This is a genomic window from Acinetobacter sp. CY81 (assembly GCF_059515925.1).
This window is the reverse complement of record NZ_JCAKNC010000003.1, coordinates 57672-115342: the sequence shown is the minus strand read 5'-3', so window position 1 is coordinate 115342 and position 57671 is coordinate 57672. Positions and strand designations below refer to the sequence as shown.

Here is a 57671-nt window from a genome sequence, read left to right as displayed (position 1 = left end):
GCTTTTATGGAATCAATGGCTAGCCCTTGCGACCATTATCACAGCATCCATTGGTTGTACCGTCACAACACAAAAAGCCAAAGCGAAAAACCAATAATCTAAGCATTGAAAAAACCACCTCGAAAGGTGGTTTTTATTTAATATAAATTAAGAAACAGGTACTTCACATACGCTATCACCGTCATCGGTACAATAATTCCAGAGATTAATCACCACTACCTGATTTGGAAGGATTCGATCATACAAATTTGCATAACCTTGATAATTTCTTCCCGCCCCTCGAGTTACATTACCTGTTAACTGAATTGAATCGATTACGCCTTCATTGGCTGAGTAGAATCCTGAAAATTTGCTAGGGAGTTGAATTTTTACGGGTTTACCATAAGTCGCAGATACGGTGAGTTCCTGCGGTGGCTCATTATCACCTAAAGAAATCCATAGATTAATTTCACACGGTAAATTGGTTAGCTCTGGATCGACTTCCCAACTCGCAGCCAGTGGTTGAACGGTCTGTGTCCCCGGCTGATTTACTGCATCATACGTGGTGCATACAGCATTGAAACTTAAACCCTCAGCATCTTCAAAAAGCACTTCACGTTCGCTCAATTGAATGGTGACTTGTCCTGTCAAACCTGACACTAAACCGCCTTTGTAGCGTACCCATTGATTACTTTCATAAATCATTGGTCCTACTGCACTCCATTCAAGTTGTCCATCATCATCGTTGATTCCCGTTGTGATTTTCCCACCTTCCTGAGTTAAAGAGAAAGGATAAGACTGATTCAGAGTAGCAGTACATGGCGTTGCACTACCATTCGGCAATACACATTGAACAAAGTTGTCGGTTGTTGGTTTACCTAGATCAATCGTCACAGAACCTGTGGTCAATGAGGTTTTCTCACCAATTAAAGTACTGGTTAAATCCGTTGCCTGCCATAAGATGGTTCCTTCTGAAGGCATGTTATAAGCCATTGTGCCCTGTTCAGGAATATATGATGTTTTGGTTAAACTAGAACCATCTGCCAATTTAATTTTAGCAACAACATTACACGGCACTTTCTTATTATCTGAGGTACATTGGATAAAAACTGAACCTGCTGCTTCAAATTTAAAATCCCAGTTCCAAGTTGAAAAATGTGAAACTGTTGCATGGACAGCAAGCCCTGTCGGAGATTCAGCATAAGCAACCACTTTACCCTTACCTTCTTCGACCCAAAGACCTTTCGTTTCATCGAAATGCCACATTGGAATTTCAGTACCCTCTTTCATTTCCTGATTATTGATACTTTTTAAAGGTAAATCCATCTGAATATCGGCAGTTTTATTCGGTGCTAATTGTAGTTTCTGCCCTGTTTTCACATCGCTAAATGTTGCTGTGATCATTCCTGCACTGATGAGTTGCGTACGATTACCTTGCGCATCTACAGCAAAACCATTGGCTGGCATGGCATTCAGATCAGTCGATTGAATATCCCAAGGGCTAAACTCCACATGCACTTGACCTTGTGCCAAGTTCCCTTTGGGATCAACAAAGGCATTGGCAGGTATTGTGATTTTCGCTCCCAATGATGGTGCTTTAATGACTTGTTCTAGAGCAATATCTTCAACAGGAACAATGGCTTTAATCGCAAGTAAATTTGCAGCAAGCTGTGCAAGCTCTTCTTTTTTCACCAAAATCGATTGTTGAATAAAGCCATCGGCTTCATAGGTCACCACAACTTCAGTTTGAGATGCAGGGACTTGAACATTGAGTCGAGCCAGACCATTGAGATCAGTAACAGCTTGTTGCCCTAAGACCTTAACATTCACGCCTTTTAACAATGAACCATCAGCACTTTTCACTTGAGCTTGAACAGCAATAGATTGATTATTAATAGGTGGGTTTGCAGGGTTTTCTTTATCATTATTGGAAGAGCCACCGCATCCTACGACGCTTAACCCCACACAGACGGTTAAGAACAGTGTCTTGTAACTATTCATTTTCATCATGGTTATCACCGTTATTTTTTATTATAAAACGTTAAATACATCACACTTATTGTAATTGTTAAGTTCTGATTAAATATTAATGAATTGCAACAAAATATAAACGCGGATCTATAAGATCTTTAAACTACTGATCATTCATCATTTTTATAAAATAAGACCGCACTTCCATATTTCTTATAAATAAAAGTCCTATAAATTAGATCTTTATAAAAGCAATGAGTTTTAAAATCCATCTCATAAGTAATTCCTCTATAAAGACTGAAATAGCGATGTTTCAGATCAAACAGTGATACCATTTGCTCAAAGAATACGCCTAATGCTCATAGCACATAATCACTCATGCCAAATACTCAACTGACTGCCGTTCTCTACATGGTTTTATCCATGGTTGCCTATCAAATTAGTGCTTCATTTGCAAAGCAGTTATTTGAAGTATTAGATCCATTGACTGTGGTGACGCTCAGACTCGTTTTTGCATCGATTCTGGTCATTTTGATGTTCAAATCATGGCGAATTCTTAAACAATTACCCGATCTAAAATGGAAAGATTTACTGCTATACAGTGCCTCCGTCTGTTTTATGAATGTACTGTTCTATGCCTCTTTAGGACGACTTCCTCAAGGTATCGCAGTTGGATTAGAATTTATTGGCCCATTGGCTTTAGCTTTCTTTTCGATTCAGCATCGCGGTGATTATCTGTGGGTGATGTTAGCGATCTTAGGTGTCGGACTGATGGTGCCTTGGCAAGATGCCAATGCCGAAAATTTCTCTTATCTAGGCGCCGCTATGGCATTGGGTGCAGGGTTATTTTGGGCGTCTTATATTTATTTTGCGCAAAAAGTTGCTCGCCAAAATATTGGCATGCATGCACTGAGTATTGCGATTGTGCTCTCAGCATTGGCTCTACTACCGATGAGTGCAGTACATAATCCAAGTGCATTAATCCAATTTGAATATTGGCCTCAAGCCTTGATGATTGCACTATTAGCCACAGCTATTCCCTATGCTTTAGATTTAAAAGCCCTTAAAACTTTAAGTAAATTGAGTTACGGTACGCTGTCTAGTTTATCTCCAGCTCTCGGCGCGCTTACTGGCTGGTTATTACTTAACGAACATATCAGTGTGCTACAAACGATTGCCTTGTTTTGCATTATGCTTGCATCTATTGGTGTGACATACAGTGCCAGCAAAAGAACCCAACCCTTAGATGGATAGGCTAAAAATAGGGATTGTAAAATCGAAGTATAAATCCAATAAAATGCTTAATGCCCCCATTATTCAACCCATAAAAAAGATGGCTTAAGCCATCTTTTTTTGCAACGGATATCGAGCAATTTAGACCAAACTGTCTTTATCTAAGCTCTTGTATTTTTTATACTCTTTTAGATACTTCTTCGCTAAAGTCTCTTTTTCTTTATCTTCCAAGATTTTTCCAGCTTGCTGAAAGAAACCTTGCTCTTCTTCTTTCAAATGATGATGGACAGTTTCAGAAAGCTTTTTCGCTACAGCTAACCAGCCCGAATTACTAAATTCAGTTTCAGTGAGTTGCTCCAATAACTCATCCATTTCATGATGCTCAGCCAAAGCATGACGAGTAATATTTAAACCCGAATCCGTCATCATGAGTGGAATATAAAAATAGCGGTCTTCAGCAACAGCATGTGCAAAGAGTTCATTTTTAAGTTGATCAAATAATTCACGGCGTTCTGGAGTATCTCCTGAAGTTTTAATGAGCTTTTCAGCGAGTTCACGTTGAACATCATGACTTTCTCTTAATGCTTCAAATATATTCATTGTTGTTTTCCTTGAGCGATTGATATTTATTTTAGAATGGATTTATAAGCAGCTTTTACAGAAGCATGCAGAACTCTTCTCTAAAATATCAATAAATTTCGTTATGTTATGCCATGAATTGTATGAATAACTTTAATATCGAGAATGAATTACATTAAGAACATTTGATAAGCTAAACGGCAAATGAGCACACTCACCAAAATCAAAAATAAAATACGAATAAAACCACTGCCGTATTTCAATGCCATTTTGACCCCCACCAGAGAGCCACAGACATTGGCAACAGCCATCATTAATCCAAGACCAAGTAAAACATGCCCAGCCGGAACAAAGAAACTTAAGGCTGCAAAATTAGTCATAAAATTGCCAATTTTGGACAACGCAGAGGCATGTAAAAAATCAAAATTAAGATATTTAATAAAAAAGAAAATAAAGAAGCTGCCCGTACCTGGACCAAAGATACCATCATAAAAACCAATGGTTAATCCCCCAATTCCTGCAAGAATGAGCATTTTAGTGGTCAGTTGTTGTTGGACATGATGTTGTCCGAATTGTTTTTTGATTAAGGTATAAATCGCAATCACGATCAGCATAAACAGCACAAAAGGTTTTAATACTTCTTGTGGAATCATCGATACACAAGCTGCGCCACCAAATGAACTCATGCATGCAGTAATCGCAACCACAGCAAGTAACTTCCATTCCAATTTCACTTGTCGTAAATACGAAAATGCCGCGGAGGCTGTTCCACAAATGGAGGCGAGTTTATTGGTACCAAAGATCGTCGCTGTCGAAGTGTGCGGGAGCGCACCCATCAGGGCGGGAATCTGAATCAACCCTCCGCCCCCAACTGCAGCATCAATTGCTCCTGCAAAAAATGCGATAAAGATTAATGTGATGATGACTTCCATTTCCATCGTGATAGACTCACATTACAAGTTAAGAACACGCTTAGGGACTAAGCGTTTTTTGTCAGTAATTTCTGCCAGACCTAAACATTTCTCACCATCAAAGACGATGACTTGTGCTTCAGGAGGATGATCAATATTGCTTTCCATACCACGACTAAAATATTCTGCCCGTCCTTCAGGCGCTTGAATTTTCGGGAAGTGATTGACGGGTGCATAAGCTGGAAGTAATAACGCTTCACGCTCTTGCTCTGTCAAACTTTCTAAATATTCAATCGTGTATTCAGGAATAATTTCAAACTCACCTGTTTGGATTCGATGTAAATACGTCAGATGCCCATGTGTATTTAAAGCTTCAGCAATATCTTCGCCCAATACGCGAATATAGGTTCCCTTCGAGCAAGTAATATCGAGAGTAACACTGTCTGCGGTAAAGGAAATCAACTCAATCGCATAGATATGAATGGGACGCGATTCACGTTCAATCTCAATCCCTTTACGCGCTAGCTCATACAGTGGACGACCTTCTTTTTTGAGCGCTGAATACATCGGTGGAATTTGCTGAATATCACCTTTAAATTTTTCAAGCACTTGTAGAATCGTGTTTTCATCAAGATTTGGAATTTCTTTTTCCAACAAGACTTCACCTTCAACATCACCCGTAGTCGTACTATGTCCCAGTTGAACCGTAGTTTGGTAGCGCTTAGTTGAATCCAACAGGAAATGAGAAAACTTGGTTGCTTCACCTAAACAAATTGGCAATAAACCTGAAGCTAAAGGATCAAGCGCCCCTGTGTGACCACCCTTTTCAGCACGATACAACCATCGCACACGTTGCAAAGCTGCATTTGAGCTAATTCCCAGAGGTTTATTGAGTAGAAATACACCACTGATATGGCGTCGCTTAATTCTTACAGGCTTAGTACTTGAAGCTGGTGCAGACATTGGAAAAATTCATAACAGACTTAGCAGACTATCTTAACAAATCCATTTATCTATTTTTACAAATTTCAGTTTTGATTTTTTAAAGATTGTGGCAAATTAGCCAATCAATAGAAAAATAATTTAAATATTTCAAAGGACTTGGAATGCAACAAAACCACAAAAGAATTCTAATTATTGTGATTGTCATCACATTTATAGCTGGACTCATTTACTGGCTCAAACCGAAAGACTCTGCACAAGCTGAAGATTCTCAATCTCCTGCATCAACAGCGTTAAGTGCTGAACAATCTGCTGCTACGTTAAATGCTCAAGGGCAAATGGCAAATGCATTTTCAAGTGCTAGCCAGCAAGATATTGAAATTAACTGCCAAGTTTCAATGGATGCATCCAATCGACTGATTGTAAATGAAGCGACCAAAAACTGTTTTGAATTTTTCATTACCCAATATGGCGAAAAAGAGATTCAACAAATTAAAGCTGATTTCGTTCGCTATGCCCAAAGTACCTATAAAGAGCCTTTATTGGGTCAATTAACCGACTTGTGGTCTCGCTACATCCAATATCGTGAAAGATTAGGTGAACTCCAAGCACCAAGTGGCGACAAAGAATCCTCTGGATACTTCAAGGCAATTTTCAACAATATGAAAAGCCTGCGTCAACAACTGTTCTCGCAATATGAAATTGAAGGTTTATTTGGCACTGAAGACACGTATAACGATTATACCTTGGCACGTATGGCAGTCATGGAAGATAAAAAACTGACTGAAGCTGAAAAAGCCAAGAAATTACAAGACTTGTTTGACGATTTACCAGAAGATTGGAAAGAAAATTTAAAACAATTGTCTCAACTCGAAGACCTTCGGAAACTCACTGCTGAAATTAAAGCACGTGGTGGAAGTGCTGAAGAAATTCGCCAAATGCGTATGAACCTGGTAGGACCTGAGGCAACACAACGTTTAGAAACTTTAGATGGGCAACGTAGCGATTGGAAAAACCGTGTCGATGGCTATTTGGCTAACCGCCAAACCATTCAAAACAGCAATATGAGTGAAGCTGCAAAACAGTCTGCTATCCAAGAGTTACGTAATCAACAATTTAAAAACCCACAAGAACAATTACGCCTTGAGACTTTTGAAACAGTACATGACAAAGGAGGAAAACTACCCTATAGCGACTAATCAGTCGTATGAAATAGATATTCGACATGGACATGTCTTGAATATGAATCAGGATGATAATTCAAAGGGAATACTCATCTTTAAACAACAAAAAAATGAGAGTGCTTTTTATGAAATGGACGACTAAAACAATCGTATGTGCAATGCTATCTTGTGCAAGTATCGCAACATCACAAATTACACAAGCCAGTAATACCTCACAAATCAAAGAACGCTTTGTGTTCTCATCTTATGCAAAAACGCAATACCCGCTGGTTTTTGCACATGGTATGGGCGGATGGATTCGCGCAGGCACGGATGAGTTAGGTATAGATTATTGGTATCAAATTTTACCCGACATTGCTCGCAATGGTGGCAATGTATGGGCAACACGTGTTTCACCATTTAATGCTTCTGAAGTGCGTGGAGAACAACTTTTACAACAAGTCGATGAGATCATCGCATTAACAGGGAAAAGTAAAGTCAATCTTTTAGGACATAGCCACGGGGGGCATAGTGTGGCTTATGTGAGTAATGTCGCACCACAAAAAGTAGCATCATCAACAGCCATAGCCAGTCCATTAAAAGGATCAAAAGTTGCTGACTTAATCATTTCTGTTCAAGGCAGTGCTTTAGAACAACCTGTGGTAGAGGTGGTAAATTTCGCTTCTAAAATGCTGGTTTGGGCTCAAGGCATTGATCCGAATAGCTTCCCACACGATTCTTTAGCAGCAGGCAAAAGCTTGAGTCTCGCTGGCTCTGCTGCATTTCAAGCCAAATATCCTTTAGGTATGCCAAAAACTGCCTGTGGTGAAGGTGCTGCGATTGAGAAAGGCATTCGATTCTATTCATTTGGTGGTACAGGTACGGTAACCAATGTTTTAGACCCAGATATGTTACTGGGCGTGACCGCTAAATTGACGGATGAAAATGGTGATAATGACGGACTGGTAACGCGCTGTAGTGCCAAATACGGTAAGACACTTCGTGATGACTATAATTGGAATCATTTAGATGCCATTAACCAATTCTTTGGACTGACTGCAACCTTTACAGCAGATCCTGTTTCTGTCTATCGTCAACATGCCAATCGCCTGAAAGCGCAAGGGCTATAGTCCACGCACAATTTTGCTAATCATATTTAAATAAGTCATTCATGAACAAGATCAGTCTTGTGATCTTGTTCATCCACCTCATTCCATTCTCTCTAAAATATTAAATAAAGCTTCTAAATAATCATTCATAAACACTCTCATATTATTAAGTTAAACTTAACAATATATTAAATAAATCAATCTCTTATGCCGTTTATCGCCTAATTCTTTTATTCAAAAAACATGACGCTATACTCACTTTGTGTTTAAAAAAATAAATAAATCACAAGTAGTGAGAAAAGACATGAAATATGGATTTTTATGCGCAGGTTTAATTGCAGCAACATTAACACCTATCGCCCAAGCAAATACATCAACTCAAGCTCAACAAGTTAAAGCGAATTATGTAAGCTCTAGCTATGCCAAGACGAAATATCCGATTGTCTTTGCACATGGCTTAACAGGCTTTATTCGTATTGGAACTGAAAGCTTTGGTTTAGATTATTGGCATCAAATTCTACCTGACTTAGCCCGTCATGGTGCAAACACTTGGGCTACACGTGTGTCACCCTTTAACTCTAATGATGTTCGCGGTGAACAACTTCTACAACAAGTTGAGGATATTCTTGCCATTACAGGTGCACCAAAAGTCAATCTAATTGGTCACAGCCAAGGTGCTCATTCTATTCGCTATGTCGGCGGAATCATTCCAAGCAATGTTGCCTCAATGACGACGGTTGCAGGTGTGAATAAAGGCTCACCAATGGCTGACTTTATTTTAAAAACTGAAGGTACAGGCTTAGATTTAGCCTTAGCTTCGGTCGTTAATTTTGTCTCAGGTGCGATTGTTTGGGCACAAGGGTTGAATCCAAATTCATTCCCTCACGACTCATTAGCTTCTGCGCGAAGCCTCTCTACACCAGGTGCAATTGCCTTTAACCAACGCTTCCCAGTCGGTATTCCATCATCAGCGTGTGGCGAAGGTGCATATAAACAAAATGGTATGCAACTTTACTCTTTCACTGGGAATACACCTTTTAACAGCGCCTTAGATGCTTCTGATTACATCATGAAAGTCTCTTCTCTTGTTGTAGGAAAAGAAGGTGCGAATGATGGATTGGTTCCAGTATGTAGCGCTCGATTCGGTAAAACGATTCGTGATAATTACCGTTGGAATCATCTCGATGAGGTGAATCAATTGTTCGGTATCCGTGGTCTATTTTCTCAAGATCCAGTTCAAGTCTACCGTGAACATGCCAATCGTTTAAAACAACAAGGTTTATGATTCAAAAAATTGTATGAATTAAAGTTAATGCATCAATGCCACCGCTCTAGGTGGCATTTTCCGATCAATAGCCATCGCATTAAATTTCGCTATCGTTTTTAGCACTTTAACCACATACACCTAAACCTTTGTTTTATTAAAAAATAAAATGAGATACCATCTAAAATTGACCTAAAAGATCTTTTAACCCCTTAATTTCGAGTATTTTTTAACCATTGTTCTTATTGTTTAATTTACCTAATTTATGAAGTTACTTTGACCAATCGGATGGTTTAAGTTTTTTATAAAGGATAAAACAATCAAAAAAACACTACTCTTTCTCGGTCTGATGACTACATTCACTTCGATTCAACCATCAGCACATGCCACTCAAGCACAGCAAATTCAGTCCAATTATATTCAATCAACTTATGCCAAAACCAAATACCCAATTGTCTTTGCACATGGAATGTTTGGTTTTACACGCATTGGATTAGATGCCATAGGTATTGATTACTGGTATCAAATTTTGCCTGATCTTACTCGAAATGGTGCCAACACTTGGGCAGCACGCATGTCACCACTTAATTCGAGTGAAGTTCGTGGTGAACAATATATTCAACAACTTGAGGAGGTCATGGCAATCTCAGGTGCTCAAAAACTTAATTTAATTGGGCATAGTCATGGGGCCAATGCGGTTCGTTATGCGGCTGGTGTAATGCCTGAACACGTTGCATCTGTTATAACAGTTGCAGGTGCTAACAGAGGAACCATTGCTGCAACCGATGTCTTAAAAGTTGCTGCAAAAACGGGAACCTCTGAGTTATTAAACATTTTAATTAGTGCATTCGGCGGTGTGATTGTTTGGGCTCAAGGACTTGACCCTAAAACCTACCCTCACAATGCCTTTGCTGCAGGAGAATCAACATCTATTGAAGGCACCGCAATATTTAACCAAAAATTTCCGATTGGGATACCTAGTACCGCATGTGGTGATGGAGCACACTCAGAAAATGGCATACAACTATACTCCATGACTGGTAATACCTCATTTACCAATGTTTTAGACCCATTAGATTACGTAATGTCAGCCTTAGATAAAATCTCAGTATATAAGAGTGGTAAAAATGATGGCATCGTATCAGTTTGTTCATCTAAATTTGGCAAAACCATTCGAGATAATTACCACTGGAATCATGTAGATGAAATTAATCAGACACTTGGTATAAGAGGAATATTTTCTCAAGATCCTGTTTCAGTATATAGACAACATGCGAACCGTTTAAAGTTAGCAGGACTCTAAGTCCTAATATAAAAGTAAAACTTTAAGATAAATACACCTTAAGAATTTATTTTAAGGTGTATTTTTTAATTATCCATCATTCTAACTTAACCCCATAAAAGTAATTTTATCTTTATTCCTCTAAAAATAGTAGAAACTTAAATTAGGTGACCTTATGGTTAAAATATCTCATATTTAAGATAATCGGTATATTAATTAACCTTAATGGCCTGTTTTCGTCTAATAGTTGTAGTTTTTATACACGAATTACGTATACTAAAATTCGGTGAAGGAATACATCACAAAAACAAAATAAAAAAGAGGAACGATAATGAAAATAAAAGCACTGGTGTGTGGCTTAATTACGACCTTAACGATGACCATAACGCATTCATCTTTAGATCAAAATTATCCACAAATACGCCATTTAGCTCAAAATATTACGGCTAAACCCAACTCCAACTATGCAAAAACACAATATCCCATTGTATTCGCACATGGTTTATTTGGTTTTGGCAGTGTGGTCGGAATCGATTATTTCTACCAGATTCTGCCTGATTTAGCGCGCAATGGTGCCAATGTATGGCAAACACGTGTATCTACCATGCATTCAAGTGAAATGCGCGGTGAGCAAGCACTCATGCAAGTCGAGGAAATTCTCGCAATCACAGGTAAAGATAAAGTCAACTTAATTGGACATAGTCATGGTGGACAAACTGTTCGCTATGTCGCAGGCGTCATGCCAAATCACATTGCTTCCGTTACAACGATTGCTTCAGGAAATAAAGGTGCAAAAATTGCAGATGTTTTAGAAGGTGTTCTCATTGGTGGAATTTTAGAAGCACCGGCACGCGCCATCTTTGACAGTCTAGTATCCCCAGTCATTACCTATGCTTCTGGGCTCGATTCAAAAGTATTTCCTTATGATGCTAAAAGTGCCTTACAAGCTTTAGGAACCAAAAAGTCTCTTGAGTTTAATCAAAGATTCCCAAATGGTGTACCAACAACCAGTTGTGGTGAAGGTGCATCACAAGTCAAAGGTACGTATTATTATTCATTTATGGGCAATTCACCTTTTAATACGTTTCTCGATCCAATGGACTATGGGATGCTTGCATCAGGGCTGATTGCAGGTGATGGTGATGGTATAGCAGGAAGATGCTCTTCTCGATTTGGTAAAGTGATTCGAGACACTCATAAATGGAACCATATGGATGAAGTAAATCACCTTCTTGGACTCCGAGGTATATTTTCAGCAAATCCAGTTCAAGTCTACCGTGAACATGCAAACCGATTAAAAAATCAAGGTTTATAATTTTTAATCAAAAAAATGCGCCAAATGGCGCATTTTTTAACTCGTGATAAAACTTAACTTTAGCCTAAACTTAAGAAGCTTTAACTTTACGAGCTGGTAATTTTTCGCGGATACGCGCAGCTTTACCAGACAATTCACGTAGGTAGTAAAGTTTCGCACGGCGAACAGCACCACGACGTTTAACTTCTACTTTAGCAACGATTGGAGAATGTGTTTGGAAAACACGTTCAACACCAACACCGCTAGAAATTTTACGTACTGTAAACGCAGAGTTTAAACCACGATTTTTAATCGCAATTACAACACCTTCAAAAGCCTGAAGACGTTCACGCTCGCCTTCTTTTACTTTTACAGAAACGATAACAGTGTCACCTGGTGCAAACGCAGGTAGATCTGTTCTTAATTGTGCATTTTCAACTGCTTGAACTAAAGGATGCTTACCGCTCATGGGGTATCTCCGATATTGCGGCTCAGAAGAGGTCTGATGTCCGCGGGGTATAGAGGCTAAAGCGCATGTTACCCATTTAACTTTCTCTTTACGCTTGACCACTTCAATGCATAAAAAGCCGATTTAAAGAACATTTAAAAATTAAATATTCGAATCCTTAAGCCATTTTTTTTGCTGCTTAGTCAGTTCAACTTGTTCCACCAACTCTGGGCGGCGCTCAAGTGTACGCTGATAGCGTTGCAAAAACCGCCATTTTTCAATATTTGCATGATGACCTGATTTTAATACTTCAGGCACATTCAAACCTTCAAAATGATCTGGCTTTGTGTATTGTGGGCAATCTAAAAGACCATCCACAAATGAGTCTTGTACGTGTGATTGCTCATCAGACATTGCATTCGGAAGCCTCCGAATAATACTGTCTAATAAAACCATCGCAGGGAGTTCACCGCCAGATAAAACATAATCCCCAATTGACCATTCCTGATCAACATATTGTTGGATTAAGCGTTCATCGACACCTTCATAACGTCCACACAGTACAATCAATCCATCATATTCGACAAATTCTTTGACTGCAGATTCATTTAAGGTCTTTCCTTGTGGAGACATATACACCACAGGAACGTTCACTGCACCCGCTTGCGTTGCAAGCTCTTTGGCATGTTTGATTGCTTGAGACAAAGGCTCCGCCATCATGACCATACCTGGACCACCACCAAATGGACGTTCATCCACTCTTTTGTAGTTGCCCTCAGCATAATCGCGAGGATTAATACAATGAACTTGTATCAAATCACGTTTTGCTGCACGCCCGCTAATACCATAGGCTGTAATCGCTTCAAACATTTCAGGAAAAAGCGTAATCACTGCAAAAAACATCGCAGATTCCTCTATTTTCCAAATGCATTAATCCTTAAAGGATTAGTAATCTACGCCCCAATTAACGTAAATACGACCAGCTTCAAGATCAACACGCTGTACCACATCTTTATGCCATGGAATCATACGCTCTTCAGCATCAACGCTATCTGGTGTTGCGTGAACCACCATGACATCGTTAGCACCTGTTTCGAACATTTCATGGATTTTACCGAGATTTACTTCTTGTTCAGCGTCATCAAGACCTAATACGATTAAGCCTTTCAAATCTGACCAGTAAAACTCATCCATGCCTGCTTTCGGAAGTTGCGTTTTCGAAATCCAAACATCAGTGCCAACCAAGCCATCAGCTGCAGTGCGATCACTCACACCTTTCAGCGAAACAACCAAGCCTTTACCATGCGGTTTCCAACGTTTTACATCTACACTTTGCCAACCTTCTTTAGTCTCAATGTACCAAGGAAGATAATCAAAGATGTTGCTCATAGGTTCTGTATTGGAATAGATCCAGAGCCACCCATTTAATCCATATGCTGAACGTAACTGTCCAATCTGAATACGATCTTCGGGAACATTCTGTGTTGGTGTCATGGGCTACCTACTACTTAATAAAATTATGCAGCAGCTACAGCTTTTTTAGCTTGAGCAGCTAAAGAAGCAACACGGTCAGAAGGTTGAGCACCTTGTGCAACCCAATGAGCAAAACGTTCAGCATCTAAGCGAACTTTTTCTGCTTTACCTTGAGCTGTAGGGTTGAAGAAACCAATACGTTCGATGAAACGACCGTCACGTGCATTACGGCTATCAGTCACAATGATTTGATAGAACGGACGTTTTTTAGCACCACCGCGTGCAAGACGAATAACAACCATGATAGAACCTTATAGTTTTTACGGATTATCGGTGTATCGACCATCGATACATTTCAAACCCCTTTCATAGAGGGCAGTATTTTACTTTAAATTCTAAAAAAGGGGAAGATTAAATATGCGTTATCCACAGTTTAGAATTTAAATTATTTCCCTGTCCAATTTGAGTTCGCACTGAGACTACAAGCTGTCACACCCTTAGACCAAAACTTTTGTTGGCGATGGTTTAGACAGATCACACCATCATGCTCCATTTGCTGTCCTGCAATCGGAGTAGCAACAAGCGTCCATGATGTAGGAGTAACATTTGTTAAATCAAGTGTGTACAACTGCTGTCCTTGATTAGGCATATTTCCAGAATGTTGTAATTGTGCCAAATCCACTGGAACTTCTTCATCATCCACGATTGGAACAAAAGAAAAATTTGCAATTTTAAACCGCTGTAAACGTTGTGCAACATCCAACATTTCAGCTTGGGCTTCGGTACGCTTCGTCTTAAGTACTGATTCTTGATAAGACGGATATGCGATCGCAGCAACAATTGCAATCAATGCAACTACAATCATTAATTCAATTAATGTGAATCCGCGTAAATATTTCACCATGTTATTTGACCTTCTCCACAGGTGATCTCATCTACGTCAATATTTTTCAAAGTTTTGTTTTTACAACGAACGCCAGCATGAGACATTAAAAAACTATAATTATAACTATCCTGACTCTCTGCTATCAGTACCCAAGACTGACCTGTTCCAGCTGCTAAACGAAGATTGTATTGAATCGCAGTACCTGTCGCACCACGCGGCGCAACAGATAGTTCAGCAGGAATTTGATAATTCAGATAATTAAAATTACGTGATTTATGTTTATTTAACTCAACTGAAATTTGCAACAATTGATCCTGAGCCTGACTTGCATTTGCACGGCGCACATATTCTTGATACGAAGGGATAGCAACTGCAGCCAAAATTGAAATAATGACCACGACAATCATCATTTCAATAAGTGTAAAGCCTGAATGAAATGGAAATTGATTTTTCATACTTCCATTACTCACTTTGTCGACCCAGTTTTTCATACCAACGCTGAGGAATTAAACACATCTCAGTCGCCTCACCATTACCAAAACTACCCGTCACAGTGAGTGCAATACGACCACTGGTACTGATACAGTAGTTTTTAGCACTCGTATCACCTTCTGCTGGGGGTGGAGGACACGACTCATCCTTACATTCGGTATCTTTTTTATCATCGTCATCTCCACCGTCCCCACCGCCTTTCTTACCACCAACAGTCACAGTATGGATACCCACTCCTAATACACTTCGCGCATGATCAAGTTTTTCAGCGCACTGGCCAAAAGGTAGACAAAAGGCTGTAATCATACTTTCTCCTTTCACCCCTGCACCACAGTCTCCCGAAATACCAGGCTTACTTGAATCAAAAGTAGATACATAAAGCTTGTAGTTCATCGCTAAAGGTTTACCAAAAACTTTTTCACTTTGTTTTTTGTAATCGCTACAATTTGATCGTGTACCATCAACACCAACCGTGCAATTCTGGAAGCGATAATACCAACCATCTTTTTCCTTATAGCTTGCAACTAAATCTTTATTTTCAAAACGATTAGCATCAGTAATCTCACCTAAATTAACTTTCGTTAAGTTCGCTGTATTACGGGTGGTCGACGTGAATAAATTTCGGCGTGCTACATCTTTGTCATAGATATTATAAATCGCGTCATAATCATTGTTAGGCTGAGTTGTCGTATAGTCTTGAAGTGGAGCACTTCGGTTACCACTTCCAATAGAAACTAATGCAAATGTTTCACCATCTTGGTTATAGAGAGAGAAACTTGGCATCTCATAAAAACGCGGGCTAGTTGAACGATCTGAAGTCACATTGCTTGAATCAAAGAGACGAATTGGATTCTTTACAATCGCGCCCAACTGAGTTTGTTTATTATCAAAATCTACTCGGAATAATTGACCCGCTAAATCACCAAAATAAATATGATCAACAAGATCATCCCCATCACGATCTACTGTGCGGACTTCACTCACCACACTATATTTTAAATTTGTATGTTTGGTTGCGATCACACCGGATTTTGTATCTACAGGTGAACTCTTCGTGACATTGTCACTTGTCCACCAAAGCAAATCACCATTGTCTGCATCAAACATATAGACGCCAGCGCCTTTCTTATTGATCTGATTGTAATTTGATTTTTCATAGCCTGCGTAAAGACCTTTTACACCATTGGTACGTGCATCTCCATCGTCACCCCCTGCATCATATCCACCACCAACAAACATGACACGTTTGCGCTCTCCACCCCAATTAATCCATGTAATTGATGGCTTCGACCAACTTTGCCCCATATGTTGCAGTTCACTAAAAGTTTTCGATGAGTTCTCGCTATACACTTTTTGAGATGCAGGATCGATATGAAATTTGAGTTCAGGTTGATCAATATTACTCAAATCCAAGGCATAATAACTGCGCCCCCCCATACGTAAACCGCCATAGGCAATCTGCATACCGTATTGGTTGTCACTTCGCCCCTTACCTACTACCAGATTAGCATCATCATCAACAACATATTGGGTATAAAGAGACCATGCACCATCAATTCCGTAGAATAGTTTTTGCATTCCACCTGTTGTAGCATTGGATAAACGGAAAGCATCTTTTTGGTTTTCAACCATTTCATTAGGTACAAAAGCAAACTTTTCGGTGCCAGTGTTAGCATCGACAACATGAAGCAATCCTTGAGTGCTTCCAAATAAAATGTAATCTTCTCTACCCTTAGATTCCATCACTTTGGATGTTGAATTGTATTCCAGTCTACCTTTATTAGTAACCAACACTGGCTCAGAATGCATTACTGCACCCATCTGTCTGAGTGCAGGTTGTGCAATCAAATTTTCTACAGTCGTTGGAGGATTAACTACATCAATGTTGTAGCCTAAAAGAGAAACCAAATACCCACGATTTGGGTCTAATTTGTAAGTTGAATCAGCTAAATCGGCAATATGAACTTGGCGTAACTCACCTGAAGCTCCAAAATTCGTTGTGTCCGATGCTGAGACTTTGCGATTGGTAAAGAGTAATCTCTCCTCTATGTTATCAGCTTTAGCACCTAAGATCATTTGCGACCAAGCACCGCCTTTCGCGGAAAACTTACGACTTCCTAAAGTGTTTTCATCTGCATTTTCAACATCAGTATTAATTGACTTTGCCCAAAAATCATAAACTGCTGAAGTGATATTTCCTGTATTTTCATCTAAAGTTGGTTCTCGTAGACTACCATCTGTATTAAAAACACGGCTACCATTTCTACCAACCAAATTCCCGCCATCTGATACCTGATACTTTTTTAGGTTTCCTAACCATAGTTGGTAATTGGTATTTGGTGTTGGCTGAAATGTTTGATAATAAGCGTCATTCTGTAGCTCCGCAGGATTTAAGGCGTCGCGCGGAACAGTTGGAGAGCCCGTCGTCACTGATGGAATGTCTTTTGATAAAGTACTGATAAAATCATTAACACTATCAACTACATCTTGCGAACTATTCCCTGAATACCAACCTCCTTCTCCAATTACACCCCAATAGGCTGCTTCCTGAACATCCGTTAAGTTTGTTTTTTTAGTTCCATCAGTATTTAAAAATGGCGCTAAATTTTCCGCTTGTGATTTTGTTGGATCATAAGATGCAACATTATTAAAGCTATTTCCAAATCCAACTACAGCAGTTTTAAATTTTAAACCTTGTGGATTACCACTAGGAGTGATTAATCGACTATTAAGTGCCCCCAAACATCCCCAAGTGCTACCATTACAAGTAAAATCCTGCCCATTCGCACCTAAAGCACTTTGCATAAGAGGCAAAGAACCACTATCTTCCGTAGGTTCACCATCTGTTAATACATAAACACCTTGACCACTACATTGTTTAATATCACTGTCTTGGCTCAGAGATGCTGGTGATACATATAAATCCTTAGTGGTATTTTTTGTATCGTCCCATGAATACTGAAATCCACTATTTGAATTAGTCGCTTCTATTATACCTGTGTAGCTATAGCACCTCTCTTCATACTCATCAATGTTACTTACACTGAAATCACAATTTGTCATTTGAATATGATTACCATTAGGTATTGAATCACTGCTCGCAACCCACTCCCCTGAACTACAATCAGAGTATGCACTATTCCAACTTATACATTTTTGTATGGCCGTATGAGTGGTTGTTATCCAATTGGGATTTTTTTTTGAGCCGCCATTCACCGAATTATCATATTTATAGGAACGGTAATAGGGCATATTCGTTACATTAATTTTACGTGTTGCAGTGGTCGTCCCCATTAAATAGGCAATTGTTTCTGCATAAGAACGTGCTGTTGGCGTGTTAGTGTAAAACACCATATTTTTAATCGTGTTGATTAACAGTTGACGTTGAGTGGTATTACCAACCTCAGCATCCAAACGACGTGCAGGAATTCTAACTGCGCCAGTGTTTCTAAAATTGCTATTACTCTGTGTATTATTAACTAAGTAGCCAAGCGTCGATAACCCAATAATTTTATCATCATCAATACGAGCAATTCCTTTTGCTGTATTTCCTTGCAACAAATCAGTCATTGCTGTTTTAAGTCTATCAGTACGCGTACCTGTAACTCCCGTGTCGTTATTATTCATACTGTTTGAGATATCTAATAAGAACATCAACGTCACATCACCGGACTTTGCATCTTGATAAATATCAATATCGCTGGCTTGACTGACACTGGTTGCTACTAGTGTTGTAGTGCATGCTGTAATACTCGCAACCAAAACTTTGTAACGACATGAAGCTAAAAAATTAAGCGTTTGTTTTTTCATTTCATTTCCCCACATCTATACAAAGTCTTGAACAATCACATACTCAGTCGCATGTGAAGTAAAAGGTACATTCAAATCTGTTAAACATTCTGTCACCGACCTACGGCTTTCAGCATCAACAGCTACAGTTGTTCCTTCTGGAATCACCACATCACTCATATGATTCCTAAAACAATCATTGATATCGTCAGGATCTACACTTGAAAGTGTTGGCATTACGGATACAGCAAATACTTTCACAGGCTTACTACGGTCAAACTTTACAATTTGTTCATCCGTACCAAATTGGGCACCAAAAAAAGGATCATTTTCAGAAATACTTGAAAATTTAACCGCAACCTGCGTCATGACAACACGGCGACCACTGGTGAAAAAGTTTGTATCTTGATCTTCTGCATCACAATAACCTGTTGTTCCAAATTCATTATTTGTTGGTGCAGAGGCACCTTCTTTCCAATAAATAATACTTGCACGGCTAATATCAAAGAATTGACTTTCAGCACCGCGATAACAAAAGACGAGTTCTTTCTCTTTATCATTGACGCCACTGATATATCCGAACATTCCACTCGCACTGAGAGATTGGATAATGTTGTCTTCTCTTTCAACATTAAAAAATGCAGCATCAGAGTTTTGTGTCAATAACTGATGTGCTTGACTATTGGTCGCAATATTCAAACTTACAACACTTTGCCTTACAGCTAATGTTCCTAAAACTGTAATCGTCAACAATAAGAATAGAACGACAATTAAAGTTGCACCATTTTGATTGCGCATCATTGCCCACGCTCCCCAAATGTATTTCTTAATGCAATTGTTTGAGTGACCACTTGACGTACGTACTTAGGAGCATTTTCATCAGGTTCTGTAATTTGTAATGCTTGATCAAGTACTTGGAAAACTTGTTCATCTGAGAATGTATTATCACGTCCTACTGACTGTAGAGAGCGCATCAAAATGCCTAATTGGACTGATAAAATTCGCGGTCTAGGTAAATCTAATTGAAGATAAGTATTTGCATCAACATAACGATGATTAGAGCCATTCTGAATACTATACAAGACCCTAAAATGATCTACGCGTTTGAGAACAATTTGGGGATCTTCACCAAAATTGGTTATTGAAGTTGGATCACCCTCTAGCGCGTAATATCCTGCATCACAGTAAAGAGCCAGAGGCTGATTAGGTTCTGTATTACCTATATTTTCATCAAGAGCCAAAAAGTAACGTTGCACAACCATTTGACGACCTTGGTCTCGGGTGAATTCAAGCGCATTACCTTCGCAGTCAAAACCGCCATACCATCGATCATCAGCAGTCGTTGCTGTTTTTTTATCATCCCAAATGTACTGTGGTAAAAACTGGATCGTTAGTTGATCACTCCCATCACTATGAGCATTAGACGTATTTTGTACTTCACTGCGTGAAAGAAGATTTTCATCCACAATCATTGGCAAATTTGAATTATTAAATCCGACCTTATCTGATGATGTAAAAACCATACCCCCATAAGCAGTTATGTCATTAATTCCAGATTGAACTGTATTCAAGTTACTTAGTCGCACATCTTTTAAAATAAAGTTGAGCCCGAAGTTTGCATCATCTTGCAAACCCGATTGCCCTGTTTGTAATGCTTGGCTTTTTAAACCTGTTAAAAAAAGCATGGTCGCAGAAGCTGCAATAATTAATCCAAGCGCCATTGCAATGAGCAACTCGACCAATGTGAAGCCTACCTGTTTTTTCATTTAGTAAACCTCCATGATCAAACAAGTAGAATTCGGCGCATAAGATGTGCCAGATGTACAATCCCCTTCTTCAGGCGATGCCTCCGATGCAGCTGCCGTGGCAGCTGTATCGCCCCAAGCGACATAAATACAATGACGTCCATCTGCATTTCCTTGGCAATCAAGAACATTCACCGTCATTCCTGTAGTTCTGGCTTTCCGTGCAATTTGTGCTACATCGAAATCAGCCAATTGATGACTCTGGCAATCAGATTCAAAACAATCTACTGATGAATTGATTTGATTATTTGCTGTATTCAACTGGTCGATATATACATTTTCAGCACCACGATTAACCCGCATTCTCTCAGCTAAATCACGTGCTAAATTAATTGCTTGAATCCGGGCACTACTTTCAGCAGTCGCTTCCACAGCACGGTACTGAAGTGCAATAAACCCCATCACTCCGATAGACAAAATGAGCAAGGCAACCAAAACCTCCATGAGACCAACCCCAAGTTGACGATGCTGTGCTCTCATCTGCATGTCCCTTCGGTAACTTGTTGGATATTGCCCATTCTTGAAATATTAATGATTTGGGATTTACCTTTCGACTGACTGCACAACGTTATAATGGTATCGCCCGTTGCATTATTAATACCGCCATTTAATCCATAGTGAATAGCTGTTGAACTCTCTTCTAAATAAACTGAACCCTGCGGCATCCAATGCATTTTAATATCTGTATTAATAAGTTGCGCTTTTTCTTCTTTTTCTTTTAATTCAACTTCAATACTTCGACGCTCTAATACGGATTTAGAGCGTGCTTGATTTAAAACACCAATTAATTCATTGGTACTTTTTTTTAAATTCTGATGAGTAATCATATTACTAAAAGATGGAGCAGAAATAGTCGCTACAATTGCTAGAACAGCAATCGTGACCATGAGTTCAACCAATGTAAATCCAGATTTAAAGCGCACAAGTTTCCCCCGAACCTTTAGGCGGGGTTACAATACCATTCAAGTGATTTCATGTTCAATTAATATATAGATAGAGCACATTAATAATCAGATGAATGATATTTTAAATAAAAAAAATTAAGATTAAAATCACACTTATTTATAAATTAATTATTTAATTAACATTAAATACCAATTGAATTAATCAGGAATGCTATTGATTAAAATGAATATATTTGACTACTTTTTAAACTACACTTTATTTGTCAAATAAAAAACGGATATTTAATATCCGTTTTTTTGCCTTCTGACTACCATGTCTCAACACAATCATCTGGAGGGGTTATTTTATTTTCACTATCTTTCGAACTTGTGACTTTGGCATTATCATTATCTTTATACCAACACTTAATTCCATTTGACTGAATAGATATTGCACCATCACCCTTTTGCCCACTGGTCAATAATGGTCTTACAACCAATAACCATGATTGAGGATCTGCTCCAGCTACACTAAAAGCTACACCGTTACCATCCGTAAGGGCAATACTATAATTAGCTTTACCCTGAGTTGGAAATTCGCCCCCGCCATATTTAGAAAGATCTACGCCCTTATAACTATTATTTGCTAATTTAAAACTCTCTATATTCTGTGCTAGCTGCATTAAATGTGTCTGAACTTCAACGCGTTTTGTTCGTTTCACATAATTTGTATAACTTGGATATGCAATTGCCGAAATAATTGCAACAACAGCAACCACTATCATTAGTTCAATTAAAGTAAAACCTTCCGACCTACCAACTTTCCTTACCATCACTATCCGCTCCGCAATCTAAATAAGTTACTTTTGAAGCCAACTTGTTGCGACACTTAACTCCCTGACTATTCATTAAATAAGTATAATTTTTAGTATTCACAGGTACTGCTTTCATGACCCAACCCGCTCCTTCTGAAGCTAAGCTCGTCGTTACAATTTGATTATCATCATTTAATGACGCGGTTCCCACTATCGAAATATTATATTTTACAGGAGAACCAACCGTTTCTGTCGCAGGACTATAATTTCTATAACTAAAGTTACGTGACTTATAGGTTTCTAAATTTTGAGCAATCTGTAACATCCTTGCCTCTGCACTTTTTGCATTATTTCTAAGGACATACTCCTGATAACTAGGCAAAGCAATCGCAGCAAGTACAGCTATTATGACCACAACAATCATAAGTTCTATAAGAGTAAAGCCATTTTTATTCATTACGACCTCTTTCTTATTTAGCATACCAATTCATAGGTTTCGTCTGAGAAATACACGCCCATTCACCTGTGCCACTAATATTCCCCCCCAACTGTAGCGAACCACAATTTGCCTCATTGCTTCCTTCTTTATCGACCAACGCATTTCCCAATATCCCCTTACCTAGAGTTTGAGCCAACTGCTCTCCAGCTAAACGATCACTCTCTCTTGCCGGTCTCCAACCTGTATTACTTTGGGCAAATTGATTGATCGTTCCATCTGCATTCAAACAAACTCCAAATGGCAAACAGTAATATTGGTTAAAAGACTCCCCTATTACTCGTACTTTGCACGGATCCTGTTCTCCTAAGCTACTACTTTCAGGATCATATGTAGAAATCACTAATGTGTTTTTAATAGCAACTGGTGGCTCAAATGCTTTTATTCCACCAGACTTTCTAAAAGTTCCGCTTCTCTCAACACCCTCTGCATTGCTTGATAATGATCGATACCAACCATAATGCACCAATTCCGCATTAGCCGGGGCATATGGAGAAAATTTAGATCGCATGACTGCCACGCCTGATTTTGCATCGATTTGAGGGTCTTTTAGCATCTGTTTCATCGTGATGTTATTTAAGGATAAAGCCACACCACCATTCGTATTAATATCCGCTTTCATCACATCTTCATCAATAATGCCATATACATTATTGGTTGGACGATCAGTCAATGCGGCAGCTAATCCTTCAGGTCTTTCGCGACCAATCGGCGCAACATCTAAAGGAGAACTACGATCTCCTGATGCGACCCCAACCAACAGGAACTTCTTATTGAACTCGCGATGCATGGTTAAAGTAGGTGCTTCATAAAAACGTGGATGATCTCCATTCGTAATATCACGACCTTCTACGTCAGTCGCTAAATTCGCCAATCGCACTGCACGAACACCAAAACTCTGTGAATTAGCGGTATTATTAGTATTATTTAAATCAACTCTAAAAACCTGACCACCTAAATCACCAAAATAAAGGTGATCAATCAAGTTATCTCCATCTGTATCGACTGTTGATATATCACTCACAATACTATGCACCATGTTCTCATTATTTAAGTCTGCATTCGTATTACTAACCCAAAGTAAACGCTCACCTGTTTCGGCATCGATAATGTATACTGCATTTCCTTTGGCATGCGTCTTATTAGAACAATCCGCTATAAACTCTGCACTTTTATACACATCTGAAGCATAGTCCGTATTTAACTTAAAGCGAGGGTCCTCATAGCAAAGATCATAGCCACCTCCAACGATCATGACTCGTTTGAACTTGCCATCCACTTTCATATTCGCCAATACAGGTTTCGACCACGATTGTCCCATGGAACTATATTCAGCCTGAGATGGATTGATTCTAAACTTAAACTTAGGTGAGGTTGGGTTACTAATATCTAAACCATAATAACTATTCCCCCCCATACGTAATCCGCCGTAGATATAGACTTTTTCAGCCTTCACCTTAGTAATTGGCTTATTTTCGCTATCAATTGTTTCTTCAAAGTTATAAACAGGATCGACTACCCAACTCGCATCAGTACCATGTGCAGCACCATTCTCATGAGTTGACGTTTTTCTCAATGCTAATGATTGCCAAGAGTCCTCCAAAATATCTGATGGAATAAATGCAAACTGCTCAATACCTTGATCAGCGGTTACCAGCCTAAGTGCACCATCCATCGTTCCAAATAAGACTGATTGATTACGATCGGACTGTAATTCGCCATTGGCATCCAAAGTCCCTGAATAAGTGACTTGAACAGGCATAGAGTGGGAGATACCACCAAAACTATTCCACTCAGTTTCTAAAAGAGTCTGTGCTAATTGCTCTGCATTCGGTACAGCAGCATCATTAATTTCAACGTTATAACCTAAGAAATTGAGCAGTTTTCGTTTTAATTCATTTGAAAACTTCGAGATCACAGCATTATCAACAAATTGATTAGCGATATAAACCAGTGTTCTATCATCACTTTTTATAGATGCAGGAATTTTTAAGAGTGAAGCATCCTTTGACAAATCAGAACTTAAGACACCATCTTTCACTGTATAGTTGGTATAAAGATTTCTAATATTAGTAGGGTTGGCAATCACTGGCATGCTGATATTGGCATAAGCTCCACCTTTATACACATCACCAGCTTCACCATCTGATTTACCCCAAATATCTCTAACGGATAAATTAAACTCGCCTCTGATATTGAAAATATTCGTTCCATTTTCATCAGTTGTAGTCTTCAGGACACCATCTACCACATGATACCTTTTAAGATTCCCAGCCCAAAGTACATCCTTACTACCAGGGTTCGGTTTGAAGGTCCGTACATATCCAAAAGGCTGGACACCCGTAGGATTTAGATCATCTACAGGGACTGACCACGCACCTGTAGTGAGAGGTTCAATTGTCCCTTTATCTAGGTTATCAATCACCCTTAATACGCTAGTTGTTACTTCTTCTGTCGTTTTAGCCTGGAAAAAGCCTCCATTACCGAAGCCAGTGTTACTATTTCTAAAAATTGTTTCGGCATTCGTAACTTCTTCTTGATCTGTTTTGACTGACCAATAAGAACATGAATCCCCAACTAAACTCGATCCTAATCGACATGCATTACGTGTCCCAACGGATGATGAAGTGTTTATATCCCCTGCAAAATCTTTACCAAAACCTACAAATGCAGTTTGGATAGGACGTTGCTTAGGATGAGTACCACCGTATAATTTTCTAGCGAAGGCTCCCATACACTTCCAGCCTCCTCCGCTATTTGTTAACCCATCAGCTAGATCACAAGAAAAGGAGGTATCATTTAAAGATTTTGCCATGATCGCTGCAGACTGGATATTATCTGTATAGTTAGGCTGCCCATCTGATAAAATATAAATACCCTGTCCATCGCACGTAGCATTTTGTGATGGTAACGGACTCATATAATTAGTTGTAGTTTTTGTAGATGTTTCCGAGTTATTAAATCCACTTATATTTGAAAAATTTTCAGTTTTTTCAATACCAGCCTCATTATCATTTCTATAAATATTAATTGTCCAAATACCATTGACTCTAGAATCAATTTTAGTATACCCAGTTAAATTAGGGGTGCGATATTCCCCCCCATACCAACTACTTATACATTCTCCATCTACAATTTGATCACATTTTTGGACATAATGAGTACCGCCTGGTTCACTCCAAAACTCCAAACCACTTTTATAGACATAGGTCTTTGACGGATCTAATGTATTTGTACCTAACAAATACGCTGCAGCCTCAGCATATGCATGTGCCGTTGGTGTAGAATAACCGGCAGTAATATTAGCAATTTCTTGTTTGAGTAATTTTCTGTGCTCAGAATTTACAGTCCCCAGCCTTCGTGCAGGAACCTTAATAAGGCCCGAAATATGGTCATTATTGGAGTAATAGCCCAATCCTATGTAGACATCTTCAAGTTTGGAATCTGTACTACTCAACATTGCAAACATCCCATCTTTGAGACGACTTAAACGGTCATAACGCAATGCACCTGTCCCTGGGGCAGTACAATAATTTCTCGTATACGTTATCTCAGGAAATATTCTGTCCCCTTCAATATCTTGTTCAAATTTAGTTTTACCATCTGCTCCAGTTGCACTACATAAAGCATAGTTCCCTGTTCCATCAGTATTTCTAAATTCATCATAATCTTCAACAATCGAGTTATTAGCATAATCATCTGCAATCATCCCCATACTGCCCGATCGGTCAAGCATCATGATCAAGGTTTTTTGGCCTGCCGTACCTGGGCCAGCATAGATTTGTAAATCAGAAGCACTTAATGGAGATACGACCGTAAATAGAGCTCCACCCAAAACATATAATCTTATGACTTGACTTAAATGTGCAATTTTCATATTTCCCCCACGTCTTATAGACGAGCTCTATTTCTAATACGCATTTGTTTTAGACTGGCTTAGAAACTTCTTTATAATCAGTAGCTAAATTAAATTCTTGTGTCTGCGATTCTACAGCAATTCCATATTGGCTTAGACAATCTGCTAAGGTTTTCAAACCAGGATGATCCTGATTATCATTCAGTCTTGGCTTTGCTGCACTCATACACTCTTGCTGAACTGTCGTCAAACTCGCTGTTGAATAGCTTGGCAACATTGCAGTAGTAGTCACTCTAAACCTGTAGTTTCCTGTCAAATTTTGCCCCAGATGTGAAGCTCCACTGACGTTAGTTCCCTCAGGCAAAAATTGCCCTTTCTCGACAGTTCCACTCTCATTAGAAATTAAAGAAACCGCTACTTGAGTGACGACAGCATCTCGTGCACTACCATAATCTGTAGTAAGCGAACAAAAACTATTTGCATTCCCTTGAATCAAGCGCATCTGATCTGTTGTGATCTTCGTTCCAGTCGTTGTATAAGGTGAAATTTGTGCAACGTTATTAATTTGAGCAAAGTTTTTTTGAGATTTAGGTCTATAGCAAAATACATATTCTCGATCAGACAATCCATTTTTTAATGCAAGCCCAATGACATTATCTAAGCGACGGATCACATTCGGCTCCATATTCCTTATAATGTAAAATGGCGTGTCGGCCGATTGATTGAGCAACTGCATCACCTGACTATTTGTTGAAACCTTAAGCCCCGTCATTGCATAACGAACAGCAAGCGTCCCAATCACAGTGACCAAAATAAGTACAATCATGGTCGTAATCAATGTTACGCCTTGTTGATTTGAAGACTGATTCATAGTCTGTCCCCTAATGCATTTCTAAGTCCAATTGTTTTCACATAAACCTGACGCGCGAATTTATTTTGCTTATTTACTGCAGCCGGTTTTTTTAATTTTATATCTCGCCCTAAAATTGAGTACGTTTTATTTGGGTCGATTTCTGAGCCAGCAATTTCATTAGATGACTTAACTAAAACCGACATTTTTATCACTTCTACAGCAGGCACTTGCGGATTAGGCATCAGGCGAGCCGCTGCCACCGCATCTCTATACTCTTGAACTGTATAGTATCTAAAATCATTACCTACTCGAGCACCTAAAAGAAATCCGAAATAATCCACATCAGGAATAATGATCTCTCCACCGTTACCAATGGAAAACCCTGTTAAAAATCCAGGATTTGCCTGGACACTTTCAGCAGATTCAGCTGGCGTATTTGCATCACAGGCTAAACCGTAACGAGGTAAGTTTTGATCATATGCCGTAGAATTAGTATCAACTCTCAGAAAATAACGCTGAACTACTCGATCACCTCTAAATACGCTTTCACCTTCACAGTTATGCATATTTTGTGGTGCTACAAATTGGATCGTTAATTGGTCACTCCCTCGATCTGTATTGCCTACCGAGGTCCACCCTTGAGCATCAGAGGATTGAGTTAAAATATTAGTAGCATATGGCGTGGTATTATTCTTATTACCAGCAGCTAAATTCACATTAGTTGAACTAGGTAATCCTGTAGAAAAAATGATGCCACCGAACGGCGTTTGATCATGCAAGTTCCTGTTTTCAACATTTGCATAATTCGCCAACCGCACATGATCAGCCACATATTCAAGCCCAAATATGCCACTATCTTGAATATTTAATACGCCTTCCTGCAATTTAGAACCTTTTAGGCCATTAATAAATAGAGACAAACCAGCAGCAACAACGATCAACCCTAAGGCAATTGAGATCATTAATTCAACTAATGTAAAACCTTGCTGTACTTTAAAGTTCATATTCATTAGTAAGCCTCCATCATCAAACATCGTGAGGATTGAACATAACTTCCTGTATCAGTCATACAATTTGAATAATTTATCGCAGCAACAGTTCCCGAAAAGGTTGTTTTATCCCAAGCAGAAAATAAGCATAAACGCTTTAAATCGTCAGGTGTAGCAGTTGCTATTCCTGGACAAGTTGCGATAGCAAGTTTGATACCGAATTCTTGTGCTTGCTTAGAGATTTCATAAGATTCATACATCGCAAACTCTGCCCCCGAGCAAAGTACTTCATTACATTTTTTGGTCGCAGATGGTGGTGTACTCGCCGTACTTAAAGAATAGGTATTAATGCTTGTTAAATAATTTGCTTTAGATTGATTGTTGACCCGCATTCCCTCTGTAATAGATTGCATGAAGTGCATCGCTTGAGTTTTAATTACCGCATCTTGAGAGGCTTGAATTGCACGCACCTGTAATGCCACAAATCCCATAACAGCAATCGCAATAATCAACAAAGACACCAATACTTCGATCATGCCAACACCCTTTTGATTTTTTTTATTCATGTGCATGTCCCATCTGTAAGCATTGAAACATTACCTGTTCTAGATATAAGAATTCTTTTTGATTTTTTGAGAGCAGAGTTACATAGACTCATACTTGTTAAGCTTGTATTGAAATCTTTAACAGTTCCATTGGGTAGAAATGTAATCGTAAATTTAGTGTTTTTCTCGACAATTTTATTTTTTTCTTCAGGCAACCAATTAAAGTTCAATCCAGAGTCAGTGCTATCTGAATTAATATTTACATTTGCCTCTTGGCGTAAAGTAAGCGCTTGGCTCCTTGCTGTGTTTAAAAGAAGTATTAGCTCCTTAGCTTCAGCATTTAAATTTTGAGACTGAAGAGTATCCTGAAATCTAGGTGCAGCAATTGATGCAATTATTGCAACAATTGCGATTACAATCATCACTTCTATTAAGGTAAAACCTTGTTGTGATTTGATCATTTATCCCCCAATATTTCTTTTTATCTTATATTTACAATAATATGTTGATCCAACCACAAAACAAATACAGTTAGGACAAAGTGTACTAAATGCAAGATAAGTGGGAATTGGTTAACAATTTTATAGAAAATTAAAGTTATTTTTTAAACATTACATGTATTTTCATCTTGGATGAGTTCGAAATCCCCCTTCGGGTTAATTTCTATTTTTAATTTTAAATCTGGGCGAGACACATCTACTAAGTCTAAGCATTTTATCTTAGGGTTGTACTTCACTTGTCCCAACATATCAAATTGAATAGAGGATACTTTTTTCAAATTTAAACCATCCAAATTCATATAAAAATGGGTTAATGAATGAGTATTTTTATGTTCAGTATTGAAGTGAAAAGTGACATTTCTTTTAATGCGAATGGCCTGTTGTCGCGCCTCATTCATCATTGCCAATATTTTTTGCGTTTCATTGACTTCGTTTTTCTGTTGAAAAAATTGAGTAATATTCGGAATTGCCAAAGTGGATACAATTGCGAAAATACTTACAGTTACCATTAGCTCAATTAGAGTAAATCCACGATTAAAAGTTTTCATTCTTATCACTTTATCTTTACTTAATGATAAAAATTTAAACTTTTAGCCGATAAAAAACAAAATAGTGCAGATAAATGGTATGAAAAAGTAGACGGAGTCACATTATTAACAATATAACTCTATCCATTTGTTATTTATGTTGTTATTTATGAAAATCAACTATTAAGCTTGAATAATATTAATACGCAGCTCTTTAGGTAAACTAAACGTAATATTTTCTTCTCTACCTGCTAATTCTTGCGGAACACTCGCACCCCAATCTTGTAAGCGCTGCAAAACTTGCTTGATTAAAATTTCTGGTGCAGAAGCTCCAGCAGTAACACCCACGGTTGCTACATGATTAAACCAGTCCTTCTGCAACTCATCGGCATTATCCACTAAATACGCATGTTTCCCCATACGTTCAGCCAGTTCACGTAAACGATTTGAGTTTGATGAATTTGGTGACCCAACGACCAACACCACATCGCATTGATTTGCTAGATCACGCACTGCATCTTGGCGGTTTTGTGTCGCATAACAAATATCATCTTTACGAGGACCTTGAATTGCAGGGAATTTCTCACGTAATGCATCAATCACTTTTGCCGTATCATCTATAGACAACGTGGTTTGGGTGACAAAGGCTAATTTTTCTGGATTTTTAACAATAAGAGAAGCAACATCATCTTCATCTTCAACCAAATAAATCGCACCACCATTTTTCAGATCATACTGCCCCATAGTGCCTTCTACTTCAGGATGACCTTCGTGACCAATTAAAATCGCTTCGACACCTTCACGTGCATATTTAGTCACTTCAATATGAACTTTGGTGACCAATGGACAAGTCGCATCAAAAACTTTTAAACCGCGACGCTGTGCTTCTGTTTGAACAGCCTTTGAAACACCGTGTGCACTGAAGATCACGATATTATCATCTGGCACTTCATGCAACTCTTCTACAAAAATTGCTCCGCGCTGACGTAGATCATCAACCACAAATTTATTATGAACCACTTCGTGTCGAACATAGATCGGTGGACTGAAAGTCTCAAGTGCACGATTCACAATCGCAATGGCACGATCTACCCCTGCACAAAAACCACGTGGATTGGCCAATACAATTTCCATAGGATCCTCAATGTTCACTTAATTTTTTGGACGATTCACAATAAATTTGCAAACAAATGTGCGAATAGCTATTTTGTTTGAAACTCGTCTACTCTAAAATAGAGAAGATATTTTATCATATCAGGAAAAATATCATGTCGGGTCTCTTGTTTGTCGTTTCTGCTGCATCTGGAACAGGCAAAACATCACTAGTTAAAGCCCTACTTGAGCGCGTAAGCAACTTACACGTTTCTGTTTCACATACGACTCGCGGACAACGTCCTGGTGAACTTGAAGGTGTTCATTACCACTTCACGTCTAAAGAAGTTTTTTTAGATCAAGTGAATCAAGGTGGCTTTATTGAATATGCTGAAGTTTTTGGGAACTACTATGGTACGTCTCAAGAAACTGTACAGAAGCAATTATCTAAAGGGCATGACGTTTTACTTGAAATTGATTGGCAAGGTGCTGAGCAAGTTCGTAAACTATTTCCTGAATCAAAACAAATTTTCATCCTCCCTCCAACGCAGTTTGATTTACGTCAACGTTTATCTAACCGTGGCACTGATGCAGTGGATGTGATTGAACATCGCTTAAGCTGCGCTGTTGAAGACATGCAACAATATATTAATTTCGATTACATTATTTTGAATGATGACTTTAATAAAGCGTTACATGATCTAGAGTCTGTGATTAATGCGAATCGTCTCGCTTTATCTCAGCAAGCTGTACGTCATCAAGAACTGATTCAAAAATTAATTACACCGAAACGTTGATTAAACTTGAGTCTATAGACGAAGGCATTTATACTGTTTAGTCTGTTAAAATTTTATACACAAACGAGAATTCTTATGGCACGCGTAACCGTTGAAGATTGTTTAGACCATGTAGACAACCGCTTTGAGCTTGTACTAGTGGCAAGCAAGCGCGCGCGTCAACTTGCTCGTCAAGGCATCGAACCTACTGTTGAATGGGATAACGATAAACCGACTGTAGTAGCATTGCGTGAAATTGCTGAAGGTCATGTAAGTAAAGATATCCTTAAGCACCGTGATCAAGATTACCAAACTTCAAGTTTAGATCTTGCTCTCTCTGCTAATAGCTTGAACTTAGACGGATTTTCTTTCCAATAAGTCTTAATTTATATAAATAAGCCTAGTATTTTTACTGGGCTTTTTTATTGTTTTTTTTAAGATAATGATTCGACAAAAACCGAAAAATTTGTTAAAAAAATAGATAGTTTATTTAATAGCAAATTGACAATGTAAGCGATATGCTGATTGATGAGCATACGTCTTTATTTTTGTTAATTCTGTAATACAAAAGGTGCAATATGCCAGGCCCAATGGTCAGCGAAGCGAAGCAACAACTGAAAATCATAATCGACGCTTATTTATCAGAATCTGATGTCGAGAGGGTTTTGCTTGCCTGCGACTATGCCGATGTTGCACATGATGGAATTACGCGTAAAAGTGGTGAACCTTATATTTTACACCCCATTGCGGTCAGCTGTATTTTAGCGCACATGCGCTTGGATGCCGAAACCTTAATGGCGGCACTTTTACATGATGTGATCGAAGACACCGACTTCAACAAAGAAGACATTACTGAAAAATTTGGCAAAACCGTTGCTGAGTTGGTTGACGGTGTAACCAAACTGAGCCATTCAAGCGATAAAGAATATAACAAAGCAGCTTCATTTCGAAAAATCCTGCAGGCGACTCTACAAGACCCACGTGTCATTATTATTAAACTGGCAGACCGCTATCATAATATGACCACGCTTGAATCATTACGCCCCGATAAACGTGCGCGTATTGCTCAAGAAACCTTTGATATTTTTGTACCTATGGCACGCTTAGTGGGTATGAATGAGATGGCAGATAACCTTGAACATCTGTGCTATCAAAATTTAGACCTGGACATGTTTAATAATGTGCAAGAAGCTTTGCTCCAAACCAAACCTCAACGTTGCCAATACCAATCAACATGGGAACAACATCTCAGCAATCTTTTAACTGAGTTCAATGTCCCTGGTCGTATTAAAAAGAAAAACAACAATATTGAGTTACTACGTCACTTTGTTAAGAATGAGATTGATCTTCAAGAGTTAACGCATAGTCATGCTTTTGAAATTATTTTGCAAAGCATCGCAGACTGTGACCGCTTGGTTGAAATTTTAAAAGAAAATTTCCAAGTCCTCAGTTTCCAAGATCATATTCGCTACCCTTTGCCAGGTGGTAATCAGTCATTAATGCTCCGCTTGAAAGGTGAGAAAACCACTCTTTCACTTACGATTCAGACGGAGTTAATGCGTAAAGCAGCTCGTTTCGGCGTGGTACTTGGTGAAAATGCACCTCAAACTTGCCGATCTGCTATTCAAGCATCCATGAAAAATCTAAATACATTGGTCGGTGGTGATTGTGCAAAAACCACATTTAGCGATCTCTTAGATTATTTACATCAAGATAAAATTTGGGTGTATACCCCACATGGTCAGCTACATGAATTGCCACAAGGTGCAACTGCGGTTGATTTTGCATATTCAGCGAGCTTGTTTTTAGGAAACCATGCCGTTGGTGTAAAAATTAATGGTGAAACCAAACCATTGTCTACACCCCTCGTCAGCGGGCAAGTGATTGAAGTGATAACCGATGTTCTTGCATCACCAAATCCAGACTGGTTAAGCTTCATCAACACTCAAAAAGCTCGTCGCTCCATCCAAAACATACTGAAAGAACAAGATATTGAAGAACAGCGACTCGTTGGACAACAAGCTTTAAATCGTGCTTTAAAGCTATTTAATCTATCTGTAAAAGATTTAAGTCAGGATGATTGGCGTGAACTGCTAGAGTGGCGCCATATCCAAGACCAAAATGATTTGTTCGAACAAATTGCTGTAGGTGATTTATTACCTCAGTTGGTCGCCAATCACCTCTTTTCACAAGATCAAACTGAACAAAGCCAAAGTTCACGCCTGATTTTAGGAACAGATGGCGTCGATGTAAAATATGCACATTGTTGCAACCCAGTTTTAGGTGATCCAATTCAAGGACATTTATCGCGTCGTGGTTTGATTGTGCATCGCTCACGCTGTCACAATCTTCTACATGAGCAACATTTACATCCTGAAAACATCATGCCATTACAATGGAATGAAGAGGAAGAAGCAGAGATTAACTTTAATGCCTACCTTCGCATCGACATTGTTTTAAACGATGAACAAATTTCAGAACTGATCTACATCTGTCGTAAAGCAAAAATCGGCATCGAATCTGTACGTAAATACGAATCTAAGACCTATTTAGACATTGTGGTACACAACCGTCAACAAATTGCGCAAATCATTCGTGAATTACGTATGCAGTTTGGTTTTCCACGTATATCACGCCAGCTAATGCCATTAGCTGTACCTGAAGTATCAAAAGCTGGCTAATCATTTATTAATGCGATTTATCTGACGTGGTAAATCAAAATTACTGAATTAAATCACTTTTATGTTTGACGAAATGTTTTGATCCTTTATGATGAAATGAGATGAAATAAAGGAGAAATTGATGTCCCGCCAAGTGATTCATACTGAAAATGCACCTGCTGCGATTGGTACTTACTCTCAAGCGATTCTCGTCGGTGAAACGCTTTATCTATCGGGTCAAATCGGTCTAGATCCGTATAGCATGGAATTGGTTGAAGGCATTGAAGCTCAAATTCGTCGTGTTTTTGATAATTTAAAAGCAGTATGTGAAGCTGCTGGTGGCTCATTAGCTGATATTGCAAAACTTAATATTTTCTTGACTGATCTTTCAAACTTCCAACTCGTAAACCAAATCATGGGCGAATACTTTGCCCAACCCTACCCTGCACGTGCAGCGTTAGGTGTAGCTAGCCTACCTAAAGGCGCATTAGTTGAGATGGATGGTGTGGTCATTATCACTAACTCATAATTAGAAATCATATATTGAACGTAATTTCAGCATTGATTCTAAAAATTATTAAATTCAAATAGTTATTAAATGCTAAAAGATACTGCCGATAAGGCAGTATTTTTTTATTCAAAAACCCAATCATCATAAATGCAAATTTAAATGAATTTCATTGACAAACGATAATAATTATCAATAATACTAGATATCGCATTTAACATTGTGGTTCTACAAATATGTACGTTTGCTTATGTCGTGGTATTACAGATCAAGATATTAAAGATGCCATGGCGAATGGTGCTGAATCTTATCGTGAGGTTCGTGATCTATTAGATTTAGGCACGTGCTGTGGTCGTTGCGCCCCTGAAGCAAAGAGCATCATTAATGAAGAGCTATCTTTAATCGCTGCGCGAATCTCTATCGCTGCTTAGATACGTATTTATAGGTAAACCCTTTCATTTTCAAACATCTAATTTTTAAACAACACAACAAGACAAGACATAACAATAATAGGCTTAAAAAATTTCTCCCCCCGCTTTGACTCAGCGGGGTTATTTTTATCTCAACAATAATTCTAAATTTTTAAAATGTTATGTTCCTATATCCCAAGTGTATTTGATTGCGATTTTCATTTGCCGTTCTATAAATCACTCGTCAGTATCCCTATAGATCATGTAAGATGGCCGTTATGGATTGCCTTGTTGATAAGGCACAAGATGATTTTGGAGCAGAACAATGAAAGGCAACCGTGACGTTATCAACCAACTGAATCAAGTGTTGTATCACCACTTAACCGCAATTAACCAATACTTCCTACATTCGCGCATGTTTAATGACTGGGGAATTGAAAAACTAGGCTCTGCTGAATACAAAGAATCTATTCACCAAATGAAACATGCAGACAAAGTTATTGAGCGTATTTTATTTTTAGAAGGCTTACCAAATTTACAACACCTTGGCAAATTGTATATTGGTCAGCATACGGCTGAAGTTTTAAATTGTGATGTTCGTAAAGTAAAAGAAAATATTGAAGCCATTCAGTCTGCGGTAAATCTTGCTGAACAAACGATGGATTATGTGACCCGTGATCTGTTGCAAGAGATTCTAGAAAAAGAAGAAGAATACCTAGATTGGACAACCACTCAAATTGATCTGATTGAAAGTATAGGCATAGAAAACTACATTCAAAGCCAAATTTAATTTTTTGACTTGATATAGAAAATCCCCGCTATGAAATATATGACATAGCGGGGATTTTTTATTTACTGTGTAAATCTTAATTGCTTTATTTTAAAAGATCTTCATAAGCTCGTTTCTGATGATGCAGAGTTTCTAATACCCAAAGCTGATGCCTTGCTTGTTGTTCTTTGCCATTAAACGCCAACACTTGAGCATGCTTATACAAATCATATTTAGCTGACATATTTGCAACCATACTCTCTATATGCGCAAGCTGTTCTTCATTCATTTTTGTTTTTGGATCAAGCTGAATCCACCAAATACGCTCTTTAAATTGTGTCAGTAAAATAATCTCTTTATCCATCACCTGTTGTTGTGATGCTGTCAAAAGAGTTTTAACACTCGCAATACCACTTTGCTCTTTATACAAGAAATAGTCTCGAACAGAAACAGCACAACCTACAATACATACAATTGCGACCATGGAGATTTTTCTTGAGCTAACTTGAATCGTAGGTAAGTTTTTATATTGCGCTTGAATAATCCCAAGCAAAAAGCCTGCAGGCAATAGGAAATAGGCATAATGCAGTGGAAACTCGAGCATACCATGAATCAAAATTGCACAGACCATTAAGGTCGCAACAATCGAGACGGTATCTTTAACCCCTTTATTCAACCAAAATAACCAAGCTGTTAAATACACAACTATCAATCCACCAATGATCGCTCCATTCCAAATCAATAGATCAAAAATAATATTGTGTGCACTCTTGTACCATTCATGCGAGGGATAAGCATCGAACGCAGCCATTTGTGCCATGCCCGTTTGATTCCAACCATAGCCAAACCAAGGTTGTTGCAGCAAAGCGATCCACTGTTGTTGCCACATATCCAATCGCAAGTAACCTGATGATGCTCGCTCTGCAACAGAGGTAGTTTCCACTATTTTTAAGTCAAACAGGTCTGCAATCAATTGATGAATAAATGGAAGATTAGCAATCATCAGTGCAAATACAGCAACCCAACTCAGCAATTTCAAAAAGCCAAATCGTTTATTTCGGTTAAATTGTTTAACGCCTAAGTAAATTAAGATAAATAAACATACCACCCAAGACGTGCGTGATTGGGTTAAGGCAATGCTAAACATCAAGATGAGTGCATAGTGCACCAAGTAGATACTCTTGAGCCATTTTTTTTCATAAAAAAATAGACATGCTAACAATGCTACTGTCAACAAAGTTGCCAAGTTATTTGGCTGTGCCAAATTTGCATAAGGCCGATTGCCTTTAAAGGTGTACATCCACGGTGAAAAATATCCGTACAGATTCAACCACTGACAAATAGCAATCACACTTGAAACCAAACCTACAATTAAAATAACAAGTGAAAATACTGAAAATACTTTTTCTCGTTGTTGAGTATCTTTGGATAGGTTAAAGCCAGCAATCACCATCAACCAAAACATCAATACATAGGCAAAACATAAAATTGCATTGGATGCATACAGTATTTGCCCTGTAACCAACTGTAGTAATGGAATACTCAGTAGCGGTATAGCGATCAGTTGTGGCCTAGGAAAGTCTATTTTCTGTTTATAAAAACTTAGCAGCAACAATGATGCCGATAGAAATGTAAGAACTTCTGAGGAGAATGTAGGCCAAGGTGTTTTATGAAAAGGAATAAGCCAAGCTATCACAATAAAAATCAAACAAAGAATAAGAATTTTCATGAGGAACTTGTTAAAAATCGATTACGTATTTTACCTTTAAAATTTAGACTTTAAAATTTTATTATTTTGAAAGCCTTTGACTTCCACCATGCTCCCAAAAATAAGGTGCTGCTCTTCCATCCATACTTGAACACTGGAAGCAAAGAAAATCCTGCCCGATAAAAAAAATAGTAATTACAGTAAATGCTATCCCATAAAGTACAACAAGTATTTTGCTAGAGTAGTATTTTTTTTTGTTTTGATTAGCATTGATGATTCTCATCTCTGAAAAAGCAATTGCAAAAAATAGTACACATACAACTTGTGATGCAGGATAGATGAAATTCCCCGAAAATGCAGCATCAATTAAAATAGCTAAGACACCCATTTTGAGAGCAATCGAAATATTTGATTTAAATAAAAAATATAGTTTATAAAAAAAGTACGCCAATAAAAATATACCTAACATGCCCCATTCGAATATCAGCCTTAAATATACGTTATGCATATGGTGTCCATACTTAAAATGATGCTCTGCTAAATAACCTCCACCTATACCTAGCAATGGTGATTCAAGCCATTTTTCAAACATATAAACCCAAATTTCATAGCGATAAGATGTAGAAAATCTGGCTATATTCAAGTCTATTGAATCACCTGATAAATAGTTATGAACAATAAACATGAGCTTATAGGCTAAAAATGCCAATCCCAAATACAGGAATGTAAATAAGATTAGTTTCTTATTTTTATTATCAAGAAGAAACATAACGATTAATGGCAGTACTATGCTTAATAGTGCAGATCTTGCACCATCGACAAGAAGTGCTAACGCAATCAAAAAGCAGATTATTGGATATACATAATTAATAATTTTATTTTTTTGATATTTTAAAAATACTGCTAACCAAAACACAGGAATTATAAAACTATCATAAATTCTGATAGAACTCGAATTCATTTGCCAGTCATACATTTTTGATGAACTGATAAACTCATAAATAACAGCAGGTAGAAAAAGGCAAGGTAATATAGATACCATAACCAGGATAGATAAAATTAGTTCATTATGTTTTGTGTTGTAATTTAAATTCAACAGGCTGTGAAACATGAGCCACATGCCTAACCACATGATTAAATCATAAATTTGAAATATATTATTAAAATTGATTATTAGTAGAGAATAAAAAAGAAATAATATATTTAATAAATAGTGATTATTAGATATTGTTTTTACTGGCTTGGACAATAATGAAAAAATAATTGATGCGAAAACTAAAATTACTTGAATAACTCTCAGTTCATCATAAGGATTAGCTATCCAACCTAGCTGAAACCCTAAGACAAATATAGTTAAATATAAAATTGTAATTAATAACATATAAATAAAAAAGGAGTATCCTAAGATACTCCTTTCTCTTATTCAAAAATTAAGATTTAGTACAAGATGAAGGCAGGTATTTTTGCTCGATATCTGTTGATGAGCAAGTCCAATCTGTCGAGCCATCCTCTTCAACTGAAGTCAATACAAGAGTTTTTCCTTGTAAACCACTGCTAACATTACTACTTTGGAAAAGAGCTGAAATTGTACATACTGGTGCTTTACCATCAGCCGCAGGTGTTTTTTGAGCTACAGTTACCGATGCAATATATTTACTTGTAATACCGTCTGCTTTAGCAATTCCCTCAGACTCAGCAGAAGCATTGTCTGGACAAGTAGCCTTTTGACTCATCACTTCTACAGTCGGAACTTTTAAACCTGAAGCTAAGCTTAAAGCATCTGTAACTTGTGCACGTGCAATATAGTTTTGATATGCAGGAATCGCAATCGCAGCCAAAATACCGATAATCGCAACAACGATCATTAATTCAATAAGGGTAAAACCTTTTTGAGCGTTCATAACTTTTCTCCCAAGAAAAATTTAAATAACTTTATGTTTGAATTAAATTGGCAATTTATGTGTCTTAGATGTTTCATTGCCAACTTTCTTAATGCCTATTCTAATTTTTGTGATGAGCTTTTCAATATTTATTTTACATTATGTTTTTATATGTAATTTTAAGTAAAAAACTGACATTTTTTGTCAGTTTTAATACTTATTAGTTCAGTATGATCGGTGCATTACCCAATTCATTTTCTTGATCTTCAATTTTATGATCATAAAAACGATCAAGAATCTGACCAATTTCTTTTACGCCCTGAATCACTCCTTGCGTGTAATTTTTAAGTTTCAATTCCTGGGTGATATGATCACATATCGCTTGCCATTCGTGTTGTTGTGTTGCATGATCAATCCCTCGGTCAATCACGATCTCTACCATTTGTTCACATAAGTTCAAATAGAGTAAAACCCCACTATTGTGTGCTGTATCCCAAACACCCAATTCAGCGAAAAGCTGTCTTGCACGCAACCGCGTGTTCTGTCTATAGGCAACACCGCTAGGGATATAGCCTTCAATCACCACCTGAATTTCTCCAACATGACCGTGCTCAGCCTCTTTTACGGCTTGAGCAATTTTAGTTTGATCTTGTTTAGAGAAATATCGTTTAGATGCAGGCATATAAAAAAAATGTTTAAACCAACGCTTCAAACTCGGAGCGACACCCTGTTGTAACTTGGGTTCAGTAATAATTTCAGTTGTTTCTGTCTTTGTTACCATGAGCCTGATGCTCCTCCCCCACCAAAACCACCGCCACCGCCGCTAAAACCACCACCGCCCCCAAAACCGCCGCCGCCTCCACCACGACCAGCGCCTGATAGAAAAGCTTGAAATAGCAATTGAGCGATTGACGTAAACAGTAAAAAGAAAATACCGATACCAAAGATCAAACTCATGATAATGCCAGAGCCAAAGATCATACTGGCAGCAAATGCAGTTACACCTGCAACTGATGCACTAAGGCGATTACCAATAATAAATGACGCGACTATTCCTACGATCAAGATAAAAAACACGGCACTTAAAGTCTGATCTTTGGCTTGCTGCTCTTTAACTGCTGCTTCTTGGCGATCTTTTAAATCCTGTGCTGCTTTTTGTGCAATCTCAGGGTCTAAATTTAATATCCGTTCAATCTCAGTTACCCCTGAAATCAAACCTTGTCCATATTGATTGGCTTTAAAATATGGTGTGATCTGCTCACGAATAATTCGATTGGCAATGATGTCTGGAATCACGCCTTCCAAACCGTATCCAGTGGCAATGTGTAACCGTCGATCATTAATCGCAACTGCGATCAGTAAGCCATTATCCTGCTTGGCAGAACCGAGTTTCCACTGTTCTGCTGTACGCATTGCAAAATCAAAAATACTTTCCTGACCTGTTGTTGGCACAATCACAATACCAATTTGACCCTTACCTTGCTCGTATAAATTTCGAATTTGGCTATCTAAAACTGCTTTTTCATTGGCAGTTAATATATTGGCTTGGTCAATAACAGGGGCATTTAAGGTTGGCAGTGTGCGAATGGATTCACCATCCGCCATATCATTTGCAACCGTGATCGGACTGGTTGCGCTTTGATTTGCCGTGGCTTGATCTGTATTTCCTTGGCTCGTATTTTGAGTCGTATTGGCTTGCTGATCAGGTTGAATGATCTTTTTGATAACCAATGCTTCTTCTTGATCTATCGCGGTTGCCGTTTCAGCATAAAGCACTGACGTTCCAAACCCCATAAGCAATACAAAGCTCATGATGATAATGGCATTTAGCTTTTTTAAAGCCCTAATGACGTGCCGATTCAGCATAGAGATTCCTCAGTCTTTCATACTGGGTAAAGTACATGATAAAGCATGACTCAAAACCCAGAATTGAAGGGCGTTCATTCAAATTAATTGAATGAAACCGTCGGTGCTTTTTGAGCACTTGATTCAGCACTGAAGTTTTCTTTGGTATCCATGCCAATGACTTTAGCTGTCATGGCTTGTGGGAACTGGCGTACATACGTGTTGTAATCTTGAACAGTCGAGATATAACGATTACGTGCAACAGCAATACGGTTTTCTGTTCCTTCAAGCTGCACTTGTAAGTCACGGAACTGTTCATTGGCTTTCAAATCTGGATAGTTCTCCGTAACAGCCAATAAGCGAGACAATGCACCTGTCATTTGAGACTGTGCTTCTTGATACTTTTTAAATAACTCAGGATTTTCTAAAACTTCTTTATCGACTTTTAAACCTGCAACATTGGCACGTGCCTGCGTCACTTCAGTTAACACTTGCTCTTCATGTTTAGCATAACCTTTCACCACATTGACCAAATTTGGGACTAAGTCAGCACGTCGTTGATATTGGTTTTGAACTTCAGACCATGCACCTATCACAGACTCATCTTTGGCTTGTAAAGTGTTATAACCACAACCTGAAAGTGTGAGTGTGCTTGCCAGTGCAATTGAAACCATTGTCATTTTTAACATTTTCATTCAATTCTTCCTCAGTATTTATTTGTATTTGTTCATATAAAAATCATTTTAAACTGATTTTAAAGTTAAATTGTATTTTTTCTTTACTCAAGATGACAAGCTGAACCTCAACCAATATTATGAAAAATATTAATAATTTCAGCAAAAAAGCGTTTAAACGCATACCATTTGGAATCTCGAATATAATGTATACGTTGCTCAATCAGTGCTTTGTCTACAAATCCTCTTGAATCTGCAAGCTCATATAAACTCCATACATCATCCTCATCCCCACTGAGTAATACTGCTTCTATATTCGCCATATTAAATATAATTTGAGCACTAATAGGATCATGCTTCACAAATCTTAACCGTTGATCCATTTGAATTTTACTGTGCTCTAAAATATTTTCCAAACTCAACATTTGATTATTAAACTCAAGTGTCTTCACTTTAGCTTTAGGTGCAGCTTTATAACCAAAATCAAGCCCAAGTACATCATTGCTTTTTATCCAATTCGGATTTTTCCGTTGTTCTAATTGGGCATCTAAAATTTTAAGATGAATCCATTCACTATTTTCATGAATATGTGGATCACGTTTAATACCTTGATTAATCCAATATTTAGCTTTCTCCAAATCACCATTTAACTCATAAACGGTACCTAAATTAGCTGCCGTTTTGGCAAGCAAAGGATGCGATTTTTCTATTCCTTTAAAAACTTCAATAGCATCATTATATTGATGTGCATAAATCAGTAGCACACCATAATCATTAAGTTCTTGGTGTGTCTTGAACTTTTTATCTAAATTTTTTAATTCTGCTTGAGCAGTTTGCTCATCTAGGCCCTCTCTGCCTAAATCAAAAGCATAAGTGTTGATACAAGCATGTGAAGCAGGTACTGTAAACAGTAACCCAAAAGACAATATTATTATTCTTGCATTCATATTCAAGGATTTATCATTATTTGTAATTTTCAAAATTATAAATTAACCCATAAAAAAAGCCACCCGAGGGTGGCTTTTTTATCGATAACTCTTATTCGTCATCTTTCTTTGCTTCTTCTGGAGGTAAATCCTTCACAGCTTCAGCAATCAGACCAAACATGTAGTTACCATATGCATTGGTTTTGTCATAGTGGAAACGCAAACGTGGTGTAATACGTGTCTTGATTTGACGGCTCAATTCGTGGCGTAAGAAACCTGATGCTTTATTTAACACATCAAGCGTTTCTTTATTTGCCGCTTCATTTTGCTCATCACCCAGTTCACGACCCATTACAGTCACATAAACTTCTGCGTAACCCAAATCTGGGCTCACTTTCACCGCAGAGATAGTCACTAGACCACCTAAACGCGGATCTTTGAGCTCTTGACGAATCAGTTCAGAGAGCTCTCTCTGAACTGTATCAGCCATACGCTTAAGACGTTGACTACCCGCCATTAAAGACTCCGTTTAATCAATTGAACATCGTACACTTCAATCTTATCAAGTGCTTTGATGTCTTTATAACCTTTAACCGCAAGACCACATTCCATACCCGCACGAACTTCTTCAACCACTTCTTTGTAGCGACGAAGAGACTCAAGCTCACCTTGGAATACAACCACGTCATCACGTAATACGCGAATCGGTTTGTTACGGTACAACATACCTTCAAGTACCATACAGCCTGCAGCTGCACCAAATTTACTTGAGTGGAATACTTCACGTACTTGAGCAACACCCAAAATCGTTTCGCGATGTTCTGGCGCAAGCTTACCGCTCATTGCCGCCTTAACGTCATCGATCAATTGGTAGATTACAGAGTAGTAACGAATATCAATGCTGTCCGCATCTGCTTTTTGACGTGCTGTATTGTCCGCACGTACGTTAAAGCCGAGAAGTACCGCTTCTGAAGATTCAGCAAGTGTCACGTCAGATTCAGTGATCGCACCTACACCTGAACCAATGATACGTACTTTAACTTCGTCAGTTGCAAGATCAGCAAGCGCAACGTGTAATGCTTCTAATGTACCGCGTACATCAGTTTTCAATACTACATTCACGATTGGAACATCTTTCTTGCCCATAGACGCCATGATGTTTTCAAGACGCATTGCAGATTGACGCTCAAGACGTTTTTGACGTTCACGATCCATACGCGCATCAGCAACTTCACGTGCTTTTTTCTCGTCGCTTACAACAAGAACTTCATCACCCGCCATTGGCGCTTCTGGAAGACCTAAGATTTCAACTGGAATCGAAGGACCTGCAGATTGAATACGTTTACCATTTTCATCTGTCATTGCACGTACGCGACCGTAAGATGCACCAGCAAGAACTAGATCACCTACTTTCAATGTACCGTTTTGAACAAGAATAGAAGTTACCGCACCACGACTGTTGTCTACACGCGCTTCAATTACAACACCCTGAGCTGCACCTTCTTCAGACGCTTTCAACTCTAACAATTCAGCTTGAATCGAAATAAGGTCAAGTAATTCATCAATACCCATACCAGAGTGCGCAGAAACCATAGCAACTGGTACATCACCACCCCATTGTTCAGGTACGATTTCTTTTACAGTCAATTCATTTAATACGCGATCTGGATCTGCAGATTCTTTATCCATCTTGTTGATTGCAACAATGATTGGCGTACCTGCAGCACGTGCATGATCAATTGCTTCCGCAGTTTGTGGCATTACACCATCATCTGCTGCTACAACTAGAACAACGATGTCAGTCGCTTTCGCACCACGAGAACGCATTGCAGTAAATGCAGCATGTCCTGGAGTATCAAGGAAAGTAATCATACCCTTGTCAGTTGTAACGTGGTAAGCACCGATATGCTGTGTAATACCGCCCGCCTCGCCTTGAGCAACTTTTGCACGACGAATACGATCAAGAAGCGATGTTTTACCATGGTCAACGTGACCCATGATTGTAACCACTGGAGCACGAGTCGATTGCGCACCACGAGCTTCTTCAGCAGCTTCAAGTAAGTTATCTTCTGCTTGAGTATCTGAAACACGGACTGGGTTATGACCCATCTCCTCAACAACAAGCGCAGCAACTTCTTGTTCAATCGCTTGGTTCTGTGTAACCAACTCACCCATTTTCATCAGTGATTTGATAACTTCGCGAACCTTGATTGCCATTTTTGCAGCTAAGTCAGCTACAACAATGGTTTCACCAATTTCAACATCATAAACTTGTTTTTTAACTGGTTTTTCAAAGCCATGTTTATTTGAAGAACTTGTTTTCAGACCACGTTTAGGTTGTTTGCTGAAACTTTGCTCTTCTTGACCACGACGTCCACCTTTTTTCGGTGCACGAGCGGTAGGTGTATTCGCACCACGCTTAATATCGCGGTCTTCTTTCGCAAATGAATCTTCATAAGCCTGACCTACAAGACCAGCTGCTAATGGAGAATCATCTACAACACGAATGGTCGCCGTCGCATCTTCATTAGAATACTTGGTTGCCATTTGACGCATTTGCTCAAGTGTACGCTGTTGCGCTTCTTCAGCCGATTTACGACGTGCTGCTTCTTCCACTGCTTTTAATTTAGCAGCTTCTGCTTCACGCGCTTTTTTCTGTTCAGCTGTTTCAGTCGGCTTGGTTACTTGTTTAACGATCGGCTTATTGGTCGATTTACGTTTAACAACAACAGCTGCTTTCGAAACTTCTTGCTTAGCAGTTTCAGTTTTCGCTGCAGCACGCATTGCATTTAATGCCGCACTTGCGTTATTTACAGGTTGAGCAGGCTTACTTTCTACAGATGTAGATGCCTTATTTTCAACTTTAACTTGTGTATCAGCTGCAGCTTTAGCCAAAGCTTCTGCTTTAATTTGTTCAGGGTCTGGCTTAGTAAACGTATGCTTCTTACGAACTTCTACGTTAATAGTTTTAGCTTTACCTGAAGTACTTGCAACTTTTGCAGTACTTGTTGTTTTACGTTTCAACGTGATTTTTCCTGCGCTGCCGTTGTCTTGTCCATGCACTTTTTTCAAGTGTGAAACAAGGCGGTCTTGCTGTTCAATCGAGATTGTGTCTTCTGCCTTTGCTTGAGGCAATCCTGCTTCTCGCACCTGATCTAATAGTTTTTCAACTGGAAGACCGACGCTGACTGCTAACTCTTGAATTGACTTATCCGTCATATACGATCTCCTAGTTAAACCATGATTCACGTGCTTTCATAATGAATTGACCCGCTTTTTCAGCGCCTAAACCTTCAATATCAGAGATATCGTCAGTTGCTTGATCCGCAAGATCATCCACTGTCACTACACCGCGTGCCGCAAGAGCAAATGCAACGTCAGAAGTCATTCCTTCCATTGCCAATAATTCTGCGCTTGGGTCTTGAATATCTTCTTGCTGTTTTAAAGCATCTGCCAATGCAATTTCTTTTGCACGACTTTGCAATAATTCAACTGTTTCTTCATCCAATTCGATTTCTTCGAATGTTTCAACAGGAACATAGGCAATCTCTTCAAGTGAAGTGAAGCCCATTTCAACCAATGCCATTGCAAGATCTTCTTCAATATCAAGACGACTTACAAACATATCTAAATACACTTGCGCTTCATTTTGCTGACGCGCGCGGTATTCATCTTCTAGCATCATGTTTAACTTGTAGCCTGTTAACTCTGATGCTAAACGTACGTTTTGACCTTGAGAACCGATTGCACGAGCCAATTGATCACTCGTAGCAAAAATAATATCTGCAGTACGCTCTTCTTCATCAATCACGATACCCGATACATCAGCAGGCTCTAAAGCACTTGCGATGTATTGAGCAGGATCATCAGACCATACAACAACATCAATACGCTCACCATTCAACTCAGATTGTACTGCTTGGATACGCGTACCACGCATACCAATACATGCACCCACTGGGTCAATACGATGATCGTTGGTTTTCACTGCAATTTTAGCACGAACACCTGGCTGACGAGCAGCAGCTTTAATCTCAATGATTTCTTCAGAAATTTCTGGAATTTCTTTCTTCATCAAAGCGATCAGCATTTCAGGTTTAGCACGTGATAATTGTAGTTGAGCACCACGACCTTCACGGTTTACATTGAATAAAATCGCATTTACACGCTGTTTAGGACGCAAAATTTCTTTTGCGATCATTTCTTCACGTGCTAGATAAGCTTCAGCATTTTCACCAAGATCGATAATAAAACCATCTTTAGTTTGCTTTTTCACTTCACCGTAAATCAACTCACCGACTTTAGATTCATAAGCATCAGCGATTAATGCACGCTCAGCTTCACGAATCTTTTGTACGATCACTTGTTTTGCAATCTGTGCAGCAATACGACCAAACTCAATTGAAGGAACTTCAAGTTCGCGCACATCACCAATTGACCACTGTGCTGGATCAAGATCAGAAATTGCATCTTGGCAAGCAGGCATTTCATGATCTTCATCAGCAACAACTGTCCACTGACGGAAAGTACTGTATTCACCAGTTTTACGGTCAATTTCAACACGAAGCTGCGCTTCTTCAGAATTTGTGCCTTCGTAGAATTTTTTCTTCGTTGCAGCAACTAAAGCTTGCTCAAGTGCCTCGAAGATCGCTTCACGACTAACACCTTTTTCATTACTAACCGTTTCAGCAACGGTAAGAATTTCACGGCCCATAAGTCACCTACTATTCAAATTCTTCTTCATTAAAATTAAATTTAGTCTTGAAAGATCAAATTAGCTTTATCGATATTATGACTATCGATTTCAATCACATGTTGATTTTCCACTTCGACTTGAATCAGTTCATTTGCCACATCAACACTGACAAGCTTGGCTTGGAATTTACGACGATTTTCTACAGCAGAAATCAAACGCAAAGCCACTTGCTGTCCAACATAAGCTTCCATTTGTGCCAAATGGAAAAATTGACGATCCCAACCTGGTGAAGATACTTCTAAAGCGTACTCACCTGAAATTGGATCATGCACATCTAAAATTGCACCAACTTGCTGTGTAACGCGTACACAATCTTGCACACCTACACCACGCCCAAGCTCAATATCACCATCTTCAGTGATTGTCGATTGTTCAGCAGTTTCATTTTCACCAACTGGCTTGTCGATAAAAATACGTAACAATGAACGCTTACCTTGAGGTGTAAATTCAAGACCCCAGAGTTCAACATTACATGCTTCTACTGCAGGTGTGATTAAGTCTAGGAGTGTTTGGGTTTTATTTGATAACTTCATTTACTCTCGTCATTTCCGTGGGATTCAACCGGCCCTACGACCGTAATAAACTTACTATAGTGATAGCATGATAATTTGACCAATTGATGTCCACACTACACGATAGATAACAAAAAAGGGCGAAATCGCCCCTATTATTGCACAGAAAACCAAAGTCCACTGTGCAAAAAGGCCCACCTAGTTGTGAGCCTCTTTTAAGAAACTTGGTAGCGGGAGCTGGATTTGAACCAACGACCTTCGGGTTATGAGCCCGACGAGCTACCAGACTGCTCCATCCCGCATCAACGTGCAAAATTATAACCAAATATGAAGCATTTTTCAACAAATAACTCATATTCGACTGATTAAGTTGCATCTTAACCAGATGAGTAGGTGGAACTGATTTAAATCAATAACCTTCGTATATCAAATGAGTTTTAACCCCCTAATCTAGGAACTAAAAATTCAATCAAAAACAAACTACTCTTTAAAATTGGTAGCAAAAGCTAGGTTTGAACAAACAACCTTCGCAATATTATGAAGAGTTGAGCCCGACAAGCTAAACCATTATAAAAAAGCGACACCAAAAATATTCTAAAAACTTGGTAGCGGGAGCTGGATTTGAACCAACGACCTTCGGGTTATGAGCCCGACGAGCTACCAGACTGCTCCATCCCGCAACAAATACAATTTTATTTTCAACTTAAAAAGGCTAAGTTGCTTATTTAAGTCTGTATCTTAAATAAGTTGGTAGCGGGAGCTGGATTTGAACCAACGACCTTCGGGTTATGAGCCCGACGAGCTACCAGACTGCTCCATCCCGCAACAAATAACAAATTATGTTTCTCAGTTTTAAAAACTGCCTTTAGAAAGTTTGTTTCTTTAAAAAGGATTGGTAGCGGGAGCTGGATTTGAACCAACGACCTTCGGGTTATGAGCCCGACGAGCTACCAGACTGCTCCATCCCGCAACAACAGAAAACTTAGCCACTTACACCAACTTATGTTCTGGATTATAAGTTGGTGCGGAAGGGGGGACTTGAACCCCCACGCCCGAAAGCACTACCACCTCAAGGTAGCGTGTCTACCAATTCCACCACCACCGCAGCTGTGTCGCATTCTAGTAGCATCAGCATCAAAATGAAAGGGAAATATTCAATTACTCAGCAGTTTTTGGTGCAGTTGTCGAAGTTTCAGGCGTTTTTTGTTCAACCTGTTCAGTCGTGTTAATTGTTTTTAAGCCATAAGCATCTGTCGTTTGTTTTTTTGCAAATACTGCCAGTGTAATACTGGTAATAAAAAACAATGCCGTCAAAATTGCAGTCAATCGAGTTAAAAAATTACCTGAACCTGATGCACCAAAAACAGTCGCCGCACCACCGCCACCGAATGAAGCACCTGCATCTGCACCTTTACCATGTTGAACTAAAATCAACACAATCATTAAAACAGCTAAAATAATATGTACCACCAGCACAAATGTTTGCATGCTGCACTCCTAATTATTTTGATTGAGCAAATGCGTGAGCAATTTGATAAAAAGATTTTGCATCTAATGACGCACCACCAACCAGCGCACCATTAATATCTGGGCAAGCTGCCAACTCTACTGCATTCTCGGGCTTAACACTACCACCATATAAAATCGCAGTATTTTTACCTTCTGAAGTGATCTGTATCAAACCTTCACGAATTTTAGCATGCATGTTTTGCGCATCTGCAGGTGAGGCTGTTTTACCTGTACCAATCGCCCAAATAGGTTCATATGCAATCACAATATTTTTCCACTGCTCTGTTTCAACCACTGCAGCAATATCACAAATTTGTTGTAAAACCACAGCTTCAGCTTGTCCTGCTTCACGCTGTTCTAAACTTTCACCGACGCAATAAATAACGGTCAAACCAGCGCTAAGCGCATTTTTAATTTTTGCATTTAAAATCTGCGGATGATCACCAAAAATTTCTCTACGTTCAGAATGCCCAATTAAAACGTAGTCAATACCACTATCTTTGAGTAACTCTGCACTGATATCACCAGTATATGCACCAGTTCCTGCCATACGAGATACATCTTGAGCAACTGTCATCACGTCAACAGAACTATTTTTAAGCTGATCTTTGATATTCAGTAATGCCAAAGTTGTTGGTGCTACACCAATACGACAACTTTGAGAATCAATCACTTGTTCTGTTAAAAGCTGAGTAAAATCTTGAACCAATTGTTGAGCATTAGCCTGCATTGGGTTCATTTTCCAATTGCCTACAACCCACGGAGTAATTGTCGAACCCGACATACATCTAACCTTCTTTCTAAAATGCGCACATTCTACACGGAATTTTCTGAATTAAAGTAATTTTTAATATGACTCAGTACTTATTAAAAATATGATCTTTAAAAATAAAGCAGTATTTGAGCAAAGATAATCTCGAAAATAATCAATGAGTCATTCTTTTACTTTAATTTCTGTATACATTAATGCTTTTAAGTATAGAATTATTTAATTAGAAACGTATAATTTTCGTATTCAAATTATAAAATGATTTTAAGGCGTATTGGTGATGACATTAGAACCAAATGTACCAAAATTTTCGGGGCTCAATCGTCGCTTAGTTGATGAGGGGAATTTGACTGCGCAACAAATGCAAGCAGCAATTGATGGTGCAAGAAAAAATAAAAAGAAATTAATTCCATACCTTATTGATCACTCCAATATCAATCCAAGCATTATTGCTGCTTTGATTGCACAAGAATTTGGAGAGCCTTACCTCAATCTAGATGCCTTCAATGCCGACTTACTGCCTAAAGAAATTACAGATGTTAATTTAGTTAATAAATATCAAGTCCTTCCACTTTATCAACGCGGTCAAATTTTATATGTTGCGACCAGTGATCCAACAGACCTCGAAGCACTTGATGCAATTAAATTTAATACGAAACTCAACGTCTCACCTGTTATCGTTGAAGCAAATAAACTAGAAAAGCTCATTGAAAAAAGTTTTGCTGATACATCAACTTTCGATTTTGGCAGTGAAGATCTCGATGTTGATTTGGTTGGTGGCGATGAGAATAACGCAACTCAACAAGAAGATGAGCCTTCAGGTGATGACTCTCCTATTGTCAAATACATCAATAAACTATTAGTCGATGCAATTCGTATGGGGGCTTCGGATTTACACTTTGAACCTTATGAAAAATCTTATCGTGTTCGCTACCGTGTGGATGGTGTTCTCCGCCATATTGCCAATCCGCCTTTACAACTAGCAAACCGTCTTGCATCTCGTCTTAAAGTCATGTCACAAATGGACATTTCAGAAAAACGAATTCCACAAGATGGTCGTATTAAATTAAAACTTTCTAAGACTAAAGCCATCGACTTTCGTGTCAATGCGTTACCAACGCTATTTGGCGAAAAACTCGTTTTACGTATTTTAGATCCATCAAGTGCCATGCTCGGCATTGATGCATTGGGTTATGAAGAGGACCAGAAACAATTGTTCATGGATGCTCTAGAAAAACCTCAGGGCATGTTGCTTATTACAGGCCCAACGGGTTCTGGTAAAACAGTATCTCTATATACAGGTTTGAATATTCTCAATACTGAAAGTGCCAATATTTCAACGGCCGAGGATCCAGTCGAAATTAACTTAGAAGGCATTAACCAGGTCAACGTTAATACCAAAGTTGGACTGACCTTCTCTGCAGCACTTAAATCATTCTTGCGACAAGATCCTGACATTATTATGGTCGGTGAGATTCGAGATTTAGAAACAGCAGAAATTGCGATCAAAGCCGCTCAAACAGGTCATATGGTCATGTCTACACTACATACCAACAGTGCGCCTGAAACACTGACTCGATTGCGTAATATGGGAGTTCCTTCTTTTAATATTGCAACGTCAGTCAATCTCGTAATTGCGCAGCGTCTTGCTCGCAGACTGTGTAGTCATTGTAAAAAACCTGTCGATGTTCCAAAAAACAGCCTCTTAGAAATGGGCTTTACAGAAAAAGATTTAGCTGATCCTGAATTAAAAATTTACCAGCCTGTTGGCTGTGAAGAATGCCGTGAAGGCTATAAAGGTCGTGTCGGTATTTACGAAGTCATGAAAGTCACACCTGAAATTTCAAAGATTATTATGGAAGATGGCAATGCATTAGAAATCGCAGCTGCCTCTGAAAAAATGGGGTTTAATAATCTTCGCCGATCAGGGCTTAAAAAAGTGATTAGTGGTTTAACCTCTTTACAAGAGATTAACCGCGTGACCAGTGAATAATTAAAAAGATTAAAAAAGGACAATATTATGGCGGTCAAGAAAGCGCAAATGATGCCAACTTTTTCTTATGATGGGGTTGATCGTAAGGGCGCAAAAGTTAAAGGGGAATTGCCTGCCCGTAATATGCAACTTGCAAAAGTAACGTTACGTAAGCAAGGAATCACGATCAAAAATATTCGAGAAAAACGTAAAAATCTTCTCGAAGGCTTAATGAAAAAGAAAGTATCTACTTTAGATATCACCATTTTCACTCGTCAGTTAGCAACCATGATGAAAGCAGGTGTACCTTTAGTGCAAAGCTTTGAAATCGTGGCTGAAGGCTTAGACAACCCTACAATGCGTGAAGTTGTATTAGGTATTAAAGGTGAAGTCGAAGGCGGTAATACCTTTGCTGGAGCACTTAAAAAATACCCTCAATATTTCGATCAATTATTTTGTTCACTGGTTGAATCTGGTGAACAATCTGGTGCGCTTGAAACCATGTTGGATCGTGTTGCGATCTATAAAGAAAAAAGTGAATTATTAAAGCAGAAAATCAAAAAAGCAATGAAATACCCAATTGCCGTGATTGTGGTTGCTTTAATCGTAACCGTTATTCTAATGGTTAAAGTGGTTCCTGTATTCTCAGAAATGTTTGCTTCATTTGGTGCTGATCTACCTGCGTTCACTCAGATGGTTGTTGGAATGTCTAATTGGACCCAAAAGTACTGGTTTGTATTACTCATTGCCATTGCCATTACCATTACCGCCTTTATGGAAACAAAAAAGCGCAGTAAAAAATTTCGTGATACTTTGGATAAGATGGCACTTAAAGCGCCAATCTTTGGTGATCTGGTTTATAAAGCCATTATTGCACGTTACAGTCGCACATTATCAACCACTTTTGCTGCGGGTGTACCTTTAATTGATGCACTTCAATCTACAGCTGGTGCAACCAATAATGTTGTTTATGAAGAAGCAGTGATGCGTATTCGAGATGATGTTTCGACAGGTCAACAACTTCAATTTGCTATGCGTGCAACCAATCTATTTCCCTCTATGGCGATCCAAATGGTTGCGATTGGTGAAGAGTCTGGTGCACTCGATGCGATGCTCGATAAAGTAGCCACTCACTTTGAAAATGAAGTAGATAACGCTGTTGATGGTCTTACCTCGATGATGGAACCCTTGATTATGGCGGTTCTTGGCGTACTCGTCGGTGGCTTAGTTATCGCAATGTATCTTCCAATTTTCCAAATGGGTTCTGTGGTTTAATGTACGAATTAATCGAGTATTTTATACAAAACCCAATTGCACTCTATATTGCAATTGGTCTGCTTAGCCTGTGTATCGGTAGTTTTTTAAATGTTGTCATTTACCGTACACCAAAGATGATGGAACAGGAGTGGCATCAAGAATGTCAAATGCTACTTCATCCTGAACAAGCCATTATCGATCAATCCAAACTCACTCTAAGTCAACCTGCATCAACTTGCCCCAAATGTAAAACCGAAATCCGCTGGTTTCAGAATATTCCGGTGATCAGTTGGTTATTGTTGCGTGGTCAATGTGGCGCATGTCAAAACCCGATTAGCAGTCGTTACCCGCTAATCGAATTACTCACCGCAGCCTGTTCAATGGTGGTCGTTGCAGTATTAGGTCCGACCATCCAAATGCTGTTTGGTTTGATTCTTACGTGGGTGTTAATCGCACTCACTTTTATCGATTTTGATACACAACTTTTACCAGATCGCTATACCCTTCCCTTAGCAGCCTTAGGTTTAGCCCTGAATAGCTATGCGATTTATACCTCACCTACCTCTGCGATTTGGGGCTATGTGATTGGTTTCTTATGCCTATGGATTGTGTATTACGCATTCAAAATCATCACAGGCAAAGAAGGTATGGGCTATGGAGACTTTAAACTCCTTGCAGCCTTAGGTGCATGGATGGGACCATTACTGCTTCCACTGATTGTTCTATTATCCTCATTAGTGGGTGCAATTATTGGGATCATCTTGTTAAAAATTAATAAAGAAAATCAACCCTTTGCTTTCGGTCCTTATATTGCAATTGCAGGCTGGATCGCGTTCCTTTGGGGAGAGCAAATTATGAAAGTCTATTTGGGTGGTTAACTAACAGCTTAATAAAACAATAGGTAATACGATGACATTGATTGTAGGATTAACAGGTGGTATTGGTAGTGGAAAATCAGCTGCCAGCCAATGGTTTGAAACTCAAGGAATCAATGTCGTTGATGCCGATATTGTTGCACGTAAAATCGTTGAGAAAGGTCAACCTGTACTTGCTCAAATTCAATCAGCATTTGGTGATTGGGTGCTTCTTGAAAGTGGTGAGCTCAATCGTAAAGCATTAAGAGAGCATATTTTTCAACACCCTGCTGCACGCCAACAACTCGAAGACATTACCCATCCTGCAATTCGACAATCCATTATTGCGCAATTAGCGCAAGCAAGCAGCCCATATGTGATTCTAGTTTCACCACTATTATTTGAAACCAATCAACATCTACTGACTCAACGAACACTTTTAATTGATGCCTCAATTGAACTACAAATCCAGAGAGCAAGTCAGCGTGATGGACAAAGCGTTGAGCAAATTGAGAACATTATTCAAGCACAAATGCCGAGAGATCGAAAACTTGATTTAGCTGATGATATTGCTATAAATGACGGACATCTTGAACATCTTTATACTCAACTGCAAAAACTACATCTTCATTATTTAGAACTAAGTTTAAGCGTTGAATGAATATAAAATAATAAACCTAATGAAAAAGCAGTCTATTCAGACTGCTTCTTTTGTTGACTAATTTGTTGTGCCAAACTGTCCTTACGAAACCAGCGCCAAGGCTGCAAAGCACCAATTCCCATACCAATTAAGCCACAAATCATGGCTATGCTTAAAGGCTCACCCAGTAAAGGCACTGCAATAATTGCAGCAATAAACGGTGCCAGAGTCACGATACTTCCGGTCTTAAATGCACCCAAACGTTTAATCGCTTCCACATAAGTCAGTGTTGCTACAATCACCACAAAAATACCATGAAAAATAGTTTGACCGATCAAATGTAAAGGTTCAACTTCAGTTAAATGTTTCGGTATAAACAACAAATAAATGGGCACATACACAACGGCAGACCAAATCGCAACTCCTGACATTGCATGCCATGCAGACAATTTCCATTGCCTCAACAAAACCGTGAAAGCACCCCACCAAATCGCACTTATAATAAACAGCATATCGCCAAAACTAAAAGCAACGCCCGTCGCGCGATACATCAAAAAGCTCATCACGACAATGGAACAGAGCATAATGCTTAAGCTCAACCAAATATGCTTATCAAAGGGTTGTTTAAATAAAAGTAAACCTGCTACGGCGGTACACAGTGGAATAAAACCATTCAGAAAAATGGCAGCATGTGCCGCGGGAACATAGTGAAAAGCGCTATAACAAGTGATGCAATATGCGACACCGCCAAGCATTGCCAAAATAAAAGGCTCTTTTTTGAATAAGAATGCAACGTCTTTTTTATAGATGAGAATCGGCATTAAAATACAGAATGCCAAAATAAATCGTAATGCAGTGATATCCCAAGGGCTAATATGCCAAAGCGCGCTTAAGCGAGAACTGATGGTAAATCCCCCCCAAATACACATTGTAATCGCTACAAATGCATAACCTTGGTAACGCGTCGGGATCATCATTCTGTTCTCTTAAAATAGATTTAAAATATGAAAATGCTTCTATCGAAATATACTCATTCGCAAACAACTGATTCGACAATCACTCATTCAAAAACAATTCATCCAACAGCTCATTTGAAAATAGCATCTTCGAATGAAATCAAGTTTAAATCATGCTCTGAATGGATATGCCAAATTTAATTTATTTTGAGGTAAAACGGATTTCACCTCAAAACCTCAATGAGTCGAAAATAACTCTATCAATCGCTTTTATTGGGCAACTTGATTCAAATTTTCATTGAACCTTGAATAAATGATTAACCTTGACGCTGACGGCATGCTTCATAAAGTGCCATACCTGTTGCAACACTCACATTCAAACTCTGTAAGTTGCCTTGCATTGGAATATAAACTTTATAATCACACTGCGCTTGGGTAATTGGGCGTAAGCCTGTGTCTTCTGCACCCATAATAATCGCGATAGGACCTGTCAAATCACACTCATGAATCGGTAATGCTTCTTCATCCAACATCGTACCTACAACACGTACATTAAACTCATTCTTAATCTTATCCAAAGTACGTGCCAAATTGGTGACTTGAATAAATTTAACTTTTTCAGCACCACCTGCAGCAACTTTACGTGCTGTTGGTGTCAAACTTGCTGAGCGATCACGTGGTACAACCACAGCGTGAACACCCATAGCCGCAGCTGTACGAATACATGCACCTAAATTATGTGGATCTGTTACTTGATCTAAAGCCAATAAAAATGCATTGCTATTGTCTTGAATCAGTTTTTCCAAATCTGCTTCATTCAACGTCGGATGTGGACGAACTGCAGCAACAACACCCTGATGGAAAGGTTGACCTGCCAATTTTTCCAAGCTATCGCGACTGGCTTTTTGAATACTGACACCAAACGGCTCAGCCAATTCAAAAATACGTTTTAGACGCTGATCATCACGTCCTTTCAAAGCAAATAAAGTTAAAACACGTTCAGGTTCTAACTCCAATAATGACTCAACTGAATGCACGCCATAAAAATATTCGGGCTTAGCCATGAACGACCTCAAATTACTCAATTTAAAAAAGGAGAAAAGCGACAAAAAG

General features: G+C 38.7%; 56 protein-coding genes and 5 tRNA genes (1 of these 61 only partly in view). 17 read left to right on the top strand and 44 right to left on the bottom strand.

Annotated elements, in window-relative coordinates; genetic code table 11:
- Positions 1–97, top strand: partial view of an EamA family transporter gene (locus tag AC5YDM_RS05015; RefSeq protein WP_496151020.1) — the 3' end only. Its footprint begins 779 nt before the window's first position; 97 of the gene's 876 nt are visible here — the last part of the coding sequence; its start codon lies beyond the left edge, outside the window; it ends in the stop codon at positions 95–97.
- A 50-nt stretch (positions 98–147) separates the two neighbouring features.
- On the opposite strand, the gene AC5YDM_RS05010 is transcribed toward AC5YDM_RS05015, so the two are convergent.
- Complete coding sequence (locus AC5YDM_RS05010; RefSeq protein WP_496151019.1) at positions 148–1989, bottom strand: PKD domain-containing protein; 1842 nt, start codon at positions 1987–1989, stop codon at positions 148–150.
- Between the two features lie 339 nt (positions 1990–2328).
- On the opposite strand from AC5YDM_RS05010, the gene AC5YDM_RS05005 reads away from it, so the two are divergent.
- A complete protein-coding gene (locus AC5YDM_RS05005) occupies positions 2329–3204 on the top strand; it encodes an EamA family transporter (RefSeq protein ID WP_496151018.1) in 876 nt (291 codons plus the stop codon).
- Between the two features lie 120 nt (positions 3205–3324).
- On the opposite strand, the gene AC5YDM_RS05000 is transcribed toward AC5YDM_RS05005, so the two are convergent.
- The 3 genes from AC5YDM_RS05000 to truB form a co-directional block, all read right to left on the bottom strand.
- Positions 3325–3783: a hemerythrin domain-containing protein gene (locus tag AC5YDM_RS05000; RefSeq protein WP_496151017.1), complete on the bottom strand. Its 459-nt coding sequence runs from the start codon at positions 3781–3783 to the stop codon at positions 3325–3327.
- A 149-nt stretch (positions 3784–3932) separates the two neighbouring features.
- Positions 3933–4700, bottom strand: coding sequence for a sulfite exporter TauE/SafE family protein (locus tag AC5YDM_RS04995; protein WP_496151016.1), 768 nt, complete (start codon positions 4698–4700; stop codon positions 3933–3935).
- Between the two features lie 15 nt (positions 4701–4715).
- Complete coding sequence (gene truB, locus AC5YDM_RS04990; RefSeq protein ID WP_496151015.1) at positions 4716–5636, bottom strand: tRNA pseudouridine(55) synthase TruB; 921 nt, start codon at positions 5634–5636, stop codon at positions 4716–4718.
- Positions 5637–5779: 143 nt separating this feature from the next.
- Between truB and AC5YDM_RS04985 the strand changes: the two genes are divergently transcribed.
- The 5 genes from AC5YDM_RS04985 to AC5YDM_RS04965 all read left to right on the top strand — a co-directional run bounded on the left by AC5YDM_RS04985 (position 5780) and on the right by AC5YDM_RS04965 (position 11748).
- Positions 5780–6814 (top strand): lipase secretion chaperone, encoded by a 1035-nt coding sequence (locus AC5YDM_RS04985; protein ID WP_496151014.1) that lies wholly within the window; start codon positions 5780–5782, stop codon positions 6812–6814.
- Between the two features lie 143 nt (positions 6815–6957).
- Positions 6958–7908, top strand: a complete 951-nt coding sequence (locus tag AC5YDM_RS04980; protein WP_496151244.1) for an esterase/lipase family protein — start codon at positions 6958–6960, stop codon at positions 7906–7908.
- Positions 7909–8191: 283 nt separating this feature from the next.
- Positions 8192–9172 (top strand): lipase family alpha/beta hydrolase, encoded by a 981-nt coding sequence (locus tag AC5YDM_RS04975; RefSeq protein WP_496151013.1) that lies wholly within the window; start codon positions 8192–8194, stop codon positions 9170–9172.
- A 298-nt stretch (positions 9173–9470) separates the two neighbouring features.
- Complete coding sequence (locus tag AC5YDM_RS04970) at positions 9471–10454, top strand: lipase family alpha/beta hydrolase (RefSeq protein ID WP_496151243.1); 984 nt, start codon at positions 9471–9473, stop codon at positions 10452–10454.
- Between the two features lie 310 nt (positions 10455–10764).
- The gene (locus tag AC5YDM_RS04965; RefSeq protein ID WP_496151012.1) at positions 10765–11748 is read left to right on the top strand and encodes a lipase family alpha/beta hydrolase; all 984 of its coding nucleotides are present in this window, start codon (positions 10765–10767) and stop codon (positions 11746–11748) included.
- A gap of 70 nt (positions 11749–11818) precedes the next feature.
- Here the strand turns inward: AC5YDM_RS04965 and rplS are convergent, their stop codons facing one another.
- The 20 genes from rplS to ispH form a co-directional block, all read right to left on the bottom strand.
- On the bottom strand, positions 11819–12196 hold the full coding sequence (rplS, locus tag AC5YDM_RS04960; protein WP_496151011.1) for a 50S ribosomal protein L19: 378 nt from the start codon (positions 12194–12196) through the stop codon (positions 11819–11821).
- Positions 12197–12337: 141 nt separating this feature from the next.
- On the bottom strand, positions 12338–13078 hold the full coding sequence (trmD, locus tag AC5YDM_RS04955) for a tRNA (guanosine(37)-N1)-methyltransferase TrmD (protein ID WP_496151010.1): 741 nt from the start codon (positions 13076–13078) through the stop codon (positions 12338–12340).
- A gap of 42 nt (positions 13079–13120) precedes the next feature.
- On the bottom strand, positions 13121–13669 hold the full coding sequence (gene rimM / locus AC5YDM_RS04950) for a ribosome maturation factor RimM (protein ID WP_496151009.1): 549 nt from the start codon (positions 13667–13669) through the stop codon (positions 13121–13123).
- A gap of 23 nt (positions 13670–13692) precedes the next feature.
- Positions 13693–13950, bottom strand: coding sequence for a 30S ribosomal protein S16 (gene rpsP, locus AC5YDM_RS04945; RefSeq protein ID WP_496151008.1), 258 nt, complete (start codon positions 13948–13950; stop codon positions 13693–13695).
- Positions 13951–14093: 143 nt separating this feature from the next.
- Positions 14094–14552: a type IV pilin protein gene (locus AC5YDM_RS04940; protein ID WP_496151007.1), complete on the bottom strand. Its 459-nt coding sequence runs from the start codon at positions 14550–14552 to the stop codon at positions 14094–14096.
- Positions 14546–14989, bottom strand: coding sequence for a type IV pilin protein (locus AC5YDM_RS04935; protein ID WP_496151006.1), 444 nt, complete (start codon positions 14987–14989; stop codon positions 14546–14548). The genes AC5YDM_RS04940 and AC5YDM_RS04935 overlap by 7 nt, the downstream gene beginning before the upstream one ends.
- Before the next feature lie 7 nt (positions 14990–14996).
- Positions 14997–18836: a pilus assembly protein PilY gene (locus tag AC5YDM_RS04930; RefSeq protein WP_496151005.1), complete on the bottom strand. Its 3840-nt coding sequence runs from the start codon at positions 18834–18836 to the stop codon at positions 14997–14999.
- Positions 18837–18851: 15 nt separating this feature from the next.
- The gene (locus AC5YDM_RS04925; RefSeq protein WP_496151004.1) at positions 18852–19616 is read right to left on the bottom strand and encodes a pilus assembly PilX family protein; all 765 of its coding nucleotides are present in this window, start codon (positions 19614–19616) and stop codon (positions 18852–18854) included.
- On the bottom strand, positions 19613–20581 hold the full coding sequence (locus AC5YDM_RS04920) for a PilW family protein (RefSeq protein WP_496151003.1): 969 nt from the start codon (positions 20579–20581) through the stop codon (positions 19613–19615). Before AC5YDM_RS04920 ends, AC5YDM_RS04925 begins: the two co-directional genes overlap by 4 nt.
- Complete coding sequence (gene pilV, locus AC5YDM_RS04915; RefSeq protein WP_496151002.1) at positions 20582–21100, bottom strand: type IV pilus modification protein PilV; 519 nt, start codon at positions 21098–21100, stop codon at positions 20582–20584.
- Positions 21097–21543 carry a pilus assembly FimT family protein gene (locus AC5YDM_RS04910; RefSeq protein ID WP_496151001.1) on the bottom strand — a complete coding sequence of 149 codons (447 nt, stop codon included), beginning with the start codon at positions 21541–21543 and terminating at the stop codon, positions 21097–21099. Before AC5YDM_RS04910 ends, pilV (AC5YDM_RS04915) begins: the two co-directional genes overlap by 4 nt.
- 290 nt (positions 21544–21833) lie before the next feature.
- Positions 21834–22337, bottom strand: a complete 504-nt coding sequence (locus tag AC5YDM_RS04905; RefSeq protein WP_496151000.1) for a type IV pilin protein — start codon at positions 22335–22337, stop codon at positions 21834–21836.
- Positions 22318–22776 (bottom strand): type IV pilin protein, encoded by a 459-nt coding sequence (locus AC5YDM_RS04900; protein ID WP_496150999.1) that lies wholly within the window; start codon positions 22774–22776, stop codon positions 22318–22320. Before AC5YDM_RS04900 ends, AC5YDM_RS04905 begins: the two co-directional genes overlap by 20 nt.
- Before the next feature lie 13 nt (positions 22777–22789).
- The gene (locus AC5YDM_RS04895; protein ID WP_496150998.1) at positions 22790–26692 is read right to left on the bottom strand and encodes a pilus assembly protein; all 3903 of its coding nucleotides are present in this window, start codon (positions 26690–26692) and stop codon (positions 22790–22792) included.
- 49 nt (positions 26693–26741) lie between these two features.
- Positions 26742–27542: a pilus assembly PilX family protein gene (locus AC5YDM_RS04890; RefSeq protein ID WP_496150997.1), complete on the bottom strand. Its 801-nt coding sequence runs from the start codon at positions 27540–27542 to the stop codon at positions 26742–26744.
- Positions 27539–28534 (bottom strand): prepilin-type N-terminal cleavage/methylation domain-containing protein, encoded by a 996-nt coding sequence (locus AC5YDM_RS04885; RefSeq protein WP_496150996.1) that lies wholly within the window; start codon positions 28532–28534, stop codon positions 27539–27541. The genes AC5YDM_RS04890 and AC5YDM_RS04885 overlap by 4 nt, the downstream gene beginning before the upstream one ends.
- A complete protein-coding gene (pilV, locus tag AC5YDM_RS04880) occupies positions 28534–29079 on the bottom strand; it encodes a type IV pilus modification protein PilV (RefSeq protein ID WP_496150995.1) in 546 nt (181 codons plus the stop codon). Before pilV (AC5YDM_RS04880) ends, AC5YDM_RS04885 begins: the two co-directional genes overlap by 1 nt.
- Positions 29076–29519, bottom strand: coding sequence for a GspH/FimT family pseudopilin (locus AC5YDM_RS04875; protein WP_496150994.1), 444 nt, complete (start codon positions 29517–29519; stop codon positions 29076–29078). The genes pilV (AC5YDM_RS04880) and AC5YDM_RS04875 overlap by 4 nt, the downstream gene beginning before the upstream one ends.
- 143 nt (positions 29520–29662) lie before the next feature.
- Entirely contained in the window at positions 29663–30106 is a 444-nt protein-coding gene (locus AC5YDM_RS04870) for a pilus assembly FimT family protein (protein WP_496150993.1), read from the bottom strand.
- Positions 30107–30268: 162 nt separating this feature from the next.
- Entirely contained in the window at positions 30269–31219 is a 951-nt protein-coding gene (gene ispH / locus AC5YDM_RS04865; RefSeq protein WP_496150992.1) for a 4-hydroxy-3-methylbut-2-enyl diphosphate reductase, read from the bottom strand.
- Between the two features lie 134 nt (positions 31220–31353).
- Between ispH and gmk the strand changes: the two genes are divergently transcribed.
- The 6 genes from gmk to bfr all read left to right on the top strand — a co-directional run bounded on the left by gmk (position 31354) and on the right by bfr (position 36321).
- A complete protein-coding gene (gmk, locus tag AC5YDM_RS04860; RefSeq protein ID WP_496150991.1) occupies positions 31354–31974 on the top strand; it encodes a guanylate kinase in 621 nt (206 codons plus the stop codon).
- Between the two features lie 75 nt (positions 31975–32049).
- A complete protein-coding gene (gene rpoZ, locus AC5YDM_RS04855; RefSeq protein ID WP_496125781.1) occupies positions 32050–32331 on the top strand; it encodes a DNA-directed RNA polymerase subunit omega in 282 nt (93 codons plus the stop codon).
- A gap of 200 nt (positions 32332–32531) precedes the next feature.
- Positions 32532–34634, top strand: coding sequence for a RelA/SpoT family protein (locus tag AC5YDM_RS04850; RefSeq protein WP_496150990.1), 2103 nt, complete (start codon positions 32532–32534; stop codon positions 34632–34634).
- 121 nt (positions 34635–34755) lie between these two features.
- Complete coding sequence (locus AC5YDM_RS04845; RefSeq protein WP_496150989.1) at positions 34756–35142, top strand: RidA family protein; 387 nt, start codon at positions 34756–34758, stop codon at positions 35140–35142.
- A gap of 215 nt (positions 35143–35357) precedes the next feature.
- The gene (locus AC5YDM_RS04840) at positions 35358–35552 is read left to right on the top strand and encodes a bacterioferritin-associated ferredoxin (RefSeq protein ID WP_496150988.1); all 195 of its coding nucleotides are present in this window, start codon (positions 35358–35360) and stop codon (positions 35550–35552) included.
- A gap of 304 nt (positions 35553–35856) precedes the next feature.
- Complete coding sequence (gene bfr, locus AC5YDM_RS04835) at positions 35857–36321, top strand: heteropolymeric bacterioferritin subunit Bfr (RefSeq protein ID WP_496150987.1); 465 nt, start codon at positions 35857–35859, stop codon at positions 36319–36321.
- Between the two features lie 85 nt (positions 36322–36406).
- Here the strand turns inward: bfr and AC5YDM_RS04830 are convergent, their stop codons facing one another.
- The 18 genes from AC5YDM_RS04830 to tpiA form a co-directional block, all read right to left on the bottom strand.
- A complete protein-coding gene (locus tag AC5YDM_RS04830) occupies positions 36407–38029 on the bottom strand; it encodes an O-antigen ligase family protein (protein WP_496150986.1) in 1623 nt (540 codons plus the stop codon).
- Between the two features lie 61 nt (positions 38030–38090).
- Positions 38091–39140 (bottom strand): O-antigen ligase family protein, encoded by a 1050-nt coding sequence (locus tag AC5YDM_RS04825; RefSeq protein ID WP_496150985.1) that lies wholly within the window; start codon positions 39138–39140, stop codon positions 38091–38093.
- Positions 39141–39438: 298 nt separating this feature from the next.
- Positions 39439–39909 (bottom strand): pilin, encoded by a 471-nt coding sequence (locus AC5YDM_RS04820; protein WP_496150984.1) that lies wholly within the window; start codon positions 39907–39909, stop codon positions 39439–39441.
- Between the two features lie 199 nt (positions 39910–40108).
- Positions 40109–40669 (bottom strand): TPM domain-containing protein, encoded by a 561-nt coding sequence (locus AC5YDM_RS04815; RefSeq protein WP_496150983.1) that lies wholly within the window; start codon positions 40667–40669, stop codon positions 40109–40111.
- The gene (locus tag AC5YDM_RS04810; protein ID WP_496150982.1) at positions 40663–41754 is read right to left on the bottom strand and encodes a TPM domain-containing protein; all 1092 of its coding nucleotides are present in this window, start codon (positions 41752–41754) and stop codon (positions 40663–40665) included. Before AC5YDM_RS04810 ends, AC5YDM_RS04815 begins: the two co-directional genes overlap by 7 nt.
- Positions 41755–41837: 83 nt before the next feature.
- Complete coding sequence (locus tag AC5YDM_RS04805; RefSeq protein ID WP_496150981.1) at positions 41838–42428, bottom strand: LemA family protein; 591 nt, start codon at positions 42426–42428, stop codon at positions 41838–41840.
- A gap of 107 nt (positions 42429–42535) precedes the next feature.
- Positions 42536–43354 carry a tetratricopeptide repeat protein gene (locus AC5YDM_RS04800; RefSeq protein WP_496151242.1) on the bottom strand — a complete coding sequence of 273 codons (819 nt, stop codon included), beginning with the start codon at positions 43352–43354 and terminating at the stop codon, positions 42536–42538.
- A gap of 91 nt (positions 43355–43445) precedes the next feature.
- Entirely contained in the window at positions 43446–43850 is a 405-nt protein-coding gene (locus tag AC5YDM_RS04795) for a ribosome-binding factor A (RefSeq protein ID WP_496150980.1), read from the bottom strand.
- Positions 43850–46552, bottom strand: a complete 2703-nt coding sequence (infB, locus tag AC5YDM_RS04790) for a translation initiation factor IF-2 (RefSeq protein ID WP_496150979.1) — start codon at positions 46550–46552, stop codon at positions 43850–43852. Before infB ends, AC5YDM_RS04795 begins: the two co-directional genes overlap by 1 nt.
- 10 nt (positions 46553–46562) lie before the next feature.
- The gene (nusA, locus tag AC5YDM_RS04785; RefSeq protein ID WP_496150978.1) at positions 46563–48047 is read right to left on the bottom strand and encodes a transcription termination factor NusA; all 1485 of its coding nucleotides are present in this window, start codon (positions 48045–48047) and stop codon (positions 46563–46565) included.
- A 41-nt stretch (positions 48048–48088) separates the two neighbouring features.
- Positions 48089–48622, bottom strand: coding sequence for a ribosome maturation factor RimP (rimP, locus tag AC5YDM_RS04780; protein ID WP_496150977.1), 534 nt, complete (start codon positions 48620–48622; stop codon positions 48089–48091).
- Between the two features lie 204 nt (positions 48623–48826).
- Positions 48827–48903: transfer RNA gene (locus AC5YDM_RS04775), tRNA-Met, on the bottom strand.
- 301 nt (positions 48904–49204) lie between these two features.
- Positions 49205–49281, bottom strand: a tRNA-Met gene (locus AC5YDM_RS04770).
- A 68-nt stretch (positions 49282–49349) separates the two neighbouring features.
- Positions 49350–49426, bottom strand: a tRNA-Met gene (locus tag AC5YDM_RS04765).
- 68 nt (positions 49427–49494) lie between these two features.
- Positions 49495–49571, bottom strand: a tRNA-Met gene (locus tag AC5YDM_RS04760).
- A gap of 50 nt (positions 49572–49621) precedes the next feature.
- A tRNA-Leu gene (locus tag AC5YDM_RS04755) sits at positions 49622–49706 on the bottom strand.
- A gap of 53 nt (positions 49707–49759) precedes the next feature.
- Entirely contained in the window at positions 49760–50089 is a 330-nt protein-coding gene (gene secG, locus AC5YDM_RS04750; protein ID WP_496125768.1) for a preprotein translocase subunit SecG, read from the bottom strand.
- A gap of 13 nt (positions 50090–50102) precedes the next feature.
- Entirely contained in the window at positions 50103–50894 is a 792-nt protein-coding gene (tpiA, locus tag AC5YDM_RS04745; protein WP_496150976.1) for a triose-phosphate isomerase, read from the bottom strand.
- A 265-nt stretch (positions 50895–51159) separates the two neighbouring features.
- On the opposite strand from tpiA, the gene pilB reads away from it, so the two are divergent.
- Genes pilB through coaE form a run of 4 tightly spaced genes read left to right on the top strand, consistent with a single transcriptional unit; the run spans position 51160 to position 55623 of the window.
- Complete coding sequence (gene pilB / locus AC5YDM_RS04740) at positions 51160–52872, top strand: type IV-A pilus assembly ATPase PilB (protein ID WP_496150975.1); 1713 nt, start codon at positions 51160–51162, stop codon at positions 52870–52872.
- Between the two features lie 27 nt (positions 52873–52899).
- Positions 52900–54126: a type II secretion system F family protein gene (locus tag AC5YDM_RS04735; RefSeq protein WP_496150974.1), complete on the top strand. Its 1227-nt coding sequence runs from the start codon at positions 52900–52902 to the stop codon at positions 54124–54126.
- On the top strand, positions 54126–54986 hold the full coding sequence (locus AC5YDM_RS04730; RefSeq protein WP_496150973.1) for a prepilin peptidase: 861 nt from the start codon (positions 54126–54128) through the stop codon (positions 54984–54986). The genes AC5YDM_RS04735 and AC5YDM_RS04730 overlap by 1 nt, the downstream gene beginning before the upstream one ends.
- Positions 54987–55017: 31 nt before the next feature.
- A complete protein-coding gene (gene coaE, locus AC5YDM_RS04725; protein WP_496150972.1) occupies positions 55018–55623 on the top strand; it encodes a dephospho-CoA kinase in 606 nt (201 codons plus the stop codon).
- Positions 55624–55655: 32 nt separating this feature from the next.
- Here coaE and AC5YDM_RS04720 read toward each other — a convergent pair whose 3' ends face one another.
- On the bottom strand, positions 55656–56576 hold the full coding sequence (locus tag AC5YDM_RS04720; RefSeq protein WP_496151241.1) for a DMT family transporter: 921 nt from the start codon (positions 56574–56576) through the stop codon (positions 55656–55658).
- A 299-nt stretch (positions 56577–56875) separates the two neighbouring features.
- On the bottom strand, positions 56876–57622 hold the full coding sequence (rlmB, locus tag AC5YDM_RS04715; protein WP_496150971.1) for a 23S rRNA (guanosine(2251)-2'-O)-methyltransferase RlmB: 747 nt from the start codon (positions 57620–57622) through the stop codon (positions 56876–56878).
- Between the last annotated feature and the right edge of the window lie 49 nt (positions 57623–57671).

What these genes read in the sequence shown, in the direction of transcription:
- AC5YDM_RS05010 (WP_496151019.1), bottom strand. Translation starts at nt 1,989, where the DNA reads ATGATGAAAATGAATAGTTACAAGACACTGTTCTTAACCGTCTGTGTG.
- AC5YDM_RS05005 (WP_496151018.1), top strand. Translation starts at nt 2,329, where the DNA reads ATGCCAAATACTCAACTGACTGCCGTTCTCTACATGGTTTTATCCATG.
- AC5YDM_RS05000 (WP_496151017.1), bottom strand. Translation starts at nt 3,783, where the DNA reads ATGAATATATTTGAAGCATTAAGAGAAAGTCATGATGTTCAACGTGAA.
- AC5YDM_RS04995 (WP_496151016.1), bottom strand. Translation starts at nt 4,700, where the DNA reads ATGGAAATGGAAGTCATCATCACATTAATCTTTATCGCATTTTTTGCA.
- truB (WP_496151015.1), bottom strand. Translation starts at nt 5,636, where the DNA reads ATGTCTGCACCAGCTTCAAGTACTAAGCCTGTAAGAATTAAGCGACGC.
- AC5YDM_RS04985 (WP_496151014.1), top strand. Translation starts at nt 5,780, where the DNA reads ATGCAACAAAACCACAAAAGAATTCTAATTATTGTGATTGTCATCACA.
- AC5YDM_RS04980 (WP_496151244.1), top strand. Translation starts at nt 6,958, where the DNA reads ATGCTATCTTGTGCAAGTATCGCAACATCACAAATTACACAAGCCAGT.
- AC5YDM_RS04975 (WP_496151013.1), top strand. Translation starts at nt 8,192, where the DNA reads ATGAAATATGGATTTTTATGCGCAGGTTTAATTGCAGCAACATTAACA.
- AC5YDM_RS04965 (WP_496151012.1), top strand. Translation starts at nt 10,765, where the DNA reads ATGAAAATAAAAGCACTGGTGTGTGGCTTAATTACGACCTTAACGATG.
- rplS (WP_496151011.1), bottom strand. Translation starts at nt 12,196, where the DNA reads ATGAGCGGTAAGCATCCTTTAGTTCAAGCAGTTGAAAATGCACAATTA.
- trmD (WP_496151010.1), bottom strand. Translation starts at nt 13,078, where the DNA reads ATGTTTTTTGCAGTGATTACGCTTTTTCCTGAAATGTTTGAAGCGATT.
- rimM (WP_496151009.1), bottom strand. Translation starts at nt 13,669, where the DNA reads ATGACACCAACACAGAATGTTCCCGAAGATCGTATTCAGATTGGACAG.
- rpsP (WP_496151008.1), bottom strand. Translation starts at nt 13,950, where the DNA reads ATGGTTGTTATTCGTCTTGCACGCGGTGGTGCTAAAAAACGTCCGTTC.
- AC5YDM_RS04940 (WP_496151007.1), bottom strand. Translation starts at nt 14,552, where the DNA reads ATGGTGAAATATTTACGCGGATTCACATTAATTGAATTAATGATTGTA.
- AC5YDM_RS04935 (WP_496151006.1), bottom strand. Translation starts at nt 14,989, where the DNA reads ATGAAAAATCAATTTCCATTTCATTCAGGCTTTACACTTATTGAAATG.
- AC5YDM_RS04930 (WP_496151005.1), bottom strand. Translation starts at nt 18,836, where the DNA reads ATGAAAAAACAAACGCTTAATTTTTTAGCTTCATGTCGTTACAAAGTT.
- AC5YDM_RS04925 (WP_496151004.1), bottom strand. Translation starts at nt 19,616, where the DNA reads ATGATGCGCAATCAAAATGGTGCAACTTTAATTGTCGTTCTATTCTTA.
- AC5YDM_RS04920 (WP_496151003.1), bottom strand. Translation starts at nt 20,581, where the DNA reads ATGAAAAAACAGGTAGGCTTCACATTGGTCGAGTTGCTCATTGCAATG.
- pilV (WP_496151002.1), bottom strand. Translation starts at nt 21,100, where the DNA reads ATGAGAGCACAGCATCGTCAACTTGGGGTTGGTCTCATGGAGGTTTTG.
- AC5YDM_RS04905 (WP_496151000.1), bottom strand. Translation starts at nt 22,337, where the DNA reads ATGGTAAGGAAAGTTGGTAGGTCGGAAGGTTTTACTTTAATTGAACTA.
- AC5YDM_RS04900 (WP_496150999.1), bottom strand. Translation starts at nt 22,776, where the DNA reads ATGAATAAAAATGGCTTTACTCTTATAGAACTTATGATTGTTGTGGTC.
- AC5YDM_RS04895 (WP_496150998.1), bottom strand. Translation starts at nt 26,692, where the DNA reads ATGAAAATTGCACATTTAAGTCAAGTCATAAGATTATATGTTTTGGGT.
- AC5YDM_RS04890 (WP_496150997.1), bottom strand. Translation starts at nt 27,542, where the DNA reads ATGAATCAGTCTTCAAATCAACAAGGCGTAACATTGATTACGACCATG.
- AC5YDM_RS04885 (WP_496150996.1), bottom strand. Translation starts at nt 28,534, where the DNA reads ATGAATATGAACTTTAAAGTACAGCAAGGTTTTACATTAGTTGAATTA.
- pilV (WP_496150995.1), bottom strand. Translation starts at nt 29,079, where the DNA reads ATGAATAAAAAAAATCAAAAGGGTGTTGGCATGATCGAAGTATTGGTG.
- AC5YDM_RS04875 (WP_496150994.1), bottom strand. Translation starts at nt 29,519, where the DNA reads ATGATCAAATCACAACAAGGTTTTACCTTAATAGAAGTGATGATTGTA.
- AC5YDM_RS04870 (WP_496150993.1), bottom strand. Translation starts at nt 30,106, where the DNA reads ATGAAAACTTTTAATCGTGGATTTACTCTAATTGAGCTAATGGTAACT.
- ispH (WP_496150992.1), bottom strand. Translation starts at nt 31,219, where the DNA reads ATGGAAATTGTATTGGCCAATCCACGTGGTTTTTGTGCAGGGGTAGAT.
- gmk (WP_496150991.1), top strand. Translation starts at nt 31,354, where the DNA reads ATGTCGGGTCTCTTGTTTGTCGTTTCTGCTGCATCTGGAACAGGCAAA.
- rpoZ (WP_496125781.1), top strand. Translation starts at nt 32,050, where the DNA reads ATGGCACGCGTAACCGTTGAAGATTGTTTAGACCATGTAGACAACCGC.
- AC5YDM_RS04850 (WP_496150990.1), top strand. Translation starts at nt 32,532, where the DNA reads ATGCCAGGCCCAATGGTCAGCGAAGCGAAGCAACAACTGAAAATCATA.
- AC5YDM_RS04845 (WP_496150989.1), top strand. Translation starts at nt 34,756, where the DNA reads ATGTCCCGCCAAGTGATTCATACTGAAAATGCACCTGCTGCGATTGGT.
- AC5YDM_RS04840 (WP_496150988.1), top strand. Translation starts at nt 35,358, where the DNA reads ATGTACGTTTGCTTATGTCGTGGTATTACAGATCAAGATATTAAAGAT.
- bfr (WP_496150987.1), top strand. Translation starts at nt 35,857, where the DNA reads ATGAAAGGCAACCGTGACGTTATCAACCAACTGAATCAAGTGTTGTAT.
- AC5YDM_RS04830 (WP_496150986.1), bottom strand. Translation starts at nt 38,029, where the DNA reads ATGAAAATTCTTATTCTTTGTTTGATTTTTATTGTGATAGCTTGGCTT.
- AC5YDM_RS04825 (WP_496150985.1), bottom strand. Translation starts at nt 39,140, where the DNA reads ATGTGGTTAGGCATGTGGCTCATGTTTCACAGCCTGTTGAATTTAAAT.
- AC5YDM_RS04820 (WP_496150984.1), bottom strand. Translation starts at nt 39,909, where the DNA reads ATGAACGCTCAAAAAGGTTTTACCCTTATTGAATTAATGATCGTTGTT.
- AC5YDM_RS04815 (WP_496150983.1), bottom strand. Translation starts at nt 40,669, where the DNA reads ATGGTAACAAAGACAGAAACAACTGAAATTATTACTGAACCCAAGTTA.
- AC5YDM_RS04810 (WP_496150982.1), bottom strand. Translation starts at nt 41,754, where the DNA reads ATGCTGAATCGGCACGTCATTAGGGCTTTAAAAAAGCTAAATGCCATT.
- AC5YDM_RS04805 (WP_496150981.1), bottom strand. Translation starts at nt 42,428, where the DNA reads ATGAAAATGTTAAAAATGACAATGGTTTCAATTGCACTGGCAAGCACA.
- AC5YDM_RS04800 (WP_496151242.1), bottom strand. Translation starts at nt 43,354, where the DNA reads ATGAATGCAAGAATAATAATATTGTCTTTTGGGTTACTGTTTACAGTA.
- AC5YDM_RS04795 (WP_496150980.1), bottom strand. Translation starts at nt 43,850, where the DNA reads ATGGCGGGTAGTCAACGTCTTAAGCGTATGGCTGATACAGTTCAGAGA.
- infB (WP_496150979.1), bottom strand. Translation starts at nt 46,552, where the DNA reads ATGACGGATAAGTCAATTCAAGAGTTAGCAGTCAGCGTCGGTCTTCCA.
- nusA (WP_496150978.1), bottom strand. Translation starts at nt 48,047, where the DNA reads ATGGGCCGTGAAATTCTTACCGTTGCTGAAACGGTTAGTAATGAAAAA.
- rimP (WP_496150977.1), bottom strand. Translation starts at nt 48,622, where the DNA reads ATGAAGTTATCAAATAAAACCCAAACACTCCTAGACTTAATCACACCT.
- secG (WP_496125768.1), bottom strand. Translation starts at nt 50,089, where the DNA reads ATGCAAACATTTGTGCTGGTGGTACATATTATTTTAGCTGTTTTAATG.
- tpiA (WP_496150976.1), bottom strand. Translation starts at nt 50,894, where the DNA reads ATGTCGGGTTCGACAATTACTCCGTGGGTTGTAGGCAATTGGAAAATG.
- pilB (WP_496150975.1), top strand. Translation starts at nt 51,160, where the DNA reads ATGACATTAGAACCAAATGTACCAAAATTTTCGGGGCTCAATCGTCGC.
- AC5YDM_RS04735 (WP_496150974.1), top strand. Translation starts at nt 52,900, where the DNA reads ATGGCGGTCAAGAAAGCGCAAATGATGCCAACTTTTTCTTATGATGGG.
- AC5YDM_RS04730 (WP_496150973.1), top strand. Translation starts at nt 54,126, where the DNA reads ATGTACGAATTAATCGAGTATTTTATACAAAACCCAATTGCACTCTAT.
- coaE (WP_496150972.1), top strand. Translation starts at nt 55,018, where the DNA reads ATGACATTGATTGTAGGATTAACAGGTGGTATTGGTAGTGGAAAATCA.
- AC5YDM_RS04720 (WP_496151241.1), bottom strand. Translation starts at nt 56,576, where the DNA reads ATGATCCCGACGCGTTACCAAGGTTATGCATTTGTAGCGATTACAATG.
- rlmB (WP_496150971.1), bottom strand. Translation starts at nt 57,622, where the DNA reads ATGGCTAAGCCCGAATATTTTTATGGCGTGCATTCAGTTGAGTCATTA.